The sequence below is a fragment of the Pseudoalteromonas nanhaiensis genome (genome assembly GCF_051235485.1).
GTDB lineage: Bacteria > Pseudomonadota > Gammaproteobacteria > Enterobacterales > Alteromonadaceae > Pseudoalteromonas > Pseudoalteromonas lipolytica_C.
Genome location: NZ_JBPNYQ010000001.1, coordinates 409,687 through 467,357 on the forward strand (window position 1 = coordinate 409,687; position 57,671 = coordinate 467,357).

General features: G+C 41.3%; 54 protein-coding genes (1 of these 54 running past the window's edge). 29 read left to right on the forward strand and 25 right to left on the reverse strand.

Translation table 11 applies throughout. The features are described from left to right. Nucleotides 1–826: the 3' portion of a hypothetical protein gene (locus tag ACSFVZ_RS01840; protein ID WP_138558388.1), read on the forward strand. It extends 536 nt beyond the left edge of the window; only the last 826 of its 1,362 coding nucleotides appear in the window; its start codon lies beyond the left edge, outside the window; its stop codon occupies nt 824–826. A gap of 105 nt (nt 827–931) precedes the next feature. Beyond that, entirely contained in the window at nt 932–3,535 is a 2,604-nt protein-coding gene (locus tag ACSFVZ_RS01845; RefSeq protein ID WP_281546400.1) for a DUF2339 domain-containing protein, read from the forward strand. Nucleotides 3,536–3,554: 19 nt separating this feature from the next. Here the strand turns inward: ACSFVZ_RS01845 and ACSFVZ_RS01850 are convergent, their stop codons facing one another. Further along, complete coding sequence (locus ACSFVZ_RS01850; protein ID WP_235383254.1) at nt 3,555–6,995, reverse strand: PAS domain-containing hybrid sensor histidine kinase/response regulator; 3,441 nt, start codon at nt 6,993–6,995, stop codon at nt 3,555–3,557. Nucleotides 6,996–7,381: 386 nt separating this feature from the next. On the opposite strand from ACSFVZ_RS01850, the gene ACSFVZ_RS01855 reads away from it, so the two are divergent. From ACSFVZ_RS01855 to ACSFVZ_RS01910, 12 genes are all read left to right on the forward strand, one after another. Further along, nucleotides 7,382–7,645 (forward strand): DUF4212 domain-containing protein, encoded by a 264-nt coding sequence (locus ACSFVZ_RS01855; RefSeq protein WP_054551160.1) that lies wholly within the window; start codon nt 7,382–7,384, stop codon nt 7,643–7,645. Nucleotides 7,646–7,655: 10 nt separating this feature from the next. Then, nucleotides 7,656–9,380: a sodium:solute symporter family protein gene (locus tag ACSFVZ_RS01860; RefSeq protein WP_435557970.1), complete on the forward strand. Its 1,725-nt coding sequence runs from the start codon at nt 7,656–7,658 to the stop codon at nt 9,378–9,380. Between the two features lie 119 nt (nt 9,381–9,499). Then, nucleotides 9,500–11,338 carry a DUF294 nucleotidyltransferase-like domain-containing protein gene (locus tag ACSFVZ_RS01865; protein ID WP_281546399.1) on the forward strand — a complete coding sequence of 613 codons (1,839 nt, stop codon included), beginning with the start codon at nt 9,500–9,502 and terminating at the stop codon, nt 11,336–11,338. Nucleotides 11,339–11,346: 8 nt separating this feature from the next. Continuing rightward, on the forward strand, nt 11,347–11,970 hold the full coding sequence (locus ACSFVZ_RS01870; RefSeq protein WP_235383257.1) for a 3'-5' exonuclease: 624 nt from the start codon (nt 11,347–11,349) through the stop codon (nt 11,968–11,970). Next, complete coding sequence (locus ACSFVZ_RS01875) at nt 11,967–12,428, forward strand: methyltransferase family protein (RefSeq protein ID WP_199526297.1); 462 nt, start codon at nt 11,967–11,969, stop codon at nt 12,426–12,428. Before ACSFVZ_RS01870 ends, ACSFVZ_RS01875 begins: the two co-directional genes overlap by 4 nt. 375 nt (nt 12,429–12,803) lie before the next feature. After that, entirely contained in the window at nt 12,804–13,820 is a 1,017-nt protein-coding gene (epd, locus tag ACSFVZ_RS01880) for an erythrose-4-phosphate dehydrogenase (RefSeq protein ID WP_235383258.1), read from the forward strand. Nucleotides 13,821–13,862: 42 nt separating this feature from the next. Further along, nucleotides 13,863–15,038, forward strand: coding sequence for a phosphoglycerate kinase (locus ACSFVZ_RS01885; protein ID WP_199526296.1), 1,176 nt, complete (start codon nt 13,863–13,865; stop codon nt 15,036–15,038). Nucleotides 15,039–15,236: 198 nt separating this feature from the next. Next, nucleotides 15,237–16,301: a class II fructose-bisphosphate aldolase gene (gene fba / locus ACSFVZ_RS01890; protein ID WP_063703260.1), complete on the forward strand. Its 1,065-nt coding sequence runs from the start codon at nt 15,237–15,239 to the stop codon at nt 16,299–16,301. Between the two features lie 399 nt (nt 16,302–16,700). Next, nucleotides 16,701–17,651, forward strand: coding sequence for a porin (locus ACSFVZ_RS01895; RefSeq protein ID WP_135925993.1), 951 nt, complete (start codon nt 16,701–16,703; stop codon nt 17,649–17,651). Nucleotides 17,652–17,796: 145 nt separating this feature from the next. After that, entirely contained in the window at nt 17,797–18,486 is a 690-nt protein-coding gene (gene phoB, locus ACSFVZ_RS01900; RefSeq protein WP_054551169.1) for a phosphate regulon transcriptional regulator PhoB, read from the forward strand. Nucleotides 18,487–18,542: 56 nt separating this feature from the next. Continuing rightward, the gene (gene phoR, locus ACSFVZ_RS01905; RefSeq protein WP_135925992.1) at nt 18,543–19,874 is read left to right on the forward strand and encodes a phosphate regulon sensor histidine kinase PhoR; all 1,332 of its coding nucleotides are present in this window, start codon (nt 18,543–18,545) and stop codon (nt 19,872–19,874) included. A 91-nt stretch (nt 19,875–19,965) separates the two neighbouring features. After that, complete coding sequence (locus ACSFVZ_RS01910; protein ID WP_135925991.1) at nt 19,966–20,934, forward strand: PstS family phosphate ABC transporter substrate-binding protein; 969 nt, start codon at nt 19,966–19,968, stop codon at nt 20,932–20,934. A 52-nt stretch (nt 20,935–20,986) separates the two neighbouring features. On the opposite strand, the gene mdoH is transcribed toward ACSFVZ_RS01910, so the two are convergent. The 10 genes from mdoH to sfsA form a co-directional block, all read right to left on the reverse strand. Further along, on the reverse strand, nt 20,987–22,969 hold the full coding sequence (mdoH, locus tag ACSFVZ_RS01915) for a glucans biosynthesis glucosyltransferase MdoH (protein ID WP_135925990.1): 1,983 nt from the start codon (nt 22,967–22,969) through the stop codon (nt 20,987–20,989). Then, nucleotides 22,941–24,659 (reverse strand): OpgD/OpgG family glucan biosynthesis protein, encoded by a 1,719-nt coding sequence (locus ACSFVZ_RS01920; RefSeq protein WP_235383260.1) that lies wholly within the window; start codon nt 24,657–24,659, stop codon nt 22,941–22,943. Before ACSFVZ_RS01920 ends, mdoH begins: the two co-directional genes overlap by 29 nt. A 341-nt stretch (nt 24,660–25,000) precedes the next feature. After that, on the reverse strand, nt 25,001–25,201 hold the full coding sequence (locus ACSFVZ_RS01925) for a hypothetical protein (RefSeq protein ID WP_372799652.1): 201 nt from the start codon (nt 25,199–25,201) through the stop codon (nt 25,001–25,003). Between the two features lie 96 nt (nt 25,202–25,297). Continuing rightward, nucleotides 25,298–26,149 (reverse strand): pantoate--beta-alanine ligase, encoded by an 852-nt coding sequence (gene panC / locus ACSFVZ_RS01930; RefSeq protein ID WP_135925988.1) that lies wholly within the window; start codon nt 26,147–26,149, stop codon nt 25,298–25,300. Next, entirely contained in the window at nt 26,150–26,944 is a 795-nt protein-coding gene (gene panB, locus ACSFVZ_RS01935; RefSeq protein ID WP_138558378.1) for a 3-methyl-2-oxobutanoate hydroxymethyltransferase, read from the reverse strand. A gap of 29 nt (nt 26,945–26,973) precedes the next feature. After that, nucleotides 26,974–27,462 carry a 2-amino-4-hydroxy-6-hydroxymethyldihydropteridine diphosphokinase gene (gene folK / locus ACSFVZ_RS01940; protein WP_135925986.1) on the reverse strand — a complete coding sequence of 163 codons (489 nt, stop codon included), beginning with the start codon at nt 27,460–27,462 and terminating at the stop codon, nt 26,974–26,976. Between the two features lie 2 nt (nt 27,463–27,464). Beyond that, nucleotides 27,465–28,751, reverse strand: coding sequence for a polynucleotide adenylyltransferase PcnB (gene pcnB, locus ACSFVZ_RS01945; protein WP_235383261.1), 1,287 nt, complete (start codon nt 28,749–28,751; stop codon nt 27,465–27,467). 292 nt (nt 28,752–29,043) lie between these two features. Further along, entirely contained in the window at nt 29,044–29,988 is a 945-nt protein-coding gene (gene gluQRS, locus ACSFVZ_RS01950) for a tRNA glutamyl-Q(34) synthetase GluQRS (RefSeq protein WP_235403586.1), read from the reverse strand. A gap of 25 nt (nt 29,989–30,013) precedes the next feature. Then, the gene (gene dksA, locus ACSFVZ_RS01955) at nt 30,014–30,457 is read right to left on the reverse strand and encodes an RNA polymerase-binding protein DksA (protein WP_135925983.1); all 444 of its coding nucleotides are present in this window, start codon (nt 30,455–30,457) and stop codon (nt 30,014–30,016) included. Between the two features lie 240 nt (nt 30,458–30,697). Continuing rightward, on the reverse strand, nt 30,698–31,417 hold the full coding sequence (sfsA, locus tag ACSFVZ_RS01960; RefSeq protein WP_235383263.1) for a DNA/RNA nuclease SfsA: 720 nt from the start codon (nt 31,415–31,417) through the stop codon (nt 30,698–30,700). Between the two features lie 149 nt (nt 31,418–31,566). Here sfsA and pepB point away from each other — a divergent pair, with 149 nt between their 5' ends. Both pepB and ACSFVZ_RS01970 read left to right on the forward strand, forming a co-directional pair. Beyond that, nucleotides 31,567–32,862, forward strand: coding sequence for an aminopeptidase PepB (pepB, locus tag ACSFVZ_RS01965; RefSeq protein WP_135925981.1), 1,296 nt, complete (start codon nt 31,567–31,569; stop codon nt 32,860–32,862). Nucleotides 32,863–33,064: 202 nt separating this feature from the next. Then, nucleotides 33,065–33,631, forward strand: coding sequence for a phosphoribosyltransferase (locus ACSFVZ_RS01970; protein ID WP_138558375.1), 567 nt, complete (start codon nt 33,065–33,067; stop codon nt 33,629–33,631). A 27-nt stretch (nt 33,632–33,658) separates the two neighbouring features. Here ACSFVZ_RS01970 and ACSFVZ_RS01975 read toward each other — a convergent pair whose 3' ends face one another. Beyond that, entirely contained in the window at nt 33,659–34,315 is a 657-nt protein-coding gene (locus ACSFVZ_RS01975; RefSeq protein ID WP_135925979.1) for a Crp/Fnr family transcriptional regulator, read from the reverse strand. A 268-nt stretch (nt 34,316–34,583) separates the two neighbouring features. On the opposite strand from ACSFVZ_RS01975, the gene ACSFVZ_RS01980 reads away from it, so the two are divergent. Continuing rightward, nucleotides 34,584–34,820, forward strand: coding sequence for a uroporphyrinogen decarboxylase (locus ACSFVZ_RS01980; RefSeq protein WP_235383264.1), 237 nt, complete (start codon nt 34,584–34,586; stop codon nt 34,818–34,820). On the opposite strand, the gene ACSFVZ_RS01985 is transcribed toward ACSFVZ_RS01980, so the two are convergent. The 5 genes from ACSFVZ_RS01985 to ACSFVZ_RS02005 all read right to left on the reverse strand — a co-directional run bounded on the left by ACSFVZ_RS01985 (nt 34,817) and on the right by ACSFVZ_RS02005 (nt 37,737). Beyond that, nucleotides 34,817–36,457, reverse strand: a complete 1,641-nt coding sequence (locus ACSFVZ_RS01985; protein WP_199526291.1) for an amidohydrolase — start codon at nt 36,455–36,457, stop codon at nt 34,817–34,819. The genes ACSFVZ_RS01980 and ACSFVZ_RS01985 overlap by 4 nt on opposite strands. Before the next feature lie 92 nt (nt 36,458–36,549). After that, nucleotides 36,550–36,783: an EF-hand domain-containing protein gene (locus tag ACSFVZ_RS01990; protein ID WP_135925976.1), complete on the reverse strand. Its 234-nt coding sequence runs from the start codon at nt 36,781–36,783 to the stop codon at nt 36,550–36,552. Between the two features lie 4 nt (nt 36,784–36,787). Then, nucleotides 36,788–37,021: an EF-hand domain-containing protein gene (locus ACSFVZ_RS01995; RefSeq protein ID WP_138558372.1), complete on the reverse strand. Its 234-nt coding sequence runs from the start codon at nt 37,019–37,021 to the stop codon at nt 36,788–36,790. 251 nt (nt 37,022–37,272) lie between these two features. Continuing rightward, the gene (locus ACSFVZ_RS02000) at nt 37,273–37,500 is read right to left on the reverse strand and encodes a PLC family EF-hand domain-containing protein (RefSeq protein ID WP_135925974.1); all 228 of its coding nucleotides are present in this window, start codon (nt 37,498–37,500) and stop codon (nt 37,273–37,275) included. A gap of 9 nt (nt 37,501–37,509) precedes the next feature. Next, nucleotides 37,510–37,737, reverse strand: a complete 228-nt coding sequence (locus tag ACSFVZ_RS02005) for an EF-hand domain-containing protein (protein WP_135925973.1) — start codon at nt 37,735–37,737, stop codon at nt 37,510–37,512. Between the two features lie 311 nt (nt 37,738–38,048). Between ACSFVZ_RS02005 and ACSFVZ_RS02010 the strand changes: the two genes are divergently transcribed. From ACSFVZ_RS02010 to ACSFVZ_RS02025, 4 genes are read left to right on the forward strand one after another with little or no spacing between them, the layout of a single operon-like run. Next, nucleotides 38,049–39,506, forward strand: a complete 1,458-nt coding sequence (locus tag ACSFVZ_RS02010) for a HAMP domain-containing sensor histidine kinase (protein WP_235383265.1) — start codon at nt 38,049–38,051, stop codon at nt 39,504–39,506. A 1-nt stretch (nt 39,507) separates the two neighbouring features. Further along, a complete protein-coding gene (locus ACSFVZ_RS02015; protein ID WP_235383266.1) occupies nt 39,508–40,035 on the forward strand; it encodes a hypothetical protein in 528 nt (175 codons plus the stop codon). 2 nt (nt 40,036–40,037) lie between these two features. Beyond that, the gene (locus ACSFVZ_RS02020; protein WP_235383267.1) at nt 40,038–41,381 is read left to right on the forward strand and encodes a sigma 54-interacting transcriptional regulator; all 1,344 of its coding nucleotides are present in this window, start codon (nt 40,038–40,040) and stop codon (nt 41,379–41,381) included. Nucleotides 41,382–41,389: 8 nt separating this feature from the next. Further along, nucleotides 41,390–41,890 carry a DUF1543 domain-containing protein gene (locus ACSFVZ_RS02025; protein WP_199526287.1) on the forward strand — a complete coding sequence of 167 codons (501 nt, stop codon included), beginning with the start codon at nt 41,390–41,392 and terminating at the stop codon, nt 41,888–41,890. Nucleotide 41,891: 1 nt separating this feature from the next. Here ACSFVZ_RS02025 and ACSFVZ_RS02030 read toward each other — a convergent pair whose 3' ends face one another. The 4 genes from ACSFVZ_RS02030 to pdsR form a co-directional block, all read right to left on the reverse strand. Beyond that, nucleotides 41,892–42,101 carry a hypothetical protein gene (locus ACSFVZ_RS02030; RefSeq protein WP_054551195.1) on the reverse strand — a complete coding sequence of 70 codons (210 nt, stop codon included), beginning with the start codon at nt 42,099–42,101 and terminating at the stop codon, nt 41,892–41,894. A 50-nt stretch (nt 42,102–42,151) separates the two neighbouring features. Further along, nucleotides 42,152–42,322: a hypothetical protein gene (locus tag ACSFVZ_RS02035; RefSeq protein ID WP_158685596.1), complete on the reverse strand. Its 171-nt coding sequence runs from the start codon at nt 42,320–42,322 to the stop codon at nt 42,152–42,154. Between the two features lie 112 nt (nt 42,323–42,434). Continuing rightward, entirely contained in the window at nt 42,435–44,561 is a 2,127-nt protein-coding gene (gene pdsS / locus ACSFVZ_RS02040) for a proteobacterial dedicated sortase system histidine kinase (RefSeq protein ID WP_281546398.1), read from the reverse strand. After that, nucleotides 44,561–45,250, reverse strand: a complete 690-nt coding sequence (gene pdsR, locus ACSFVZ_RS02045) for a proteobacterial dedicated sortase system response regulator (protein ID WP_063527939.1) — start codon at nt 45,248–45,250, stop codon at nt 44,561–44,563. Before pdsR ends, pdsS begins: the two co-directional genes overlap by 1 nt. Before the next feature lie 219 nt (nt 45,251–45,469). On the opposite strand from pdsR, the gene pdsO reads away from it, so the two are divergent. The 3 genes from pdsO to ACSFVZ_RS02060 are packed head-to-tail and all read left to right on the forward strand — an operon-like array spanning nt 45,470 to nt 48,809. Further along, nucleotides 45,470–46,207 carry a sortase-associated OmpA-like protein PdsO gene (gene pdsO, locus ACSFVZ_RS02050; RefSeq protein WP_063703305.1) on the forward strand — a complete coding sequence of 246 codons (738 nt, stop codon included), beginning with the start codon at nt 45,470–45,472 and terminating at the stop codon, nt 46,205–46,207. A gap of 26 nt (nt 46,208–46,233) precedes the next feature. Further along, a complete protein-coding gene (locus ACSFVZ_RS02055) occupies nt 46,234–48,234 on the forward strand; it encodes a marine proteobacterial sortase target protein (RefSeq protein ID WP_435557971.1) in 2,001 nt (666 codons plus the stop codon). Next, complete coding sequence (locus tag ACSFVZ_RS02060; protein WP_235383271.1) at nt 48,222–48,809, forward strand: class GN sortase; 588 nt, start codon at nt 48,222–48,224, stop codon at nt 48,807–48,809. Before ACSFVZ_RS02055 ends, ACSFVZ_RS02060 begins: the two co-directional genes overlap by 13 nt. Here ACSFVZ_RS02060 and ACSFVZ_RS02065 read toward each other — a convergent pair. Next, nucleotides 48,716–49,663, reverse strand: a complete 948-nt coding sequence (locus ACSFVZ_RS02065) for a DMT family transporter (protein ID WP_235383272.1) — start codon at nt 49,661–49,663, stop codon at nt 48,716–48,718. The two genes, ACSFVZ_RS02060 and ACSFVZ_RS02065, sit on opposite strands and share 94 nt — an antisense overlap. Before the next feature lie 122 nt (nt 49,664–49,785). On the opposite strand from ACSFVZ_RS02065, the gene proB reads away from it, so the two are divergent. The 5 genes from proB (at nt 49,786) to ACSFVZ_RS02090 (ending at nt 55,162) form a co-directional block, all read left to right on the forward strand. Further along, complete coding sequence (proB, locus tag ACSFVZ_RS02070) at nt 49,786–50,889, forward strand: glutamate 5-kinase (RefSeq protein WP_235383273.1); 1,104 nt, start codon at nt 49,786–49,788, stop codon at nt 50,887–50,889. A 154-nt stretch (nt 50,890–51,043) separates the two neighbouring features. Then, a complete protein-coding gene (locus ACSFVZ_RS02075; protein WP_435557972.1) occupies nt 51,044–51,925 on the forward strand; it encodes a GGDEF domain-containing protein in 882 nt (293 codons plus the stop codon). A 66-nt stretch (nt 51,926–51,991) separates the two neighbouring features. After that, a complete protein-coding gene (locus ACSFVZ_RS02080; RefSeq protein ID WP_135925962.1) occupies nt 51,992–52,351 on the forward strand; it encodes a glutathione S-transferase N-terminal domain-containing protein in 360 nt (119 codons plus the stop codon). 81 nt (nt 52,352–52,432) lie between these two features. Beyond that, the gene (gltX, locus tag ACSFVZ_RS02085; protein ID WP_135925961.1) at nt 52,433–53,917 is read left to right on the forward strand and encodes a glutamate--tRNA ligase; all 1,485 of its coding nucleotides are present in this window, start codon (nt 52,433–52,435) and stop codon (nt 53,915–53,917) included. 402 nt (nt 53,918–54,319) lie between these two features. Further along, entirely contained in the window at nt 54,320–55,162 is an 843-nt protein-coding gene (locus ACSFVZ_RS02090) for a MipA/OmpV family protein (protein ID WP_435557973.1), read from the forward strand. Here the strand turns inward: ACSFVZ_RS02090 and ACSFVZ_RS02095 are convergent. From ACSFVZ_RS02095 to ACSFVZ_RS02105, 3 genes are read right to left on the reverse strand one after another with little or no spacing between them, the layout of a single operon-like run. Continuing rightward, nucleotides 55,146–56,336: an ATP-binding protein gene (locus ACSFVZ_RS02095; RefSeq protein WP_435557974.1), complete on the reverse strand. Its 1,191-nt coding sequence runs from the start codon at nt 56,334–56,336 to the stop codon at nt 55,146–55,148. The genes ACSFVZ_RS02090 and ACSFVZ_RS02095 overlap by 17 nt on opposite strands. Continuing rightward, entirely contained in the window at nt 56,336–57,022 is a 687-nt protein-coding gene (locus tag ACSFVZ_RS02100; protein WP_135925958.1) for a response regulator transcription factor, read from the reverse strand. The genes ACSFVZ_RS02095 and ACSFVZ_RS02100 overlap by 1 nt, the downstream gene beginning before the upstream one ends. Continuing rightward, nucleotides 57,022–57,423, reverse strand: a complete 402-nt coding sequence (locus tag ACSFVZ_RS02105) for a DUF3019 domain-containing protein (RefSeq protein WP_135925957.1) — start codon at nt 57,421–57,423, stop codon at nt 57,022–57,024. The genes ACSFVZ_RS02100 and ACSFVZ_RS02105 overlap by 1 nt, the downstream gene beginning before the upstream one ends. Between the last annotated feature and the right edge of the window lie 248 nt (nt 57,424–57,671).

Sequence of the window (57,671 nt, forward strand, 5' to 3'; positions counted from 1 at the left end):
TTACACTATTTATGTCACTGCCAGTGGTAGCACTGATGTGATTTTTGAATCACCAAAATTGTATTTTAATGATGAAGCAACTTACATGGCGATGATCCGCCCAAGTTATGCAACAGAAGAAGACGGCATTACCCTTGATGTAGTGACGGCAAGTAGCTCGGTGACTCAACTAAACCACCAAGACGCACAAGGCCAGTTGCGATTTATTAATACTATTGATGATTACACACAAACCCAATTTAAAGTAACCAGAGGAACAACGTCTACCAATACCGAAGTTGTAAGCAACGATAGTTACTCTGAATACATGAGTATGTCACCAAATAGTTACAGCGTAGCCATGTTAGATGAGGCTGGCGACAAGATTGTTGATAACTTCTTAATGACATTAGAGCGTGAGCAAAGTGCGGTTGGTCTATTCTACAATGACAAAGACTACGGCCCTCGTATGATGACCATTGAAGAAAACCTAACACCTAGCAGCTATAGCCACACAGTTACTGTGGTTAATTTAATTGATAACTATGCAGGGCAACAGATTGACGAAGTCGATGTGTATTTCACTCTCAATGGTGAAACCGTTGATGATACTAGTAATGTCGTTGAAGGTTTAGATCAATACGACCAAAAAGAGCAGGTGGTTGATAACGAAGTTTATACAACCTATGTGGTGTTTGAAGACAACGGCCAGCAGATTGTGCTATTGCAACAAAGCGACATGGATTTTACCGAAGAAGGTAACTATATCTTGGTGATTGAACATGATGAAACCACTGATTCAGGTTACAAAATGACCTTAGAGCGAACGGTGACTGAGCAGTCTTAATTGGCTTGAACGCAATATCGTTGTTTCTTTACTCTTGCTAAGTGTTTATTATATAAACAATTAAGGTTTTTGCTTTTTTGTTTAAAGCGTACACATGGAGTGAGTATGGACGACGGTATTGCGTTACTAGTATTACTAGCACTAGTTGTTGTAGGTGGCTCAATTGCTGGCATTATTGCCTTTTTTCAACTCTCTAGTTTGAAGCGTGAAGTAGCTGCTCTTCGAGTAGAACTTAACGCGACCTATATCCATAATCCACAAGCAACTATTGTAAATTCGTTTGATAATTTAAACGAAGCTCTGACCGACACTTCAAAACGAGAACCAAAGCCTGAAGCCATCAATAAGCCAACTGAGGCAATGGCTAAAAAGCCACAGCAAACGAAACCCAAGCCTGCAACTTTTAATCCGCTAGTTAGCCAACTAGTTACACAAATCAAAGCCAATTGGCTAACTTGGGTAGGAGCGGTTGCACTTGCCTTTGGTGGTATCTTTTTGGCCCGCTATTCACTTGAAGCCGGTTTATTATCCGAAACCATGCGACTCATACTTGGCGCTATTTTTGGCCTGAGTTTAATTGTTACAGCTGAGGTTTTACATCGTAAAGGTATTACCTTTGAAGGATTTAGCAACTATATTCCCGCGGCGCTGGCAAGTGGCGGCTTTATTAGTTTGTTTGCATTGACCTTGCTGGCCTACAGTCATTACGGCTTACTACAAGCCTTACCAGCATTTAGCATTTTAACCTTGGTTTCTTTGGCTGCAAGCTGGATGGCATTACGTTTTGGCCCCGTGCTGGCTGTAATTGGTATTATTGGCGCTTACAGTGTGCCTTTATGGGTAGATACTGGGAGTAATGACTTTATTGCACTCCTTACTTATGTTGCTTTTGTCAGTGTATCAGCTTCGCTAGTCGCACATTACGTAAAACGGCATTGGCTGTGGTATTTGTTATGGGCGGGGCATTTAGGCTGGTATTGCTTAGTTGCAATGAGTGCAACTAAAAACCTACACTGGTTTATTAACCTTTATGCGCTGTTTAGCATTGTATTGTTAATTGCGATTCCACGTTTAGGGCTAAGTATTAAACAAGTTGAATACCGCCCACACCGCTTTAAAACACTTCTGAAACAACTGCCCGACAACCCTCTGTTATTAGCAGTTGTCATGCCACTTTATCTTTTACTCATTAGCCATAATGATCTGCTTACTTGGCAGCTTAGTATGTTGTCGTTAGTGGCTTTACTGTTGTTTTTGGTATTAAAAAACAGTGCATGGGATCACTGGCTGATAATTGCTGTAGTGAGTGTGGTGTGTTTGCTAACAGGGCAATACAATACTGTTGATTACTCTGAGCAGCTTTTTGTTTTTAGACAAAATTACGGAGCAGGGCTGTTTTTTATTGCTTTGTTTGCTGGTTATGGTTTTTTGTTTGGTCGTAAATACCCTAAACGCTTTGGCTTTACCTTACTCGCTTCACTTTCAGGCTTTGTGATTATTAGTTGCTTATATGTCATCACTCCTGATCATGCCTTAATGACGGCATACCCGGTTTGGTGCTTTGTATTACTGGCACTGTCTTCTTGGTTATTTAAGTTATCAATTAATAGCACGAATCCAATGCAGGTATTTAGTTACTGGCTTGGCGGTAATGCCAATATTAGTTTGGCGTTAACCATGCTTCTTGAAGGGAGTAGCTTAACCTTGGCACTCGCTGCGCAAGTGTTGTTGATCAGTTTTTATGTCAATAAACATGCACTCAGTATTCCGACTTGGCCGCTAAAAGGTTTAGTTGGTGCTTTACTTGTTAGGTTAAGTTTTGCACCTTGGTCAGCTGATTACAGTGATGCGCTATTACTTGGTGTGCACTGGAGTTTAGTTGTTTACCCTGTGTCTGCTTGCTTATTTTACTTGGCAGCAAGACACTGGCAGCAGCAATCTGTTCGGGTGTGGCTAGAAGGTGCTACGCTTCATTGTATCGCTTTATTCATTACCACAGAGACGAGCTATCAGTTAGTGGGGCACTATCCTGATTTTGAGAACTTGTCTGTGTATGAGCATATTTTATTAACCTGTAACTGGGGCATATTGGGCTGTGTTTACCTGATGCGTTCACGTTTTACTGCGCAATTAGCTAAGCTCTATCAAGTGGCAGGTTTTGCGTTATTAGCATTAAGCGGATTGTTAGTTCTGAAAAGCTTTACCGCTGTAAATCCGTTTTTTGAGCCGATAAATATTGGCAGTTGGCCGATTATTAATTGGCTACTATTACTTTGGTTAGTTCCAGCCATAATTGCAATTTGGGCAAGCCAGCTGACAAAATCTCAGCGCTTTTTGCATAAGTTTTTTAGTGCATTTGCAGGTGTGATGAGTGTTTTATATATCAATGCGGAAATTCGCCACAACTGGCAAGGGGAGTATATAAATCTTGCTTTACCGACCTCAGATGCAGAGCTGTATAGCTACTCTTTAGTTTGGCTTATTATTGGTGCTTTGGTGGTCGTGGCGGGGCAGTTAAAAACTATTACGGTTTTACAAAAGCTAGGCCTTGGTTTATTAGCGCTGGTGGTGTTAAAAGTGTTTCTGATAGATATGGCAAACTTAACCGGATTATTACGTGCTATTTCGTTTATCGGCTTAGGCTTGTCGTTAGTTGCACTTAGTTGGTTGTTCCAAAAATTTAAGGCAAAGCCTACTGCTTTGCCTTAAATAAAGGGAATGCATGGTGTTAAGTGCTATGGTTAAGCAGGGCTTTGAGTTTAGCTGGCTTAACGGGTTTGCTAAGGTAATGAATTTGCTCAGCTTTGGTTTGTTGTTTTAGCGCTTCATCACGTACTGCTGTGATTAAAATTGCCGGTACTGGGCTTTGCCAAATTTCCCTTAACGTTTTAATTAGCGTAATACCATCGCAATCATGGCCAAGCTGATAATCCATTAAGATCACATCGGGTGCGCCGTGGTCTTTAGCATAGGCCATGACAGTTTCTACTTGATCAAAGAGCTGATAATTGGCTTGCCATTTTTGCAACAGACTTGCCATAGCATTTAAATTCTCCGGATCATCATCAACCGCAATAATGTTCATTGCACTGCGATTTTCAACGCCTTTTTTAGGCGTGTCTTTTTGCTGAATAAATTGGCTTTCACCATATGGTACTTCAATACTAAAGCGGCTACCTTTGCCGGGCGTTGAAGTGACATCCATACGTAGCGAAAGCAAGTCGACCATCCGTTTTACTACCCCTAAACCAAGTCCGACTCCTTTGTTATCGCCCGCTTCAATACGGTAGAAGTCATTAAATATTTTTGCTTGCTCCACTTCACTTATACCCGGGCCTGTGTCCCAAACTTCAATACGTAAATGGTGTTTGCGTTTGCGACACGCAATTAAAACTCGGCCGCTTTCGGTGTACTTAACCGCATTTGACACCAAGTTTTGAATAATTCGTCGCAAATAGGTGATATCGCTGTGTACGATTGTCCCTTTTGAACGCACTGTAAGCTTTAAGCCTTTTTCACTCGACATAATGGCGTATTCATTTTTTAGCGGTGCAAGTATGTCATCAATACTAAAATGACGTGGCGTTGGGGTCATTGCCCCTTGCTCGAGCTTGGCAATTTCTAACAGCGCCGACATCAAATGCACCGTTGAATCTAAGCTTGCACCCAGCTTTTCAAAGTTATTTAAGTTGTTGCTCGAAAGGGTTTTATCATCAATAGCTGCAAGGTATAGGCGCGCCGCATTCAGCGGTTGTAAAATATCGTGGCTAGCCAAGGCTAAAAATCGCGTTTTACTGTCATTAGCTTGTTCTGCCTCTTTTTTGGCTAAAGTAAGTGCTTGCTCAGTTTGTACTCGGCTATCGATTTGCGCTTGTAAATCTCTATTTATGGTGCGTATTTCTTGGGTACGCGCTTCGATGCGGTTTTCAAGATCCATGTTAACTTCTTCGAGGGCGTTTTGCGTTTCGATATGCACAGTAATATCAGAGAAGCTTGTCACAAAGCCGCCATCAGGTAATGGGTTACCTATCATTTCAAATACTTGGCCATTTCGGCGGTGGCGAATAAAGTGATGAGGTGTGCCGTTTTTAAGATGCTGTACACGCTTTTCTACATGACGTTCAACCTCACCCGGACCACATTCACCGCGCTCTGCGTTATAGCGGATCACTTCTTCAATAGGTTGGCCAACCTCCAGAAACTCATCAGGGTAGTTAAACATTTCGGCATAGCGTTTATTCCAAGCAACCAAATTTAGTTCTTTATCAACAACCGAAATACCATGACTGAGGTTCTCAAGGGATGTGAAAAGTAAATTTTGATTAAATTGCAGTGCTTGTGTGGTTTCATCAAAAAAGTTAACCACTTCTTCAAATGCCATGCGTTTACCAGAGGCAACCGTGTGGATCAGCGCTTGTGCTGAAGATGCGCCTAGCACACCGGTTAAGGCTCGCTCACAATAAGCGATAAACTCAGGGTCTGGATGTGCGTTGTTGTCATCTAAGTTATGTGACAACGCAAAGTGAGCCAGCACTTGTTGCGAGCGTTGAACGCCTAAAAAGGTTTGTAGCAGCACTTTAAAGTCGTAAACGGTGGCTTTAACGTTTTTATTTAAGCGTCTGGCGAATACAGCTTGCTCTTTAGGGTTAACAAAGGCTGCTGCCTGAATCTTATCAATTAAACGCTCATCTGCACCGAGCGAAAAACTAATATAACAGCCAATATTGGCAAACAAGGCGATTAGGGTGCCACGCGTAATAAGTGTTTGTTGCAGCTCCGTATTTAGGCTATTACCCGCATCTAAAATAGGTAACATTAAGAATAATACCCAACAAATGAAGCCTGCTAATAATCCGGCATAAACGCCATAAGCGTGGCCTTTTCGCCAGTATAAGCCGCCAACAATGGCTGGGAGTAATTGCGACACCAAAGAAAAGGCCACTAACCCCATACTTGCCAGTGCTTTACCATGACCAAACCATTGCTGGTAGAAATACGACAAAATCAAAATACCGGCAATGGTGAAGCGCCTCACTAATAAAATTTGTGATTTATAGCTGCTGGTAATGAGGTTACGTTTAAACTTACGGCGTAGCATTAACGGTAGTACCACATCATTTGAGATCATGGTGCTGAGGGTGAGTGTAGCCACTACAATCATTGCCGTGGCTGCTGATAGACCACCAATAAATACAAAAGTTGTTAAGAAGGCATTTTCATGGATCAGTGGTAGGGCTAATACAAAGCTGTCGGGCGAAAATCCACTGCCAATACCAGGGTGAATAGCGGCAGTTGCAATAGGGAAAATCATTGCCGCAGTTAGCAGTAAATACAACGGAAACGCCCAACGAGCAGTAAAAAGATGGCGTTTATCTTGGTTATCAACCACGGTGACATGGAACTGCCTTGGTAAACAGATAATCGCTGCTGCCGCCATCATTGATTGGCCGATAAAGTTGAAGCTAAAAAAGTCAAAATTATGCCAATGCTGCCAAACTGAACCTGTTAATTGCTCTGCTTGTACCTCACTGAGGTTAAACAAAGTGTATAGTGCAAGTCCTGCCACAGCGACTAAAGCTAATAACTTCACCATAGATTCAAAAGCGACAGCGAGCATCAGTCCAGAGCGATATTCGGTAACATCCACTTTGCGGGTACCAAAGAATATCGCAAACATTGCCATGATTAAGGTTGCAGATAACGCCAACATAGAGCCTGAAATACGGCTATCGTTTTGTAGTAATAAGAAACTACTACTGAGAGCTTTTAATTGCAGAGCAATGTAAGGAATCGTCGCTAATAAAGCGATAATTGTCACCATAATGGCGGTAGTTTGTCGTTTACCGTAGCGCGCTGAAATAAAGTCGGCAATCGTGGTGATATTTTGCTTTTTACTTACCAAAACTAATTTGCGCAAAAAACCTTGGCCAAAGAAAAATAGCAACGCAGGACCAATTAAAATCGGTAAGTAATTCCAACTGTTAGTAGCGGCTGTTCCGACTGAACCGTAGTAAGTCCAAGACGTACAGTAAATGCCTAATGAAAAAGAATAAACAAATGGATGGTGACTAATTCTTTTTGCAAGAGGAGTGGTTTTGTCCCCCCAATTTGCCAACCAAAACAACACGCCAATATAGGCGAGTGCAACAAATAAAAGCGCAGCTGTCATGTTTAAATTCAGTAATTATTGTAATAACACTACCTTACCAGAATTATGCGCGATTTCGATGGCTAGATTTTTTGCAATAAAAATTAATAAAAAGTAAGTTGTTGATAATAAATGGAAAGTTATGTTTTACGCACGGTTATTAGACTAATGTCGCAGATCATTCGTTTTTACTATTTTCGCTATTTCGCAAATTTATCTTTATAGGTTAAGTTGTTGTTAATTATTGTTTTTTACCATTCATTAACAAATGATGTTTTACAGTTTACGTAAACGTAAACTGACTGTTACGACTATGGTCTCAATTCCATAAATCAGAACCCTTGCTAACTTAGTTAATGACAACTAATACCACTCATTACTTTTTTGTAATGCATAAGGGGATAAAAATGGCTTTTAAAGATGAAGAACAAGCAAAAGCTTATTGGGCGGAAAACCTCGCACTGCTATTTAAATTATTAGCAATTTGGTTTGTCGTTTCATTTGGTTTTGGCATTTTACTAGTAGACGTACTCAATGAGATACGTTTCTTTGGGTTTAAACTCGGCTTCTGGTTCTCCCAGCAAGGCGCTATTTACACCTTTGTAGCTTTGATTTTTGTTTACGTTTTCAAAATGAATACGTTAGATAAAAAATACGGCGTAGACGAATAGGAGCTAAGCAATGGATGTTCAAACACTCACGTTTATTATCGTCGGTTTAAGCTTTGCGCTTTATATCGGCATCGCAATCTGGGCCCGCGCGGGGTCAACAAATGAATTCTATGTTGCAGGTGGTGGTGTACCGCCGCTGGCAAATGGTATGGCAACCGCTGCTGACTGGATGAGTGCGGCATCGTTTATCTCAATGGCGGGTATTATCTCGTTTGCGGGTTATGACGGTGGTGTATATCTAATGGGTTGGACAGGTGGTTATGTACTACTTGCGTTATGTTTAGCACCTTACTTGCGTAAATTTGGTAAGTTCACAGTACCAGATTTTATCGGCGACCGTTATTACTCACAAACTGCACGCGTTGTTGCGATTTTATGTGCGATCTTTATCTGTTTCACATACATCGCAGGTCAAATGCGTGGTGTAGGTGTGGTTTTCTCTCGCTTCTTAGAAGTGGATATTGAGACCGGTGTTTACATTGGTATGGTGATTGTATTCTTCTACGCTGTACTTGGCGGTATGAAGGGGATTACTTACACGCAAGTAGCTCAGTACTGTGTACTTGTATTTGCTTACCTTGTTCCAGCAATCTTCATTTCAATGATGATGACAGGTCACTTCTTCCCACAAACCGGTTTTGGTGCAACGCTTAGCGATGGCTCAGGACAGTTTGTGCTTGATAAACTAGATGGGCTCAGTACTGAACTTGGCTTTGCGCAATACACCGAAGGCTCGAAGAGCATGATTGATGTATTCGCAATCACAGGTGCGTTAATGGTTGGTACTGCAGGTTTACCGCACGTAATCGTTCGTTTCTTCACTGTTCCTCGTGTTAAAGACACGCGTATCTCAGCTGCATGGACACTTGTTTTCATTGCAATCGTTTATACAACAGCACCTGCTGTAGCGTCATTCGCTCGTGTAAACATGATTGATACAATTAACGGTAAAGACGGTAGCGGTACAGAGTATGCAGAAGCACCAGCATGGGTTAAAAACTGGGAAAGAACAGGCCTAATCACCTTTAACGATAAAAGTGGTGACGGCAAAATGTTCTACTCAGCAGGTAAGATTGATGATCCAAACAGCGCTAACGAAGTTAAAGTTGACCGCGACATCATGGTACTTGCTAACCCTGAGATTGCAGACTTACCAGCATGGGTTGTAGCATTGGTTGCAGCAGGGGGTATCGCAGCAGCGCTATCAACTACAGCAGGCTTACTATTGGTAATCTCGACCTCGGTTTCGCACGATTTATTAAAACGTACCTTAAAACCAGATATTAGTGATAAACAAGAGCTACTTGCTGCGCGCTTAGCAGCGATGATAGCGATTGTGATTTCAGCTTACTTTGGTATTAACCCGCCTGGATTCGTGGCCTCGGTTGTTGCCTTTGCCTTCGGCTTAGCAGCGGCGAGCTTCTTCCCAGCCATCATTATGGGTATCTTCTCTAAGAAGATGAATAAAGAAGGTGCGATTGCGGGTATGGTGACAGGTATTACATTCACAGCGGCTTATATTATTTACTTCAAGTTCGTAAGCCCTGAATTGAATACACCGGCACACTGGTTATTTGGTATCTCACCTGAAGGTATCGGTCTAGTTGGTATGATTGTTAACTTTGTAGTTGCAGCTATCGTACTTAAACTAACAGCTGAAACACCAGTTGAAATCCAAGAAATGGTTGAAGGTATCCGTAACCCTAAAGGTTCTAGCGCAGCACACGCGCACTAATAAAACCATTTTATGAGAACACACTCTTGAAGATCAAAAGCCCGACTTAAGTCGGGCTTTTTATTTATTTAAAACAGGGGTAGTGTAGATATTGTCTCTATTTTATTGCGAGAATGACCATGAATACCGAGCAACAGGAAGTCGCCCAATTTGTGATGCAACAAACGCCGTTTAATCAGCTAGATAGCGCTGCATGCGAGTATTTTGTTAATCATCTCGATATTATTTATCTGACCCGAGAGAATCAAAATCAGTGGTTAAGCTCTGATAATTTACGGTTATTTTTAATTCGCTCTGGCGACTACGACTTAGTCGACCCAAAAGGCGATGTGATCACTAAATTATCAGGTGGCGATTACTTTGGTTTTCCGTCACTGTTAACTGGCGAAGCGATTCAAAATAGCATTTCAGTGCAAAAGGAAGGCATTGTTTACATGCTAAACCAAGCGGCATTTGATTACTTACGCCGAGAGTACAAGGTGTTTGAGCAATACTTTGTTCGCGCCCATAAAAACCGTTTATTGTCGTCTCATTATAAAAGTCAAAACGACAGTTGGTCGGAGAAAAAAATTTGCGAATTGATGAATCGCAAAGCGGTCACTTTGGCGCCAGAGGCAAGTATTCGTCAAACCGCTAAAAAAATGAAACAGCATGGTGTTTCGTCGATTATGCTAACTGAGCATGATCGCCTCGTTGGGGTCGTGACCGACAGAGACTTACGCAATCGCGTATTGGCCGATGAGGTTGACCCTCAAGAGTCAGTAAGTAGCATCATGACCTGTAAGCCCAAGTTTATTTTTGAAAACAATCGCGTGTTTTCGGCATTGCACTTAATGCTTAAGCACAACATCCACCATTTACCTGTGCTTGATGAACATCACAAACCGCTTGGTATGCTCACCAGCACAGATTTGCTGCGTCAGCAAAAAAGCGATCCAGTGCAATTGATTGGACGAATTTATAAAGCGCATAGCGTGGTAGATTTAAAGCGTTATTCGCAAGAGATACCCGGCTTGTTAAAAGGCTTTTCAAACAATATTGATGACATCTCCTTGATTGGTAAATTATTAAGTGGCTTAACCGATGCACTGACTTCGCGGTTAATCCGTTTGTTCCAAGAAGATAATGGCGCGGCACCAACCAGCTTTAGTTTTATTTGTTTTGGTTCACAAGCAAGGGAAGAGCAAACATTGCATTCAGACCAAGATAATGGCTTGTTACTACCTGATGATTTAACGGACGAACAACAAGATTACTTTAAGCGTATGGGCGAATATGTCTGTGAGCATTTAATTGAGTGCGGCATAAAACGTTGTCCTGGCAATATCATGGCGAGCAATGCAGAATGTCGAATGGGCATTAACGCTTGGACTGAAAAGTTTCATAAGTGGATCACCTCACCGACACCAGAGGCGATGCTCAATTGTAAGATATTTTTTGACTTACGTTTTATAGAAGGTTCCACTACCTTATATGCACGCTTTTGTGAGCAGCTAAAACGCATTTCTAAGAATGACTTATTCTATGCGGCTATGGCGAGCGACATTAAAAATACCCCAGTGCCCATTGGTTTGTTCAATCAGTTCAAATTAGAAAAAGACGATAAACAGCATAAATACCTCGACTTAAAAAAACGCGGTGTGGTGATCATTAACGACATAGTGCGTTTATATTCCCTCAAAGCGGGTATTCAGCGCGCTAATACCCAAGAGCGCATAGACGCGTTAATGAAATTTTCGCTACTCAATAAAGATGACCTATATAACTTAAAAGACTGTTGGCGCTTTTTAACTCAACTGCGTTTAGGCACGCAAATTAACGAAGAGGGGCTGCCTAGCAACTGCATTAACCCAAATGCGTTGAATTCATTGGAGCGACATCAATTAAAAGAAGCATTTTATTTGGTTAAGCAGGCGCAGCAAGCCGCCGCATTTAAGTTTGCTCGCGGTAGTTTATAGGAGAGGGTATGGTTAAACGCTGGTTAAGTCGGTATTTAGCGCGAAAGCAACTTTTGGCAGCTGATGCCTATAAAGAGCGCTATGTAGTGATAGACATGGAGTTAACGGGCCTTGACCCTCGCCAGCACGAAATTGTTTCGGTGGCGTGGGTAATGATAGAAGATCAGTGCATCAAATTCAGTGGTGCGCAGCACTTAATAAATAAAGACGTGCAAAGCTTAGAGCAAAGCCCGATTTATCACGGTATCGCTAAACATGATATCGCTGCAGGTGAGAGCCTCGAAACCATTCTTGGCAAGCTGCATCAGCATTTTGGTGAGTGCATTCTAGTGTTTCATAACGCGGCACTAGATTGGGGGTTCTTAAAACAGGCGTGCAGAACGCTTGGTTTAGATGCAAAGGCGCGTTTAATTCTTGATACCTTCGTTATTGAAAAAAAACGCCTGCACCAGCAAGGCCACGAAATTGGCCACGATGATTTAACACTAAGCGAATGTCGCAAGCGCTACAACTTACCGCATTACAGCTCGCACCATGCCCTTACTGATGCGATGGCAACGGCCGAGTTATTCTTAGCACAGTGTCATCAAATTAGTCGTGGTAAGGCATTGAAAGTAGGAGAGCTTGTGTGAATCAGTTAGAATTAAAAGTGCCCCCAGTTGCGCTGGTTTTGATCATTGCGTTGATGATGTGGGGCACAGCAGAGTTGTTTACGAGTTTTAGCTTCTCGTTTTTTGCAGCATCTTTTGTAGCACTACTCATTGCATTTTCAGGTGTGGTGTTTGCTTTATTAGGTGTTTATCAATTTCGCAAGCAAGGCACGACCGTTGACCCTCGAATTCCAGAACAGTCAGCAAGTCTTGTTACCAGTGGTGTTTATCAATTTAGCCGTAACCCAATGTATGTAGGTATGTTATTAATGCTAGTTGGTTGGGGAATCTATCTTGGTAATATTGCGAGTTTTATTATGCTGCCGATATTTATTCTTTATATGAATCGATTTCAAATTATGCCAGAAGAAACGTTTATGGCAGAGAAGTTTGGATTAGCATACCAGCAATACAAAAAATCTGTTCGTCGCTGGCTATAAAGGATTAAAGAAAGAGACAGAGGTTGCTAACGCAGATTTATTTACCTTGCCCTCTTATAAAAACTTTTCAGGTCGATTACCAAAATTGTGCCATCTAGGGTTGTTAAAGTAGTTTTATTTACCTTGCCCTCTTATAAAAACTTCAAAGGTCGATTACCAAAACTGCGCCATCTAAAACATACTAAGCAATTTTTATTTTTGCAGACCTCTTATAAAAACTCTTCAGGTCGATTACCAAAATTGAGCCATCTAGGGTTGTTAAAGTAGTTTTATTTACCTTGCCCTCTTATAAAAATGTGTAAGGTCGATTACAATACCGCCATCTAAAAGGCAGCTGCCTTTATCTGCAAGCAAATAGAGTGGATTTTCTTCTTCATGGCAATCAAACTTGCAATTAATGGTTTTGGTCGAATCGGGCGCAATATCGTCCGTGCCCTGTATGAATCTGGGCTTGAAGATCAACTCAAAATTGTCGCTATTAACGAATTAGCCGACCCAAAGGGCATTGCCCATCTCCTTAAATACGATACATCTCATGGCCGCTTTTCATTCCCTGTTAATCTTGGCGAAGATACTTTAACGGTTGCTAACGACTCTATAGCCTTATTTGCAGAAGAAAACCCTGCAGAACTGCCTTGGCAAACACTAGATATTGATGTGGTTCTTGAATGTACTGGGGTGTATCACTCACGTGAACATGCAGAGCTACACTTAGCTGCGGGCGCAAAAAAAGTATTGTTTTCACAGCCAGCAGATGCTGATGTTGATGCCACAATTGTGTATGGTATTAACGATGATGAGCTAAAAGCAGAACATACGATTGTTTCAAATGGTTCATGTACCACAAACTGTATTGTGCCAGTGATTAAAGTGTTAGATGACGCATTTTCAATTGAATCTGGGGCCATTACGACGATTCATGCCTCGATGCATGATCAACAAGTGATTGATGCGTATCATCATGATTTGCGTCGTACTCGCGCCGCAAGCCAGTCTATTATTCCGGTAGATACAAAGCTTGCGCGTGGTATTGAGCGCATTTTGCCTAAGTTTCATAGTCGCTTTGAGGCCATTGCTGTTAGGGTACCAACTATCAATGTGACGGCGATGGATTTAAGTGTAACAGTGAATACCGATGTGAATTTAGCGACTGTCAATCAAGCACTTAAGTTAGCAGCAAAAGACCGTCTTGAAGGTATTTTAAGCTACACAGAAGAGCCATTGGTATCGGTAGATTTTAATCATGACCCACATTCTTGTATCATAGATGGCACTCAGACACGTGTTAGTCATAAACGACTGATAAAGTTGTTAGTGTGGTGCGATAATGAGTGGGGCTTTGCTAATCGTATGCTCGACACTGCGCGTGCGATGATGGCTGTAAGCCAATAATGTATAAATATAATATTAGTATCGTTAACTAAGGAGAAGTCCATGTCGGTCATTAAAATGGCAGATTTAGATTTAAACGGCAAACGCGTGTTAATTCGTGAAGATTTAAATGTGCCTGTAAAAGAAGGTAAAGTGACCTCTGATGCACGTATTCGTGCAGCATTACCAACTATTAAATTAGCGTTAGAAAAAGGCGCTAAAGTAATGGTGATGTCACACCTTGGCCGCCCTACGGAAGGGGAATATGATGAAGCGTTTTCACTCGCCCCTGTTGTTGATTATTTAAATAATGCTCTTGAGCAAACTGTTCGTCTTGAAAAAGATTACCTTGATGGTGTTGACGTAGCAGACAACGAAGTGGTTGTTTTTGAAAACGTGCGTTTTAACGTTGGCGAAAAGAAAAATGACGAAACACTGTCTAAAAAATTAGCTGCATTATGTGATGTTTACGTAATGGATGCATTTGGTACGGCTCACCGTGCACAAGCATCGACTCACGGTGTGGGCTTATTTGCTGATGTTGCATGTGCAGGTCCACTTCTTGCGGCCGAGCTAGACGCACTAGGTAAAGCGCTTGATAACCCCGCTCGTCCTTTAGTGGCTATCGTTGGTGGCTCTAAAGTATCGACTAAGTTAACTGTACTTGATTCGCTATCTAAAGTGGTTGATCAACTTGTAACGGGTGGTGGTATTGCTAATACCTTCATCGCGGCAGCAGGGCACCCAGTAGGTAAATCTTTATTTGAAGCTGATTTAATCGATGAAGCAAACAAATTAAGTGCAGCTGCAAAAGCGAATAATGGCGAAATTCCTGTACCAACAGATGTTGTTGTAGGTAATGAATTCTCTGAATCTGCAGTAGCGACACTAAAAGATGTGACTGAAGTAACAGATGAAGACATGATTTTTGATATTGGCCCTGATACAGCAAACCAATTAGCAAAAATTATTGCTAATGCGGGTACCGTTGTATGGAATGGTCCAGTAGGTGTATTTGAATTTGATCAATTCGGTAACGGCACACGTGCTATTGCAGATGCGATTGCTAACTCAAATGCATTCTCGATTGCTGGTGGCGGTGATACGCTTGCAGCGATTGATAAATACGGCATTGCCGATAAAGTTTCTTACATTTCAACCGGTGGCGGTGCTTTCCTTGAATTTTTAGAAGGGAAAAAACTACCAGCAGTTGCTATGCTTGAAGAACGTGCTAAGTAATTAGTGCGAAAGCTAGCGTAGTTGTTAAGTAATTACGCTGGTTTAGCTGTTTATAAAATACCTCTCACCCTCATTTTATTTACAGCTATTACGGTAGGCGACAGCTTCTCGCGATGCAGTGATGCATCAAAAAATAACTTATATCCGTTCAAACTAGATGGTAGGTAACTACTGTCGATACAATTTGGAGAATACCAAATGGCTTTAATCAGTATGCGACAACTTCTTGATCATGCAGCTGAAAATGGTTATGGCGTACCTGCGTTTAACGTTAATAACCAAGAGCAAATGCGTGCAATTATGGAAGCGGCTGACAAAACAAACAGCCCAGTAATTGTACAAGGTTCTGCAGGCGCTCGCGCCTATGCCGGTGCCCCTTTTATTCGTCATATGATTTTAGCTGCCGTTGAAGAATGGCCACATATCCCAGTTGTAATGCATCAAGACCACGGTACATCACCGGGTGTATGTCAGCGTTCAATCCAATTAGGCTTTTCATCAGTAATGATGGATGGCTCATTAATGTCTGATGGTAAAACCCCTTCAAGCTACGAATATAATGTTGATGTAACACGTCAAACAGTTGAAATGGCGCATGCTTGTGGTGTGTCTGTTGAAGGCGAGTTAGGTGTTTTAGGTTCACTTGAAACAGGTGAAGCAGGTGAAGAAGATGGCGTTGGTGCAGAAGGTAAACTGTCTACGGATCAAATGCTAACAGATCCAGAAGAAGCGGCTGACTTCGTCCGTAAAACGAAAGTGGATGCACTGGCTATCGCTTGTGGTACATCACATGGTGCGTACAAATTCACTCGTCCACCAACAGACGATATCTTAGCGATTGATCGCATCAAAGAGATCCATGCCCGTATTCCTAACACTCACTTAGTAATGCATGGTTCGTCTTCAGTGCCACAAGAGTGGTTAGAAGTGATCAATCAATACGGTGGTGAAATCCCTGAGACTTATGGTGTGCCAGTAGAGCAGATCATCGAAGGTATTAAGTATGGTGTTCGTAAAGTAAATATCGATACCGATCTTCGTTTAGCATCAACAGGTGCTATTCGTCGTCACTTAGCTTTAAACCCAGCTAACTTCGATCCACGTAAATACTTAGCAGAAGCAACGAAAGCAATGACTGAGATCTGTGTTGCTCGTTACGAAGCCTTTGGTACTGCGGGTCAAGCGGCTAAGATCAAGCCAATCTCTTTAGATGATATGCACCTTAAATACTTATCGGGTGAACTTGATCCACAAATCAAGTAATTGATAATAAGTTGAAAAAGCCGGCTTTTTGCCGGTTTTTTATTGCCTTGATCAAGACGGATCATCGGTTTACTTACTCATGCACCTCAGGATCAGTGTTTTACTAACCTTGGCTTTCACGGATCATTATTTTACTAGTTGTAGACTGATCAGGGGCTTTTCTTTGTTCACCTTTTAAACAATGGGCTGATCGCCCTAACATTAAATCAACAAGTTAACGTACTCTCTAAGTAAAAAACTGATCTGTGATTGATCAACTTAGTAAAAGCCTGATCCTGATCTGATTTAGTTGGTAGATCAGTGATCCGTGATTTTTATTTGAAATATCCTCTCCTTGCCTTGACCAAAAGCCCTTTATGTTCGATTTTTAAGTTACTGCTTAAATTAAGGATCGCTACCATGAAAAAACCTGCCATGATGTTGTCGAGCTTTGCTATGTGCTTTATTTCCTTTCATAGTGCTGCCGAAGCAGTAGATGTATATGGACGGGCTCATTTAGGGATTGCTAACAGCGACACTGGAAATGGCAGTGAAACTTCCATAGAGAGCTACAACTCACGAATGGGGATCAAAGGTAGTGGTGATATAAGTGATGGTTTAAAAGCCGTATATAAATTTGAATTTGCGGTTAATGCCGCTGATCAAGACAGCGATGGTAAAACTGAAGAGAATATTACCGCACGTAATCAATATGTAGGTTTACAAGGCAGTTATGGGCAAATTGTGATAGGCCGTCATGATACTGCGTTGAAGGTCGCACAAGGCAAAGTTGATTTAATGAATGACTTTAATGGTGATATTAAGGCTTTGTTTAATGGTGAAAACCGTCTTGGTGATGTGCTGCATTATAACTCACCAATAGTTGGTAATATGCAGTTTGTAGTGACCTATATTGCTGAAGATAACTCCAAACAAAATGATGAAACAGGTATTTCTGCAGCGATAACATATGGTGATAGCAAGCTTAAAAAAGCGCCTTATTTTGTAAGTGTTGCCCACGACAGTAAAGTAGCAGGTTACGATACAACACGGTTTACTGCGCAAGGTAAATTAGGTGAGCTAACCTTAGGCGGTATGTATCAACAAAGTGAAAAAGTATCGGGTTCAAACAAAGAAGATGGCTTTTTAGTCAGTGCCTCTTATAAAATTGATAAATATAAATTACTCGCACAATATCAAGACTCTGATGGTGACTTTGGCAAGCTCAAAGATTCAGGCAGTGGTACCTCAGTCGGTGTGGAGCGAAGCCTGTCAAAACAAGCACGTATGTATATGTGGTATACGCAATTTTCACTAGATAATAATTCTGATGAAGATCATTTAGCAGTCACTTTAAGGTATGATTTTTAGCCTGAAAAGGCTGTTTTTTCCTTAAAATTGCTTATTTTTACGCTGATTTTTTTGAAGTTTTTGAATTACTCGTTAGACTTTCATAAAAATGTCATACTTAGTCATAATAATGAAACCAGTTCGCTAACGTAAGAGATAAATTGGAATGTCACGTAAAGTACTAGTCGTCGATGACGAAGCGCCTATCAGAGAGATGCTGGTTTTTGTTTTAGAACAAAATGGTTTTCAAGCAATTGAAGCAGAAGATTATGACTCTGCTATTGAAGCGATGGTTGAGCCATACCCAGATATGGTTTTATTAGATTGGATGTTACCTGGTGGTAGCGGAATCCAAATCGCTAAAAAGTTCAAGCAAAATGAATATACTCGTCAAATCCCTATCATAATGCTGACAGCGCGCGGTGAAGAAGAAGATAAAGTGCGCGGATTAGAAGTAGGTGCTGATGACTACGTAACAAAACCTTTCTCACCAAAAGAATTAATGGCGCGTATTAAAGCGGTTATTCGCCGTGTTTCACCTACTTCATTAGAAGAAGCTATTGAAGTTCATGGTTTACGCCTTGACCCAATTTCACACCGTGTAACATCAGAAGGTAGTGAATTAGATATGGGACCAACAGAATTTAGACTACTGCATTTTTTCATGACTCATCCTGAACGTGTTTACAGCCGTGAACAATTACTTGATCATGTATGGGGAACAAATGTATACGTAGAAGACCGTACTGTTGATGTGCATATTCGTCGTCTACGTAAAGCGATTGCACCATTGGGGCATGACCGTTTAGTGCAAACCGTTCGTGGTGCAGGCTATCGTTTTTCAAGTAAATTATAAGTGTCATAGGAATGACCTTAACAAGCTAATTTACATACTTAAGGTAAAGTGAGTGTATGTATCGAGTAGTGAATAAACAGGCGTTAGCAAAACGCCTGTTTATGTATTTCTTACCCTTGTTATTAGTTGGCGTACTTGTAGGTGCGCCTTTTTTGCTTTTATTTTTAGGCTCTTTTGCACTTCTAATTTGGCATTATCATCAATTATATCGCCTCAGCGATTGGCTCCTTAATCAACGTAGTTTTAACCCACCTGAAGGGGAGGGAGCGTGGGAGCAAGTCTTTGAAGGGATTTATCATTTACAACATCGTAACCGTAAAAAACGCAATGAACTGGCAGATTTAATACGCCGTTTTCGAGATGGTGCTGAAGCGGTACCTGATGCCGTTGTGGTACTACAAAAAGATCTCAGTATTATATGGTGTAACCAGCTAGCACTTAAAGTGTTAGGGCTACAATGGCCGACCGATCATGGGCAACGCTTAGATAATCTTATTCGCGATCCCAAATTTGCTAAGTATATGCACAAAGCCTGTTTCGATGAACCGCTCGAGCTTGATGGTGGCCACAGCTACGATCAAACTCTAGAGTTTCGTGTTATGCCTTATGCAAGTTCGCAGTTGATGATGGTAGTGCGTGATGTCACGCGCTTAAAGCAACTAGAACAAATGCGAAAAGATTTTGTGGCTAATGTGTCTCATGAGCTAAGAACACCGCTTACGGTGGTAACCGGTTACTTAGAAATGCTTGATTCAGAAAGCCTGCCACCTCCTGCAATGTGGCACAAAGCGCAAACGACTATGCTCGAGCAATGTAAGCGAATGGACAGCTTGGTTAATCAATTGCTGTCGCTGTCGCGGATTGAAGGGGCGCGTCGTCAAGATAACGACAAGCCTGTCAATGTACCGCAGCTGCTTACCTATATTCAAACTGAGGCACAGTCACTAAATCAAGATAAAGGTCATGAACTGATTTTTAACATTGATGCCAGCCTCGATATAAAAGGTGCTGAAGATGAATTGCGTAGTGCCTTTTCTAACCTTGTTTTTAATGCCATTCATTACACCAAGCCTGGCGGCAAAATCGTGGTTGATTGGCAGCGTAAAAATGACCAAGCTTTATTTAGTGTGACCGATAATGGCGATGGCATTGCCGCAGAGCACATAAACCGCTTAACGGAACGTTTTTATCGTGTAGACAAGGCTCGTAGCCGCACTACTGGTGGTTCTGGCTTAGGTTTAGCTATTACAAAACATGTACTTACACGTCATGACAGCCGTTTAGATATTCGCAGTCAATTAGGAAAGGGTTCAACTTTTTCGTTCGCATTTGGTAATGAAAAAATCGTATCGATAGTAGAAAAAATTGAAAAAACTGCAAAGTCATAAAAATGTCATTTTAGAGTAATCTAACTGTCATCTAGTGTCATTAGAGTAGACCGCAGTTAGGAAATGGGACGAACAAATCGGAGTAACCCCTATGAAATTCAAAAATCTCGTTGCCGCAATGGGTGTGGCTGTAACAACATTTGTATCAGCACAAGCAGCTGCAGTAGATAAAGATATGCCTGAGTACACAAAAACAAGTGGTATCTCTGGTAACTTCTCATCTGTAGGTTCTGACACGCTTGCAAACATGATGACGTTCTGGGCAGAAGAGTACAAACGCTTCTATCCAAACGTGAACATCCAAATTCAAGCAGCGGGTTCTTCAACGGCTCCACCTGCATTAACTGAAGGTACAGCAAACTTCGGCCCTATGAGCCGTCGTATGAAGTCAAAAGAAATTGAAGCATTCGAAAAACGTTACGGCTATAAGCCAACTGAAGTACGCGTTGCAATCGATGCACTTGCTGTATTCGTACACAAAGACAATCCAATCAAAGGTTTACGTATTGACCAAGTTGACGCGATTTTCTCTTCTACACGTAAATGTGGTGCTGAAGCAGAAGTTAACCGTTGGAGCGATGTTGGTCTAGAAGGCGATTGGGCTGCAAAAGATATTCAGCTTTACGGTCGTAACTCAGTATCGGGTACTTACGGTTACTTTAAGAAAAAAGCACTTTGTAAAGGTGACTTCCGTAATAACGTAAACGAACAGCCTGGTTCTGCATCTGTAGTACAGTCAATCTCTTCGTCAGTGAACGCGATTGGTTACTCAGGTATCGGTTATAAAACATCAGGTGTACGTACAGTACCACTTGCTAAGAAAGGCGATAACTTTGTTGATGCAACATTAGAAAACGTAGCAACAGGTAAATACCCACTATCTCGTTTCTTATATGTTTACGTGAACAAGCACCCTAACAAGCCTCTTGCACCAATTGATGCAGAGTTCTTAAAAATGGTGTTATCTGTAGATGGTCAAAAAATTGTTGAGAAAGATGGTTATGTGCCACTTTCAGGCAAAATGGCAATGGCTGAACTTAAAAAGCTAGGCCTTCTGTAACAACCATACAGACATAGCTAAGAAAACCGCTCATTGAGCGGTTTTTTTTCGTTTAGCTTTTGGCAAAGAGCTTGGCTTTAATACGTTGCTGAGCAATACGTACTTGCTTACGCTTTTTACCCGAAGGTGCCTTAAAGCTTTGAATTGGCATTACCGTAGGGTATTCATTCGGTAATGCAGGAACACTAAAGTCAGCATGTTCATCTTTTGGTAAACCAATTTCTTGTTGGTGTACACGAAGTGCCGCTAAAGTATCATCGTTTTCAACTTCACTTGGGCATAAAAATAAACCCATTTTACGCATTTTAACACCTAAGCCGATGCTACTTGAGTAGCGTACAATCGGTGCAGCCAAAATAAGACCCACTAAAATAGGTGATAACCACCAAAAGAAGGTTGGTGTGAAGTAGTAAGCGACGCCTCCCCAAATAATTGCGGTAATAGTCGAAAATAACGTATAACCAATCGCTTCTTTCCAAGGCACCATGCGGCCTTCACGAGGCTGTGCATCCCAACTGACTTTTTTACCCAAAAATACGCATACTACAAAATAGCTATGAAATACCATCATTAGCGGTGCAATCACAATCGCAAAAATGGTTTCGATGACTGAACCTGCAATAAGCTTCATGGTGCCGCCAAAGGCTTTGTTACGGTGTACCAAAGTTACAATAACACCCATTAATTTTGGCAGTAACAACAGCACGGCAGTAATAAATAATAACGAATCAATTAAATCTGTTTTGGCAATTTGCCAAGTAGGGAAAAGCTGATAAGCATGGTTAAAATACACGTCACTATTCAGCGCACGAGTCACCGCATCTAAGGTACTTAATGCCAGCATAGATAACCAAATTAACGATGAGATATAGGCTGTGGCACCAAATAAAAAGTGCATTTTACTCATTAGCTTAAGGCCAGATTTAGGCAATAAACCTAAATGCTGGATATTACCTTGCACCCAACGTCTATCACGAATCGCATAATCAAGAATATTACTTGGTACTTCTTCGTAACTACCTTCAACATCGCTCAGCAGTAACACATCCCAGCCACTACGATGAAGAAGTGAAGCTTCGACGAAGTCATGACTTAAAATCTCACCACCAAATGGGGCATTGCCTTTTAAAACTGGCAGACCGCAGCATTTAGTGAATGCCTCAACGCGAATAATGGCGTTGTGACCCCAGTAGTTTGCTTGGTTTGTTTGCCAAAAAGCAGAACCGGTTGCTAGCATCGGGCTATATAAAATTGAGGCAAACTGTAAAAAGCGACCAAAAAACGTGTCTTGGCGAACTGGAATTGGAATAGTTTGGATTAAGCCTGATTTTGGATTACTGATCATGCTAGCAGTAAGCTCGAGCATACACTGACCCGTCATAATGCTATCGGCATCAAGTACAATCATGTGATCGTATTGGCTACCCCAACGTTCACAAAAGTCGGTTAAGTTACCTACTTTACGGTGTTTATTGTCTTCACGGCGACGATAAAAGGTATGCTTTGCTAAATCACCTAAGCGTTTAGTGAGTGCATTCCATGCTTTAAGTTCATTACGAGCAATTTCAGGGTCTTGCGTATCACTAAGCAAGTAAAAGTCGTAATGTGGCATCTGCCCTGTTTTTGCCAGCGAGCGAAGGCTAACTTCAAAACCAGCTATCACACGTTCTGTATCTTCATTGTAGATAGGCATAACAATGGCTGTTTTAGTTTGGCTTAAGGCATGCTGATCAATCTCGATTGGTTTTTGACGTTTTAAGGTCAACGGGTCAATACGAAATAATTGCAGGATGAAGCCCATACAGCCACTACAAAAGGCTGTAACAATCCACGCGAAGGTGACTGTAAATAATGCCAGTAAAGCGTACTCAAGCGGTGTCATGCCGTTAGAATTTAAAATATCGAACATGATCCACACGCCATAGGCGGTAATGGTGAGCGCTAGGCTCGAAAAAAGCCAAGCGCGTGTTTTTTTGAACGGCATTGCTGTTGCTTCTAATGCTTTACTATTGGACGTCGTTTGGATACCAGACATAGCTCCATACCTCGCTGATTTCTTTGTCACGTAGTTTTAACGATAAGCGCATATCTACAGGCTTATCTCCCTCTGGCGCCACTTTAAAGGCTACGCGCCATCCTTGATTATTTGGTAACTGCTGCACAGTTTTATCGCTCACTTGACCTGATGACAGGGTTAAATCGGCCATCATGGCAAAATTAGCTGAAAGTTGATTGATGTTTTCACCACTAAAATCTACGGTAAATTGACGATGACTTTTCGGTGGCGGATTCTTCTCACCCGGAAGTGCAGCACTACCAATTCGGGTTCTTAACACACTCGCTTTATCTTGAGTTGCAAGCGTGGCATTGAAAGTTGAAAGCTTGTAACTAAAGCTTAAGTTGTCACCGGCTTTCATTGGCTGCTCTGGCACCCAATAGCTAACAATATTGTCGTTGGTTTCTGTATCTGTTGGGATCTCAACTAACTCAACGCGTCCTTTACCCCACGCACCAAGTGGCTCAATCCACATGCTCGGACGATTATGGTAATGTGCCTCGGTATCAAGGTAGTTATTAAAGTCACGGTCTCGTTGCGCTAAACCAAAGCCTTTTGGATTATCGTAGCTAAACGAAGTAACGCTTAATTTTTTTGGGTTATTCAGTGCACGCCAAACCCATTGACCTTGTTCTGATTGCATCAAGAGACCATCAGAGTCATGCACTTCTGGGCGGTAATCATCAAAAAACTTGGTACTGTTTTCACCGTGATAGAACATGCTTGTTAAAGGGGCAATCCCAAGTTTTTTAATGTCTTTACGAGCAAAGATCTGCATCTCGGTTTTTACTTCAGTATTGGTAGAAGGTGTTAATTCAAAGCGATAAGCACCTGATACTGATGGGCTGTCTAATAGGGCATAAAGCACGATAGTGGTATCTTCGGGTGCTGGTTTTACTAACCAAAACTCTTTAAACACTGGGAACTCTTCACCTGAATTCAAGGCAGTATCAATAGCAAGACCGCGGGCTGAAAGACCATATACTTGATGCGGGCCTACTAAACGAAAATAAGAAGCACCTTGGAATACTGCAACTTCGTCTTTGTACTCATTATTATTGAGTGGAAAATGCAAGCGGAAACCTGCATGACCAAGTTGTGTATTGGCAATTGCTTTACTGATCTCTTGTTCTAATGGTGCAGCGGTTGCATCGTAACGATAGTAATCTGTTTTAAATGGTAAACTCTTTACTTCAGCATTTTGCTCAACAGTATTAATAGCAACCGGTGAACGGTATAAAAAGCCTGGGTGGAATAACTGCACCTCATACAGGCTTTGATCTTTCCAAATTGCTTTATCAGTACGAAAACGGATTGCACGATAATCTTGATAGCCGATGCTTGTTAATGCTTCAAGCTCTAAATCTTTTGGTGCAACATACGGTTCAGATGCTAATTTCTTTGCGCGAGCCTTGATGACTTCAAATAGCTTTTCTTGAGGAATCGTGATCATTGCAGGCTTAAGCTCAACAGCAGTATTATCCTTTACTTGCTGTTTTTCATTTTCGGTAGCTTGAACCTTGACGGCTGTTTGTTCTGTTTCAGTCGCTTTTGGCTGGTCTGGGTCTTCAATAGCGTAACTAGTACCTGCACTCATGGCTAATAATACGCCCAAGAAGGTCTTCTTTTTGACAGCGCTGAAGAGCTTAGTTCGGGTTTCTGGTCTCATTCAATTTTCCTTTAGCCGTAAATCACGTTAATTCATTCATATCTCTTAGCAATTACTGAACCCATAATAAAAACTAATATTCTCAATGGCTTTGAGTTCGTACAGTAAATGCGAGTTGGTAAAAATTTGAAATTAGTGAGAAACAATTACACGGTTGCAGTTGTTTATTCGTCACCAATATGGAGAAGTTTAATGAACGAAAGCTTGCCCTAATATGAATAGCTTAAAGGACGAACAAAAATATGAACAAAATTACCATAGGCTTAATTGTGAAAGCGAAATTGTAATCGAGGAGGGGAGTGCAGGCACTGAAGGTGTTTTCAGTGCCTCGAAAAATCAGCTTATTTAACTTCACCTAATTTTTCTGCATTGGCTTTACATTGGTTGTAAGCTTCAATGCACTTGTTGCTACAGACTTTATGAACTAAGCCATCAGCCGTGCTTTGTTGTTCACAGCTTGCTTCGCATTGATAGTTTTGCTGAGCACATTGCTGCATTTCTGGATTGTCAATTTTGTTTGAGCAGGCAGACAGTAATGTCATAGCAAACAATGTTGCTGCAATTGCTGGTAGTTTTTTCATGCTTATCCCTAGTTTATGTCTATTCTTTGCAATCCATCTTACCCAGATTGTTGCTATTTAATCCAGCTCAACTTGTAAATTGTCAATTAAACGCACTGTACCTAAATAGGCGGCAGCTAAAATAACAAGTTGTTTATCAGCCGCGGTGGCTGGTTTTAGTGTTGAGCGCTCTGCAATCGAATAATAGTCAGGTTTTAGTCCTGCCATTTCGAGCTGAGTTTTTGCATCAGCCTCAAGTGTTGCGATGTCTGCGTTACCTTGTTTGAGTGCTGTTGCTGTATTATTTAGCGTGGCAAACAGCACTTTTGCGGTGTCTTTTTGCTCATCAGATAAATAGCCATTACGAGAGCTCATGGCAAGCCCAGATATTTCGCGACAAGTAGGTACGCCAATAATTTCAACTGGAATAGATAAATCGCGCGTCATGGTTTTAATGACTTGTAGCTGCTGAAAATCTTTTTCACCAAAACAAGCAAAGTCAGGTTGAACCAAATTGAATAACTTAGTAACAACCGTCGCAACACCTTTAAAGTGACCAGGACGTGAGCCACCACAGTAACCCATAGACACACCCGGTACATCGACAAAACTTTGTTCGCCTAAACCATTCGGATAAATAGTCTCAACAGAAGGGGTAAACACAATGTCAGTACCAAGATCTGCTAAACCTTGCTTGTCTTCGTTCAACGTACGTGGGTAGCTATCAAGGTCTTCATTGGCACCGAACTGCATCGGGTTTACAAAAATACTTACAACGACTTTATCAGCCAGTGTTTTGGCTTTTTCAACAAGTGAAAAGTGGCCTTGATGTAAATTGCCCATGGTTGGCACAAGCGCAATGCTCAGGCCTGCTTGACGCCATGCTTTTACTTGGCTGCGTAACGATTTGATTTCAGTGATTGATTGCATTTATTTAAACTCGTGTTCGGCACTTGGGAAAGCACCACTTTTTACATCTTCACAATACTTTTGCACTGCTGCTGGCATATTGCCTGTCTCTAATAAAAAGTTTTTTGAGAACTTAGGAATATAGCCTGCTGAAATGCCAACTAAGTCGTGCATTACTAAAATTTGTCCATCAGTTTGATTGCCAGCACCAATACCAATAGTTGGAATGCTTAGTTCATCAGTAATACGCTTAGCAAGCTCACTTGGTATGCATTCTAATACGATAAGTTGCGCGCCGGCTGCTTCAAGGGCTTTTGCATCACTGACCATTTTATCAGCTTGAGACTGCTCGCGGCCTTGAATTTTAAAGCCACCAAAAACATGGACAGATTGCGGCGTTAACCCCAAATGACCGCAAACTGGAATACCTTGTTGCGTCATAGCCTTGATGCTGTCGTGCAGCCACTCACCGCCTTCAAGCTTGATCATATTAGCGCCTGCACGCATTAGCTCTGCAGCATTTTTACACGCATCAGTTGGGTTGGCATAGGTCATAAATGGTAAGTCAGCAATCACAAACAATTCACGGCTACCGGCACGTACGCAGCGTGTATGATAAGCAATCTCACTGTTGGTTACTGCTAATGTGTCATCACCACCTTGCAATACCATTCCTAAAGAGTCACCGACTAAAATCACCTCGACGCCATTATCATGAAACAATTTAGCAAAACTGGCATCGTAGGCTGTTAATGCGGTGATTTTTTGTTGTTCTTGTTTCATTTTATTGAGAGTTGAAACGGTGATTTTAGACATAATTTCCTCTAAGGCTTTGCCTTGGTTGATTACTGCTGAGGGAGTTGTTGTAAACCGTTTAAAGGCAACGTTTTTGTTATATCAGCAAGTGATTGATTGTTCGGTAAAATGAGTGATGGCGCGATTTCAAGTAGCGGATACACCACAAATTCTCGCTCTGTTAGGCCGTAATGAGGCACGGTTAGGCGAGGGGTGTCGATCACATCATTGGCGAACAATAAAATATCTATATCAAGGGTACGTGGACCCCAGCGTTCTTCTTTACGTACTCGACCATGTTCAAGTTCAATAGCTTGAGTTAAATCAAGTAGCTGTTCAGGTTGTAATGCTGTTTTAACACAGGCTACGGCATTTACATAGTCAGGTTGATCCTGTGGTCCCATAGGTTTACTTGCGTAATCGTGCGAGACACAGACAAACTCAACTTCCTTTAAGGCTTTTAACGCTTCAACGGCTGCATGAATTTGTTTACGTGGCGCATTTAAATTAGCGCCTAATCCTAAATAAACCGTGTTCATACTTAATCAGCTTTTTTCTTGCGAGGGCGGCGGCGACGCTTCGGCCCACCTTGATGGCCGAGGTTTTTAACCATTTCTTTTTGCCCGTTGATGTCTTGGCTTAGGTAGGTTGTCCACCAAGTTGCCAGCTCTTCGTGCTGCTCTTCACCAGCTTGAACTCGAAGTAGTAAGAAGTCATAAGCTGCTTTAAAACGTGGTTGTTGCGTTAGCCTGTAGGCGCGCTGACCACCTCGTTTATCAAGACGTTGCTGAATATGCCAAATATCACGAGCACCTAATGTAAAGCGTTTTGGTACTGCAACATGTTGCGCGTTCTCACTGAGTACTTTATTCATTGCTTGCGCAAATGCATCGTATTCTGACAGTTGGTCGCGCTGTTGTAGTTTCTTCGCAATATTAAGTAGTGGAAACCACAATATAGCGGCAAAAATAAAGGCCGGAGTGACTTTTTTATCGGCATTAATACGCTTATCTGTGTTTTTAAACATTTGCAGAATAAACGCATGCTCAATGCCATCTGGGTTAGCATCTAAGATTTTATCAAGCGCAGGAAAGAGCGCTTTGAATAACCCATATTGGCGGAGCATTAAATAGTTTTCTTCTGCTTTGCCGTTTAAGAACAGTTTAAGTGACTCTTCAAATAAACGCGCTGGCGGAATATGATCTAGTAAATTAGCAAGGCCTTTAATGGGTTTTTCTGTGGCAGGCGCTATGCTCATGCCCAACTTTGTTGCAAACCTAACCGCGCGTAACATACGCACAGGGTCTTCACGGTAACGGGTTTCTGGGTCGCCAATCAGCTCGATTTGCTTCGCTTTTATTGCGCTGATACCGTTAGCGTAATCATAAATGCAAAAGTCGTTAATCGAGTAGTACAGTGCATTTATTGAAAAGTCACGGCGTTCAGCATCTTCTTCAATACTGCCGTAGACATTATCGCGCAGGAGTTGCCCGTGTTCGCTTGATTGGCTTATTTGATTTTTACTTTCATCCGCTTCATGGTGACCACGCATGGTAGCAACTTCGATGATTTCGCGACCAAACACAATATGCGCTAGGCGAAAGCGACGGCCGATTAGTCGACAATTACGAAAGAGTTTTTTAATTTGCTCAGGCGTTGCATTAGTTACAACATCAAAATCTTTTGGTTGCTGGCCTAACAATATATCTCGAATACAACCACCTACTAGATAGGCATCAAACCCACCTTCTTTAAGGCGGTATAATACTTTGATTGCATTTGGGCTAAATTGTTTGCGTGAAATACCATGTTCACTGCGCTCGATCACCAAAGGTAACTCGCTCGTTTGTACAGCATTACTGGATGTCGTGGCATTTGGGCCAATAATCTGCCGACAAAATTGAAAAAGCTTGGAAATAATAATCTGTCTCCTACGACGCGGACTCTGCGACTCATCAAGTATAGCGCTTGTTTGTTACTTCGCCGATGAGAGATTGACTCGATAACGGAGTGTTTAATATGACGCTAAAGCAAGGTGTTGATGAATCGTACACTTTGGGTCGCTATCATATACCAGCGTGGCTGAAAAATTAAGTTACTCTACCTTTAAAATTGGCAATTTATTTTGTAATAGTAAGAAAGTCACAAAAAGCTGAGTTAGGATCCTCACTAACTTGGATTTCTAGGCTCTTAGGAACCAGTTCCATACGATAGGTTTTAATTGCCCACTCAAGCATTTGCTCAATGCTTAACGAGAGGATGGATGCCTCAGGCTGTAATCCTAAAAAGCGCAAGGCATCAAACAGTGCAGGTTTAGGATCTTTTTTAGAAATGGCCGGCGCATAATTTTGTTTTGACAATTTAAAACCCGGTTTTGCAACCGCAAGGGGTAAATGTGCATACTGCGGAGCCGGTTGATTAAGTTGCTTAAATAAGCTTAGCTGCCTAGCTGTGGGCTCAAGTAGATCCGCGCCGCGAACAACATGAGAAATACCTTGTGCAATATCATCAACAACCACAACCAGTTGATAGGCGAATAATCCATCACTGCGTTTAATTAGATAATCTTCTTGTGCAAGCTGGTTGTCTACATGGATCTCACCTTGAATTAAATCATCATAGTTGCTGGTAGCAAATTGCTGGGTTAAACGCAGCGCTGAATCAGCTAAAGAATGATTTTTATGTCGGCAATGACCTTGGTAAATGCCCCCGATAGCTTTAATTTCTTTACGGGTGCAATGGCATGCATAAACAAGGTTTTGAGAAATGAGTTCATCAACAATAGCTTGGTACTGTTCATGACGTTGGGTTTGGTAGATTACGCTTTCATCCCAGTGCAGGCCGTAAGCCTCTAGGGTGTGTAATATGTCGTCGCTAGCACCATTTACAACACGCGTTGTGTCGATATCTTCAATGCGTACTAACCATTTTCCTTGATTGGCTTTTGCATCAAGGAAGCTCCCCACAGCCGCTATAAGTGAACCAAAGTGCAATGGCCCCGAAGGGGATGGCGCAAAGCGGCCACGATATTCACGCTTTTGCGTATTAACGGCTGTGGTAGGCATGGGCTAATTAAGCAAATGGGTGTAATTAACCGCGTCCAGATTGTTTTTCTTTAATTTCCGCAAGCGTTTTACAGTCAACACATAAGTCTGCTGTAGGACGCGCTTCTAAGCGGCGGATACCAATTTCGATACCACATGATTCACAAAAACCAAAGTCATCTTCTTTGATTAGTTGAATCGTTTTTTCAATCTTTTTGATCAGTTTACGTTCACGGTCACGAGTACGAAGTTCTAATGAGAATTCTTCTTCTTGTGCTGCACGGTCTACTGGATCTGGAAAGTTAGCTGCCTCGTCTTGCATATGCGATTTAGTGCGGTCAACTTCGTTACGTAAATCATTACGCCAAGCTTCTAAAATTTTTTTGAAATGAGCACGTTGTGCTTCATTCATATACTCTTCACCTGGCTGTTCTTGGTATGGTTCCAACCCGGCCTGAGCCAATAACCCTAGTCTTTTTTGGTCTGGCATAACTTTCTCCTAAATCCTTAATATTTTGCCCAGCGTTAGCCGGCGGCTATAAATAGCAGAATCATTAGATTGAGGCAAATTTATTTTAGCTTAATTTATATGCCTCGACCCCTGATTGCATAAATTGCCATGAGTAGAGCCACTACTCATAATTTTAATAAATTTGCTAAGTTATATAGGCAAAAAAAAATAATACAACTTAAATCGTGTTTTTTATTGTCATTTTAGTAAAAGAGTTGGTTAGCTCAGAAAATCACATTTTTCTTGCAGTTTAATTTCTTCAGCAGAAATTTTTGCTTTGTAAGCAATGACTTCAACACCATTTTCTATTGCATCTGTTAAAAGCTGAGCGTATTTAGGATCGATATGTGCAGCCGCACTTACTTGGTTGATACCTTCATGTAAAACGGCAAAAAATAGCACTGCACGATACCCTTGCTGCGCCATCTCTATTAACTCTCGAAGATGTTTTTGGCCTCGCTCCGTTTTTGCATCCGGAAAATAACCTTGTCCAGATTCTGGTTCTGCTTGCGAAAGCAATGTCACTGATTTTACTTCTACGTAGCAGTGGGGTTTGTGTTCATCTGTTAATAAAAAATCGATACGACTATTTTCTTGGCCGTACTTTACTTCTGAGTTTAGGGTTTGATAGTCAGCAAGCTCTTTAATCACCCCATTTTGCACTGCCTCGTGGACAACTTGATTGGCAATAGCGGTATTGACACAGATAAGCTGATTAAACGTGTTTTCAGTTAATTGTAAAGAGTGGGGATACTTACGTTTAGTGTTGTCACTCGTTGAGTAATAAGCGTTAAAGCCGGGTTCTGCACAACCAGTCATTTTACCAGTGTTAGCGCAGTGAGCGGTAAACTCGTGACCACAAGGCGTTTTTAAATCAGCTAAGAAGCGCTTATAGCGCTTGAGTAAAGTGGCAGATTGTAATGGTGGCGTAAATTTCATGGCGTTATTGGATCGCTTTTAATTTTTGTATGTAATTCAATACATGGACTGAACCACGTCGATATTGGCTATTTATCGCAAGCAGTTGGGAACTGACGCGTGCTGTAGTAAACTCGAGCGACAATTTCTAGCGCAAAGAGTATTCTAACATGTCAGAAAAATTTTTAGTTCAACTTAGCGAGCACAGTGCTGCCGCACATTGGGGCGAAAAAGCCACTCTTTCTTTTACTGAACAAGGCGCAACTGTTCATTTAACTGAGCATGATACACTTAAAAGTGTTCAAAAAGCAGCACGCACGTTAGCTAATCAAGGTTTAAAAAACATCGCGTTAGTGGGTGACGTTTGGTGCACAGAAACACAGTGGGCCTTTTACCAAGGTTTCGTTTCACCAAAGAATTTAGATGCGATTGAATTTGTTGAGAACGCAAAAACAGACAGCAAAGAGCTAGCTTCATTAAAGCAAGCGGCTACATGGGCTCGCCAAATGATCAACGGCACAGCCGATGATATCTTCCCTGAAAGCCTAGCTGGTAAAGCGGCTGAGTTTATTCAGTCGTTAGCGCCTGAGCATGTAAGCTATCAAATCATCAAAGGCGATGCGTTGTTGGAGCAGCAATGGATTGGTATCCATGCAGTTGGTCGTGGTAGTGAGCGTCCGCCAGTTTTATTAGCACTAGATTATAATCCAACGGGTGATGAAAATGCGCCAGTTGCAGCAGCTTTAGTGGGCAAAGGTATTACGTTTGACTCAGGTGGTTATTCAATCAAACCAAGTGAAGGCATGCTAGGCATGAAGTGCGATATGGGTGGTGCTGCAACAGTAACAGCAGGCTTAGCGCTTGCTATCAGCCGTGGTATCAACAAGCGTATTAAATTGTTCTTATGTTGTGCAGAAAACCTTATTTCAGGTCATGCCTACAAACTTGGTGATATCTTAACTTACAAAAATGGCACCACAGTTGAAATCGTTAATACTGACGCTGAAGGCCGTTTAGTACTAGCTGATGGCTTAATGGCTGCGGGTGAGTCTGGCGCGCCATTAATTATTGATGCAGCAACGCTAACAGGCGCTGCACTTGTTGCTGTTGGTCAAGAGTACAACGCACTGTTTGGTCTTGATAAAGAGCTAGTACGTGACGTACAGGAATTTGCAGAGCAAGAAATGGAAGCGGCTTGGCCTCTACCTCTTGAAAAGTGGCATCAACAAAACTGCCCATCACCATATGCAGATACAGCAAATAGCCGTCCTCAAAAAGGGGGGGGCTTCGGTGGTGCTTCTAACGCGGCTGGTTTCTTATCACGCTTTGTGCCAAATGAAGGCAAAGGTTGGGTGCACATTGACCTTGCTGCAGCATTTAACATGGGTAGCACAAGCGAGTGGGCTGCAGGCGCTACAACACAAGGTATGCGTACCGTTGCAAGAACGTTACTAGAAAAAGCATAAGTAATTTCCTTGTAGCTAATTAAGCGCCTTAACTTTACCTAAAGTTAAGGCGCTTTTTTGATCTAAAGAGTAATTTTACAAACTGATACAAGCTTTTTTGAGTAAATTAGTATAAAATCCCGCCCCACATTTTCTCATCCTGTGGTTAGTTTTTATTAAATTAGCTACACTTGAATGATCATTCACACTGGGGTCTCTATTTATGTCAGATAAGTGCTATATCACAGCGCAGCAGCTTCTTGAAGATTCATTTCGTGTTGCGGCACAAGTTTATAAAGATGGTTTCCGTCCTGATTTCATCATTGGTATTTGGCGTGGTGGCGCACCAATCGGTATCGCAGTTCAAGAATATTACGATTACAAAGGCATTGAGACTGATCACATCGCGGTTCGTACTTCTTCGTATTACGGTATTAACCAACAATCAAAAGAAATCAAAGTTCACGGTTTGCATTACATCATTGAAAATGCCAATGCAGACAACTCATTATTAATCGTTGATGACGTGTTTGATTCTGGCCGCAGTATTTTTGCATTGAAAGAAAAGCTTTCTGAGCTAATGCGTTTGAACTTACCACGTGATATTCGCGTTGCATGTCCTTACTACAAGCCTAAGAACTCAAAGGTAGATATGGTACCTGATTATTACATTCATGAGTCTGATGAATGGCTAGTATTCCCGCATGAGCTGTCAGGATTAACACCGGATGAGATTATTGAAGGTAAGTCTGATTTAAAAAATATCCACGATATTTTGTTAGAAAAGTAATCCAAGTATTTCTTCGCAGTTATGCTGTCATAACTGCGAAAAACTCTCTACATAATCACTCAGTTTTTCAATATCAACAACTTGCAGGCCTTGATTACTGCGTTGTACTAAGCCTTTTTCAACAAGTTCTGTTACTACACGTCTATAAGCTCTTTCAGTTGTGGCAAAGCGCTCAGCTTCTGCATTAACCGTTGGATATGCACGCAGCAGAGTGGGATTGTTATTTTCTGCTCTCAGTAAACAATCTTTAGCTATGTTATAGCTAAGTGGTAAAAGTAATTTATCTAAATTTATTTTTTGATTTTCTTGGAATTTTGCAGCAATAGTTTGCGCTGTATATAAGCTCAGTTCAGGCTTTTCTAACAGTAGTGAACGCCAGTGCTTTAGTTCTATTAAGTTATAACTGACATCACTAAAGCAAGTTACTGTGTAAATACAGGGTAAGTTATTGAGCGCTTCAATTTCACCAATCAGGGTGTTGTTGCAATCAAGTTGACCTAATAAAAGGCGACGGCCATTACCCACATCATAGCTAAACGATACAGTGCCACTTCTCACTAAAACAAGTTTACTGAGTGGTTGATCTTGGTGAATAAGCACTTCTTTTTTAGCTTGCTGAAAACTACTGCCTGCAAATGTCAGTAGCTGGTCAACAAGGTAGCTTGAAAAATGATATTGAAACATTAACGCCGCTCTTCGGACAATTGTCCTATTTATTACATCTTAATGACGCTAGCATTAAGATTCAAAGAATTTATGCTAACTTACTAGTAAGGTGATACACGTTACTGATACCTTCATTTCCCGTGTAATGATTTTAAAGCTAAGATGATTTCTTAAGCTTTACAAGGTTTTTAGTAGGTTAGCTTTTTTATTTATTGTCAAAGTAGCACTGAGTGCGTCAAAAAAAATGACAAGCCCCAATGCTAACCTAAAGCCTAGGAGAGAACAATTGAGTTGGGAATATTTAGGCTATTTAGCATCTGCACTGTTAGTTGCTTCTTTGACGATGAGTGATGTGGTAAAGCTCCGCTGGTTCAACCTAGCAGGCTGTATTGCTTTTACCTTTTATGGTCTTGCAATTGGTGCCGTTCCGGTGGCCTTCACCAATGGCTTACTGGCATTTGTAAATATTTACCACATCATAAAGTTAAAGCGTCAGCAAAAAACTGACGCTAAAAACCCTTAATCCTCTTTTTTATATTTAAGCTCGCCTGCAATCCAAGTTTGAGTAACGCTAATATCGTGAATTTCTGATACAGGCACCTTGTAATAGTCTTTATCAATCATAATAAAGTCAGCCCATTTGCCTTGCTCTAAGCTACCAACTTTAAACTCTTGATGTGCGGCATAAGCACCACCTAAAGTAAAAGCACGCAGCGCTTCATCGCGAGATAATAATTCTTGAGGACGCCAGCCGCCTTCAGGCTGTTGATTGTGATCCATTCGTGTAATGGCTGAATATAAACCATCAAATGGGTCGGCAAGCTCTACAGGAAAATCAGAACCCGCTGCAATTACTGAACCTTGCGCTAAAAAGGTTTTCCAAGCGTAAGCCCCTTCAAGTTGTTTCTCAGTTAAACGCTGCTCAGCCATATGCATATCAGAGGTTGCATGAACGGGTTGCATTGATGGAATAATTTTTAGTGTCTTAAAGCGAGGAATGTCATCAGGGGCAACAATTTGTGCATGTTCAATGCGGTTACGCAGTAAAATGCCTCCTGATTTTTTAAACACATTTTCGTAAGCATCTAACACTACATGGTTGGCTTTATCACCAATGGCGTGGGTGTTCGCACTAAAGCCATGAGCAAAACTCAGGTTAAATAATTGTTCAAGTTTCTCTTGGGTTTCAAGCATTAAGCCATGATGATTTTTACGATCTGCATACTCTTCGATTAGAGCGGCACCCCGACTACCCAAGGCACCGTCAGCGTATACTTTGACACTGCGAATAGACAGCATGTCGTTCATATCTTTATAACGACCAGCTTTAAGCATGGCTTCTAGCTTAGGATCGGCGGCACTAAGCATGGCGACGATTCTAACTGGCAGGGTATTTTGCTCAGAACGCTGCTTATATACTTGCCATGTATCATAATCGATACCAGCATCATGGGTTGAGGTGATCCCCAAACTTAGTAAATGCTCACCAGCATTGTCTAATGCTGTATTAATGCTGGCATGGCTTACTTTTGGTACATGCTTTGTAATAAGCGTTTCGGCTTTATCAATAAATACGCCTGATGGCTCACCTGAAGTCAGTTTGATGATTTCTCCCCCAGCAGGTGAATCGGTGGCTGCAGATATCCCAGCTAATTCTATTGCTTTTGAGTTAACCCAGACCGCATGGCCGTCAACCCGAGAAAGTACCACGGGTTTATCTTTTACATATTTGTCTAAATCAGCAGCGGTTGGAAACTGTCCGCCGGGCCATTGTTCTTGGTTCCAGCCGCGGCCAATGATCCAGCCTTGTTTATCTTTAGCAAATTCAGCCAGCATTTTGCCAACCTCATCTGCTGAACGGGTATTTCTGACATCAAGTTGAGACAGATTATTACCTAAACCAATCACATGACCATGAGCATCGACTAAACCAGGTAAAAGAGTGGCTTGTTTGCCATCAATAGTGGTAGCGTCAGGGAAGCTTTTTTTAATTGAGTCATCGCCAGTTTTTACGACTTTACCGTCTTTAAAAACCAGTGCTGAAAAGTGTTGGGTTTCACCTTGGTAGGTTGGTGTATAACCATTTACATTGTAGATAACTGTGGTGTTGGCAAAACAACTCAGTGAAGCTGTTGCCAGTAGGCTGATGATAAGTTTCATAATCTTTTAATTATTTTTTTAATGTATGAAAACAGTATCAGAGTTGCAGTAAACTGCAACTCACAGAAGAAAATTTCGACTAAAAATAACGGCTATTTACTGGCATAAGCCTTGTATTCTGAGAGAGATAGCTTGTTATCTTTATTATTATCGTAATTACTAAACCGAGACCATAAAGCTGGATCTCGAGCAGATTCTGAGCGGCTCAAGAAGCCATCTTCATTACGGTCTAGTTGTTTAAATTTTTCACCAATACTATCTGCAGCGACACTGATTGTACTAAATACGCAACACATTGCGAGGCTGGCAAAGGTTAATTTTGACATTGCTTTAACTCTTATTTGTTAAGTAGTGTTTAAATTCAAGAAGCGATATTTGTTGATCTTTATTTTCATCCCACTGCGCCATATGCTTTTTTAAATGCGGTTGAGATGAAAGTTCTTCCAAAGATAAAAAGCCGTTTTTATCTTTATCTAGGTGATCAAAGCGCTGTTTTACATCCAATGCTAAGCTGTTGAAGCTTATAGTAATTAAGGTACATGAAGCAAGCCAGAAAATTCTCATAATTACTCTCCTTTATTAGGGCGCGCTGCCCTTCGGGTTCTTCCTAGGGGCGATTAACTCTTTGTTGCTCGATTTTTACTTAGCCCACTAGGTTACAAATCTCGCGCCACGATTGAATCGTCCCCAGAGTGAACAAATTTTAATCCACAAAGGTCAACACGCTTTGGTAAAAGTGCTTGCCATAATTTAAGTCCCAAAATTTAAATCCGTTTACACATTCCCTCTGGGATTATGGCAAGCACTTTAAGCCGTTAAGGTTTGAATTTCTCAAACTCTTGTTCAGACAGAACTTGATCGCCGTTTTCATCCAGATCGGCAAATTGCTTAAGTAAGTTATCGTGTTTGGTTGCTTCTGTTAATGAAATTTCGCCATCGGCATTGGTATCAAATTTCGCAAAACGCACATCCATTTGCGATGCTAAAACGGTGGCACTGATAACTAAAAACATCAACGAGAATGCTGCAAAAAGTTGTTTCATCACACACTCCTAATTAATAAATGATTTAAACTCTGCAAATGAAATTTGACCATCTTGATTGCTATCAATTTGAGTGAAGTTTCCATGTAATAAAGCGTCTTCAGATGCTTCAGCATCACTCAAAAAACCATTGCTATCTTTATCTAATTCATTGAATGTATCTTTTAAATCAAATGCATTACTGCTCATTGAAATTACACTCAACAGCACGGCTAGTGTGTAGGTCCTCGTTTTCATTTGCTGTCCTAATAAACTTATTTGTAAGTGCTAATACAATAACAGTGCCAACTTTTATTCTTCTTTTTTATCAATGATTTATGTTATTTTGCTGTTATTGGGTACGAAATAGTTACAGAGTAATGTGTCTTTTTTGCAACGTAATTATTGGTTTTTATTTTTTTATCTTAATTTTCAATTGGTTGTGTTGTTGCAAAATAGCAACGTTGCGCCTGATTTAGGCAGTAAGTTGTCTTTTTTCAGTTCGGATTCAGCGAGTGTCTAAGTTCATTCACGAATAATGAATGCCAGCGTTTCTTATGAGGGTAAGTATGCAAAGTAGCATAGTAATTAAGTGCAAACAGTGTTTAAGCTGGCGACCAAGCCTAATTGGTCAGTTTGTATGTAGTATTTTACTTTCCTTATTACCATTGTGTTTAGTGGTGATTTTGTTTTTAAACGCACTGAATAAACAGCTGGCTGTTACGCAAGAAATTGTGGGTGATAATGATGAAATCACTAAGGTATTTAACAATTTAAAGCAAGACTTAAATAGCCTTGAAAGAGCAACGCGGCAAAATTGGGTACTCAAGAGTGAATCTTTAGATACATTAATTGAAAATAAGTGGAGTTCATCAATTCAGCGTATTGATGAACTGATCTTTTTAAGTCCTACGGCTGATTATATTTTGCAGTGGCGTCAATTAGCTGAGGTACTGCAATTTGCACAGCAGCATCTTTTATTTGAACAAAAGCAAGATGGTGAGTTATTTGCCCCCGCAAGTAAGTTAATTAGTGAGCAAACCAATTGGCTTAGAGAGCAAAACGAATTACGTATAACTAAAAACCAGCAGCAATTAAAAGCATTGCAAACATCTTTTATTAACTGGTTAGTAGCACTTATTCCTTTGACTCTACTCGTAGGCGGAGGGTTTTTATGGCGGATCAGTGGTCGTCTACGAGAGCTAACGAGCGTGATTGATAAGCTAGGTCAAGGCCATTGGCAGCAAAAAATAAATGTCCGAGGCTCGTCTGAGTTAGTTGAACTTGGCAACAAACTTGAATGGGTTCAAGCGCAGCTACATATGCTTGAGCAGCAAAAAGATACATTTTTACGTCATGTAACTCATGAGTTAAAGACCCCACTTGCTTCAATGGTTGAAGGAACTGATCTATTAACAGATGAAATTGTTGGCCCTATTAATGATGAACAAAAAGCAGTCCTTGAGCTAATCACCCAAAGCATGGTGCGACTTAGAGCAATGATAGAAAGTTTACTTAGTTATAATGCGATTCGTACTAGTAAAGAGACAGTGACTGAGCTTAGTTTTGCCGCCATAAAAGATAAGATTGAGCGTCACTTTGAACATCGTCTAGTTGCACGTGAACAATCACTGTTATGGGTTGATGAGCTGCCTAAAAAAGCACTTTATATTTCAATTGAGTTACTAGAAATGATCTTGATCCAACTCACTTCTAATGCAATCAAGTTTTCGCCTGAACAAGGCTGTGTCACGATTAAAGCGAATTTCAAACATGGCAAACTTATTATCAGTGTTATTGATCAAGGACATGGAATTGATGATTCCGAAAAGGCCGCGGTATTTGGTGCGTTTTATCAAGGCAAAAATGCAAAACAGCAGAGCGAGATGGGCAGTGGCTTAGGTCTCACAATTGTTAAAGAAACCGTAGAGCAATTAAATGGCAAACTCTCTATTACAGATAACGAACCTCAAGGGTGTGTTTTTACCGCCGAATTACCAATTCAATTAACCCAAGGAGTTAACTGACATGGGCTTAGCACATAAAGCCAGTTTTATCCTCATTGCATGCTCGATGCTTATCACGGGCTGTACATTAACGCAAAAGAAGCCCGTAGCAGAGGTGAAGACAGAAAATAATCAGGTCGCATCGCAAGGAAAACCTAATCCTAAACCGCGCCCGAAAAGCGAGCCAAACTACCCGCCAGCAAGTACTGTGATTGCTTGGCATGCAGCACAGTGTGGTGGTTATAAAGCTAGTACGTCAAAGCTAAATTTTGTCGGTGAGAATGAATTGAAAAGCCTTTTTAAATCAATGTGTTTGTTAAGTGCTACAGAACCTGAAAAAGCACTTGCTCAACTTGAAAAAAGCGATCACGCCTATTACTGGCCTGACGATATAAAGCAGTATCTTTGGTTGCAAAAGCAACATTTACAGCAAAGCTTAGCAGCAAAACAAGCAAAGCAAGCGCTAAGTGATGAAATGGAAAAAACCTTGTCGTCGCTTGCGACTATCGAACAACAACTTCTGCTACGTGAAGAAACCAAGGAGCAGTAATCATGAGTGAAGAAACAAAACCACGGGTTTTATTAGTTGATGATGATGCCAGCTTATTAAAATTACTGGCTATTCGGATTGAATCTAAAGGCTATCAGGTAAGCACAGTCGAAAGTGGTATTGAGGCGTTACAAGCGTTAAAAAATCAAACCTATGATGCGGTGATCACCGACTTAAGAATGGATGAAATGGACGGCATGGCTTTGCACCGTCAGCTACAAAGTCGTTATCCTTCAATGCCGGTGATTATGATGACAGCACATGGTTCGATACCTGATGCAGTTGAGGCAACTAAACAAGGTATATTTGCGTTTATTACCAAGCCTGTAGATAAAGATGAGCTGTTCGACAGCCTTGCTAAAGCTATCGAAATTCATGGTGTACACGGTGATGAAACACCGACACAAACTAATATTGTCACCCGTAGCGGGGCGATGTTGCATTTACTTGAACAAGTTAGATTGCTTGGTCCAACGCAAGTGAATGTGTTGATCTCTGGTGCCAGCGGCACAGGTAAAGAGTTGCTTGCACAAGCAATACATCAACACAGCCATGTTAGTGACGGGCCATTTGTGGCAATTAACTGCGGCGCTGTGCCGGGGGAGCTTTTAGAGTCGGAATTATTTGGGCATAAAAAAGGCGCGTTTACAGGTGCAGTAAAAGACCATCAAGGTTTGTTTCAACAAGCACAAGGTGGTACCCTTTTTCTAGACGAAATTGGTGATATGCCGCTAAATTTACAAGTAAAACTGCTGAGGGTTTTACAAGAGAAAACCATTCGTCCTGTGGGCTTTCAAGAAGAGATCCCAATTGATGTGCGAGTGGTGTCGGCGACCCATAAGAACCTCCCTGAGGCAATCAATAATCAGCAGTTCCGTGAAGATTTATATTACCGATTAAACGTGGTGAACTTAAAACTGCCTCCGCTTTGTGAACGCCGAGAAGATATTAGTTTGCTAGCACAGCATTTTGCAGGTCTTATTGCTAAACGTATGGGGCAAGAGCAAAAGCAGTTTGCCAACGATGCGATGCATGCACTGGTTCGCTATGACTGGCCGGGTAATATTCGTCAATTACAGAATGTGATTGAGCAGGTAGTAGCTCTTACACCGGGTAAAGTGATTGCAGCTCAGTTGGTAGAGAGTGCATTAAACAGTAATATTAGTATTGCTGAACCGCTTTCGTTAAATGATGCAAAAAAAGAATTTGAGCGAGATTATTTAATTAATACGCTAAAGATGTCAGCAGGTAATGTTGCCGAAGCCGCAAAACTTGCGAAACGTAATCGCTCAGATTTTTATAAATTAATTAAAAAGCACAACATTAATGTTGAAAGCTTAATATAAGGAAAAACATGGCGCTTTTTTTAGTCTATCTGGGCGGTCGTATTCAAGGTTGCCACATTGAAATGCACGACGTTCGATTTGTCGTAGGCGATAACATTGAACAAACCTATTCAAAACTTAAAGCACAATGGGTGGGTGATAAAAGCAATGTGCACATGGATAGCTATATGCAAATTCAGCATATTGATGGCTATCAGGTCGAAGTGGTTGATACCCAGCATCACCAAGCTGAAAAACTATACTTTGTAAATTTAGGTGCTTACCGAGCAGATAGCCTTGCTGAACAACATGATTTTGCATTGTACGTTGCGCGTAGCAGTGAAGAAGCAAAGCAACGCGCTAAAGAGTCTTTATTGGCTGGAATGACTCATCTTCATAAAGATGATTTACACGATGTAGACGATTGTTTTGCGATTGATTTGTTAGATAGCAACTTATCAATCAAATTAACGCCAAGCGGGCAAGCACAAGCAATGAAGCCCGATTGGTTTGGCTATCACGTGCTTTAAGCTATTCTTGGTTATCGTTTTTACTGGCAACTTTAAAGGCGATAATCACCAACCCAAATAAGGCAAATGGCAGTGCAGCGAGTAAATACTCAACGGTATGGCTGTCTTGGTAGTTAGGCTGGAGTAGGAAGTGACCTGCAACACAAAGTAAAATAGCCACGAACAAAACGGGCAGTAAAATCAGTTCTTTTTTAGGTGAGTGTTTTTTCATTACAAGGCGTTATATTCCAAAGGTGCGCCATTGTAATGAGCTACCCTTAGCTAGGTCAAATAAGTTGCTTTGTAGTTTGCTTTATATTGCGCTGTATCAACTTTTTTGGTGTCAGCTTTTACAGGCTGCTTTTTTGGAGCCGCTGGTTTATCGGTTGTTTCATTATAGCTAAATAGCCCCATAATGAACTCAATCTCTTCACGTTGTAATCCAGATCGCATGATGCCCTCCAAAAATAATTTGCCTTTTGTATTACAAATGTTACGTCCTGTAATCTGAATTATCGGTGAATATCGCGCCACTAAACTGTAATCATATGTAACGCAAATGTGCTTATTTAATAGGCAGTTCCACAGTAAACACAACACCTGTGCCATCATCTAAATTTTCTGCTAATACTTTACCGTGATGGTAATCGCAAATAAGCCTTACAATATAAAGACCTAAACCCAAGTGGGGCTGCTGCTGATGTTGCTGACTTCTCACTGAGACCATTGAGTCGAAAATATGTTCAACTAATCCATCAGGTAATAGAGGACCTTGGTTGCTAATTGTTAGTACTGCGTGTTGATCTTGCTTGGTTAAACTCACGGAAATTGTGCTTTGCGGGGTTTTAAACTCAAGTGCATTGTTGATGAGCTTATCGAGTAATTGCGCAATAAATTCTGGTGCGCCGCTGACATTTAACGGCTCTTTATCAAGCGACAAGGTAAATAGACTTTCACCATAGGTTATTTGATAGCCCTGCATGCAGCCGGTGATCACCTTGGTCAGGTCAAACTCTTCTGCCTCGGCATTTTGAATACTTTGTTCAAGGCGCGTTGCTTCACTCATGGTGGTAATAATTTTACCTAACCGCTCAACCCCTTCACTGGCACGGTCGAGGTATTTTTGACTCAGTTCAGATTGCGGCTGCATTTGTAGGTTTTCAAGCGATGACCGCACAACAGCAACTGGTGTACGAAGTTCATGGGAGAGTCGCGATGACATATTTTCTAAGTAATCAGTATAACCACTTAAGCGACTAACAATGTTAGCAAAACTGCGAGAAAGGTCGCCAATTTCGTCATTCGAATCGGCATAAGTAATTTTGCCGGTGATCCGCCCTTGAGCATCAATAGCTTGCTCGGCATTGTCACGTAAGCGGCGAATACGGCTAGAAATTCTAGAAGCAAAAAAGAACAGTGTCACAGTGCCAACAAGCATCACCGCTAAAATGACATTAAAGAGCTTCTCTAACGATTTATTACGTAGGGTGCGCACACCGTTGGTGGTTTCTTCTGCGATTACTGCACCAATGACTTTATCTTGGATCCAAATAGGGTAGGCCGCCGATAAAATAACGGCTTTGTTATCTGGAGTTAAGCGCCATGATGATGCAGGTTTCCCATTTAAAGCACTGGCTATGTGAGTACCTTGCATCGCTGCGACATCATGTAAGGTATCAATAAACTCATTTTCTGGGCGAGTTAAAATTTTATAGTAAAGTGGGTGTAAGTAATCTTGCTCAAAGCGTTGCCACCAGGTTGTTGCGGGCTCCTCTTTTAGGCCGTCTGCCCACACGCCATCGGCATGATGAATTGAGCCTGATTGCGCAAGTACACGATGATGGTTATCGACGACCCAAATTCGACTACCACTGTGGCCCATGCCTTTCAAAATACGGTTAATTTCTGGCGAAGGCACCAAAACAGAGCCGATATCATTGGGATTTTGCAGGTTTGAAGTCGACATAAGCTGAGGCTCAACCTTGTCTTCATCCCAGTCTTCAATAGCAAAACCGAGCTTATTACCTAACATAGAAAGCGGAAAACGCAGCTCTATGTTGTAACCCGTGTCGGTGCTTTTAAAGTAGCCTTGGATTTTCGTGACCGGCTCTTGTGTTTTGGCATCAAAAGCATTGACCCAGCCATCTTGACGGGCGGCCACCACATAACTTTTAAACTCACCTTCAGGTGTTTTTAACATGATCTGTAAGTGATCATTACGGGTAAAGCTGAGCACATTTTTAGCACGATACACCAGTGAGCTATCAGTGACTTTAAATGCCGCATAAAGGTAGTTTTCGTATTTGCCTACCATGTGATCAAAACTTAGATCACTTGGTTGATGATCATTACTTAACCCCTGTAAGTAGCGCTTGTCGTAATGCCAAAATAAGCTTTGATAAGGCTGCCACTCCGACAATTTACCATCAAGTTGAATCGGGTTATTTAGGTTATAGGCGTATAAATCTCGACCTTTTACAACTTGATCTAAAAAGTTGGTTTGCGAGTCAAACAAAGCAGGGCGTTCATGTAATGCGGTAGCGAGTGCACGAGTGGTGCCCACTAAGGTTTTTTCTTGCCCTTGTCTTAAGAACTTTTCCATTTCCCAAACATACTCATAGCCAAGCCAAGGCAATAAAAATAAAAAGCAGGATAAGAAAATAAACTTTGTTCTAAGCCCCAAACGCAGCATTAAGCTTGCTCCCAGCGATAACCCATACCGTAAACGGTATCAATGCAGTCAAATGCATCATCTAAAGCAATAAACTTTTTACGAATGCGTTTTACATGCGAGGTAATGGTGCTGTCATCAACATAAATTTTCGCATCACTCATTAATTCGTTGCGGCTTTTAACATGGCCTGGACGCTGCGCAAGTGAATGCACCATCCAAAACTCTGTCACGGTTAAATCAACCAGTTGCTCTTGCCAAAACACCTGCATGCGCTGGGTATCTAACTTTAATGGGCCGCGATGCAAAAGAGCGGTTTGATCGGCGGGTTGATCGAAGGCATCAAGGCGTCTAAACAAGGCACCAATGCGAGCAGCAAGATGCGCCATACTGATGTCTTTGGTTAAGTAATCGTCGGCTCCCATGCGCAGACCGCATACGGTATCAATTTCGCTATCGCGGGCGGTTAAAAATATAATCGGTAAGGTTTTAGAAAGACTGCGTAATGTTTGGCAAAGTAAAAAACCACCATCCACTTCATGGCCAAGGCCAATATCAACAATGGCTAAATCTGGTAAAGATTGACTAAATGCCAGTTCAGCACTGGCTCTGTCAGCAAAGCCTACAACCTGATAGCCCTGAGCACTGAGCATTTCTGTGTAGTTTTCGCGGATTGCTGTTTCATCTTCAACGATTGCTATTTTCTTCATTGTTAATACTTACTTAAATTCTTTCTATAGCGAACTATACCTAATTTTTTGCCTTGCGTACTGGCAAAAACGCGATTGCCATTTTTCTGCCACAATTGCTCAGCAGTTTGCCTTTTTTGATCCCCTTTATTGCCATTTCGACTTGTTTTAATAGCTCCATACCAAGTTCGCAACACCAACCAATGTTGCCAAGCAATTAAGTAGAAAAAGGATTAAACCATGAAAAAATTAATTATTGCCGCTGTTATCACATCTGCTGTATCTGTAGCCCCTTTTGCAGACGCTGCGAGTCAAACTAAACAAGAAACACCAAAAGAAACAGCTATTGGCTTAGGTGCAGGTGCCCTTGTTGGCGGCATAGTCGGCGGCCCAGTGGGTGCATTTATTGGCGCGTTTGCTGGTGGCTTAATTGGCGAAAAAGAAGCGGCAGACAACACTATTGATGAACAAGCCCACGCATTAGTTGTAATGAAAGAGCAAACCGCTGATTACCAACAAGTGATTGCTGATAACGCAGCCCTAAGTGAGCAGCTTGAACTATTAGCTGACGAAAAAGAGCAGTTACTACAAGCCCAATTGAACACCTTATTGGCGATGACGGTACAGTTTAAAACCGGCTCTAGCGAAATAGCCCCACACTTTGCTAATCAACTCGACAAGGTCGCGCAGTTACTGATTGCCCAGCCAAATCTGGCTATCGACTTAAATGGCTTTGCAGATCAGCGTGGTGATGAGTTGGCTAATTTAATGCTTTCAAAACAACGTGTAAATGCAGTGCAAAGCTACTTAATTAAACAAGGCGTACCTCATACCCGCTTAACCGCAACTGCCTTTGGTGAGCAGCAAAGTGTTGCCGATTCAAATAACTACGAAGACAACGTGTTTGATCGCCGCGTAACCTTAACGACACGCCCTGTGTCACAAAGCAGCTTACGCACAGCGCAAAGTAACCACTAATTCATCTGTCGATGGAGTGACATATTATGTTGAGTAACCGTACCAAAAGGCTCCTTTTTGGGAGCCTTTTTATCCTCTTATTAGGTTATGCAGTTAACCCTGCATTTGCAGCCAATGCCAGTGCCGAACTGCGATTTTATGATGATTCAAATAGCCAAGTGTCTTCGGGTTTATTAGTGAAAAACGATGTCACTATGACGCTCACTGGGCTTATTAATCATGTTGTTGTTAAACAACGTTATCAAAACCCGCACCCGTTTGCAGTAAATGCCCGTTATGTGTTTCCGTTACCTGATGAAAGTGCTGTTCATGCCATGCAAATGCAAATAGGTGAGCGCATTATCACCGGTAACATTGCCCTTAAACAGCAGGCTGAACAGCAATTTGAGCAAGCTCAAAAACAGGGTAAACGCGCCGCTTTAGTTCGTCAGCAACGTGCGAATATTTTCTCTACTGATGTGGCAAACCTTGGAGCAGGGGAAGAGATTGAAATTACCTTGCAATACCAAGAGATAATCGGTTTTCGAGATGGTGTGTTTTCACTGCGTTTTCCAACCACTATTACGCCGCGCTACGAACCTTTAACGGCAGAACTACAGCAAAAAGCGAATCTAGAAACAAAAGGCACTGAACAACAGAACGACGCAACAGCTAACACAGCTCAAGTGGCATCAGCGTGGCTAAAGCCTGTTTTTCATCGTACACAAAGCCAAGAGTCTGATGCGAGCCTAAACCTTGCAATTGCGATGGATATTGGCCTTGAACTCAGTGATATCAGCGCTAATTTAGCGGGCATGCAAATCGATAATCCAAGTTTTGGTCGCTATCAATTATCACTTAATCGTGATGTTCCTATGGATAGAGACTTTGAGCTGACATTTAAACCCCTTGATAAAGCTCACTCTCAGGCTGCATTTTTTACCGAAACAGTAGCAGGGCAAGAATATGGTTTACTGATGTTAGTACCGCCAAGCGATCACTTTACCTCGCAAGCTCGTCTTCCTCGTGAAATGGTGTTTGTTGTAGATACCTCCGGCTCAATGCATGGTCAATCTATGGAGCAGGCCAAACAAGCCTTGTTTTATGCCCTTTCGTTATTGGATGAAAATGACAGTTTTAACATCATCGGCTTTGATAACGAAGTGTCGGTATTAAGTGATATACCAATGATTGCCAGTGACTTTAACATTCGTCGTGCAGAGCGCTTTATTTATGGTTTACAAGCAGATGGCGGCACCGAAATCGCAAAAGCACTGACTCAGGTACTTGATGGTAAACAGCATGATGGTTTTGTACGCCAAGTGGTGTTTTTAACCGATGGCAGTGTGGGTAACGAAACGCAGCTATTTAAACAAATTCAAACAGATTTAGGTGACAGCAGGCTCTTTACCGTCGGTATTGGTAGCGCGCCTAATAGCTTTTTTATGACCAGAGCTGCCGATATTGGCCGTGGTACATTCACTTTTATTAGTAGTACCAACCAAGTCCAGCCCAAAATGCAGCTACTTTTTGATAAGCTGGCGCATCCAGCAGTTACTGAGCTTGCTCTTGAAGGCGACAAAGCAGCCCTTGAGTATTGGCCATCGCCATTACCTGACTTGTATTTTTCAGAGCCGGTTTTGGTTGCCGTAAAGCTTGATGGCAGTCAGCACTTAACGTTAAAAGGGCAAACAAACACAGGGCCACTCACCATTAATTTAGCAACCGCCAATGCTGCACAAGGCGAAGGTATCGCTAGACTCTGGGCCAGACAAAAAATTAAATCGCTGCTGCTTTATAACGAAAAACAGGCGGTACGCGCAGAAGTCGAGACATTAGCACTTCAGCATCATTTACTTAGCCCTTTTACGGCCTTTATTGCAGTTGATAACTATGCGGATAATGAAATTGCAGAGCGTTCAATGCAAGTACGAAATAAACTTCCTAACGGCATGACGCTACCGCAAACCGACGGACAAAGCCGGGTGTTTATGCTACTTGGGTTGTTGTTGCTTTCTTTCTCGTGGTTATGGCAATGGCGACGCTAAAAAAAGCGCTGCCATTATGCAGCGCCTTACTTGGTATCGCACTATTTGTTAATGGCGGTTATATGCAGGCGAAAGCTTGGCTTGCACAGGCATTGATTGAGTCTGCTTGGCAGCAAGCTTTGCAAAGTCCTAATGAGCAAGTGAGGCCTTGGTTTTACGCCGATGGTTATGTCACTGCACACATAAATTGGCCAAGCCAGCAGCAAGAATTGACTGTACTTGCCGGTGCGTCGGGGCGAAACCTCGCGTTTGCCCCGGGGCATTTTTTGCCAAGCGGTGAACTTGGCAGCTCAAAAGGGGTGTTAATAGCTGGTCATAACGACACCCACTTTGCATTTCTAAAACATGTTGCAGTGGGTGAGCAGTTCTCTATGCAGTTGCAAAATGGCCAGATTGAACATTATCAAGTTCGCAGCATTGATGTTATTCATCAAAGCGAACAGGGCTTTTTAGCACAATCAGGCCTGTATTTATTAACCTGTTACCCTTTTGACTCGTTAGCTTCCGGGACTGAGTTTAGGCTATTGGTGTCGGCTGATAAATTATCGTCGTCTACGTCAACTTTCAGCTCTTGATGACGTTGACTAACAATAACACCGGCGAATACCACTGCGATACTCACCCATTGCCAAAGTGTGAGTACTTCGCCAAGTAGAATGGCTGACAAAATTAACGCAAAAATTGGAATGAGGTTTGAGTAAGCAGCAGCGGTTAATACCGACACCTTACTGATGGCGTAGTTGTACATGCCATAGCCGCCTAAAGTGACACATGAGCCTAAATATAAAATGCTCAATAGGGCACTTAAATCGTGTTGATTTTCGCTGGGTAGTTCGATGAAAAATAAAAAAGGCGCAAAGAACAAACTACCACTAAACCCTTGAATTGCAATTAAAGTAAGTGGTGAATAGCGGGTCACTAAGTGCTTTACACTGACGGTATAAAAGGCGGCGCACACCATCGCCATCAACTCTAAAAAGTTACCAAGCAGTGGGTTAGGGGCTTGCTCTGTGCTTGGTGATAATAGCGTTAATAAAATACTGCCACCAATACACAAGGTAAAACCAACGACGATGGCTTTACTGATGTACTCTTTTAATATTAAGAACGCCAAAATAGCGACGATAATTGGTAAACAAGAGACAATTACCCCAGCTTGCGATGCCGAAGTATATTCAAGAGCATGCCCTTCAAATAAATAATAAAAACAAGGCTCAGCCAGTGACATACCAATTAAATACTTCCAGTCACCTTGTTTGAACTCAAAGCGGATCACATAGCGCCATAAACATAAGCTAATCAATAATGTGGTTAGCATTCTTAAAAAAATGACTAATACGGGATCATAAACATTGATTGCATGCTTTAAAGCAATGTATGAGCTACCCCATAAAAAGGTCGCAATAATTAAGCATAAACTGGCTGGCATAGGTGTCGCTATTGAGTAAAAAAACGAGAGCGCGATCCTAGCATGAATTTTTTTAACTTGTTCAAAAACTGTTAGCTGGTATATATAAATTCTCTATTTTAATTACAGAATATAAGAATCAAATGCAAAGGCCACACGTCGTTGTTGTAAAGCTGGGCACAAGCGTGCTGACAGGCGGTACCGACAAATTAGATAAAGCACACATGGTTGAACTTGTTCGCCAATGTTGTGAATTAAAAAAACAGGGTTATCAGGTTGTTTTAGTATCAAGCGGCGCGGTTGCTGCAGGTCGCGAGCAACTCATTACCCCCTGTGGTCGTTCTTTGATTGAAAAACAAATGCTTGCCGCTATCGGCCAAGGGCAGCTTATTCATATTTGGCAGAGCTTGTTTGCTTTGTATGGAGTGAATGTTGGGCAAATGCTCTTGACCCGCGCCGATGTGGAAGACCGTGAACGTTACTTAAATGCCCGCGATACCTTAAATGCGCTACTCGCTCATAATGTGGTACCAATTATTAACGAGAACGACGCCGTGGCCACCGCCGAAATTAAAGTCGGCGATAACGATAACTTATCTGCTTTAGTCGCAATTTTAGCAAATGCAGAAAAGCTGTTACTGCTAACTGACCAAGAAGGTTTATTTACCGGTGATCCGCGCTCTGATGTGAATGCCAAACTCATCAATGAAGTGACGCATATTAATGATGAACTCAGAGAACTCGCTGGTGGCAGTGGCACAACCCTAGGTACCGGAGGTATGGCGACCAAACTGCAAGCGGCCGATATTGCACGTCGCGCCGGTGTTGAAGTCATTATTGCCAAAGGCGCTGGCAAAAATGTGATTTTAAATTGCATGGCCGATAAGCTCCCAGGTACACGATTTTTAAAACTCACCGCACCAAAAGATGGCCGTAAAAAGTGGCTTCTTGCTGGGCCTAAAAGTAGCGGACAATTAGTGATTGATGATGGCGCAAGCGCCGCGCTTAAAGAACGTGGTGCAAGCCTTTTGGCTAAAGGCGTAAAAACAGTGCGAGGGCAATTTGAACGTGGTGATGTGATTGAAGTAGTGACGAGTCAAGGCCAGTGTATTGCTAAAGGTCTCGTTAATTTTAATCATCAAGAAATTGATCAAATTAAAGGTTGCCATTCATCGCAAATCACCCAGTTGCTTGCGTTTGCGCCGAGCAGTGAAGTTATTCACAGAGATGATATGATTTTGTTATAGTTTTTTAGTATTTCTGATAAAGTTAACTAAACTAAAGTTATATATAGTTTTGGGGACTTTATAGATTGCGTCTAACGCTTGCGGACATGACTGGGTTGTAGAAATTACGCAACAAGAAGAAGAGGCTGGACTTGACGAGGCGCTTATAAAATCTGTGAGCGAATTGGAAGAGTTTTCGCGCTATGCAATCTATATTAACAAAGTCTTCAAACCCGGTTTCCCAGCCCGTCTACTAAATAAAGACTCGTTGATAGAAGAGCTTACTGAGTCTGAAGTTAATGAACTTATTGATAAGGTTAGCCGTAACAAAATTCGTATAAGTCGAAACTATGGCTTTATTTCGACTTACATACCTGTTTATTACATGGGTAATGTGGTTGGCGTGCTTGTTGTTGAGTCAGAAAAAGAGTTGTCAGAGAGATGTAGTATGTTGGCAATTTATATGCTCAACATTTATGCCAACCAACTAGCGCTGCTTTATAAATCACAATTGGATCCCCTCACTGAGTTACTCAACAGGCAAACTTTTGATAAAAAAGTCATCGATATCGCATCAACTACTGTAAAAGGACAAAGCGAATTAGATCCCCATCATCGCCAATGGTATCTTGCTATTGTTGACATTGACCACTTTAAAAAAGTGAATGACAACTATGGTCATGTTATCGGTGACGAAGTGATTTTGTTAGTCGCTCAACTGTTAAAAAATAACTTTCGTATTGAAGATTACGTGTTTCGTTACGGTGGTGAAGAGTTTGCAGTGCTATTTCAAGCAAGCGACGAGTTAGATGCACGTAATGCACTCAATCGTTTTCGCGGATGTGTTGCCGAATACCCGTTCCCGCAAGTGGGTAACTTAACCGTGAGTAGCGGTTTTATGCCGATTTATGAGTTTGAAATGGTTGCCAGTCTTGTGCAAAAAGCCGATCAAGCCTTGTATCACTCAAAAAACAAAGGCAGAAATTGTGTTACAGCCTATTCTGAATTAGATATCCCAGATTCTCAATGCAGTGATGACTCAATAGAGCTGTTTTAGCCTGTTGCAGCGTCTCTTGCTGTGTTAAAATTGGCCACTATTTTTAGAACCCTATGAGAAGGTGAGATGAAGTTTGTTCGTTGGTTGTTAGGCCGCATCATTTTGTTTTTTGATTTTGTATTCACGCCACGTAGTAAAAAGCGTCCGGCTGCTGAGCAAGCGGCGCTTGATTCAGTGACATCACAATTTAAGTTATATCAATTTAAGGCCTGCCCATTTTGTGTGAAAGTTCGTCGTGCAATTAAGCGTCAAGGTCTTTCAGTTGAAACTCGTGATGCCAAAAGTAACGAGCAATTTCGCCAAGAGCTTTTAGAGCAGGGCGGAAAAATCAAAGTGCCTTGTTTACGTATTGAAGAAAACGGCCAAGTAACTTGGCTGTATGAATCAAACGATATCATTGCTTATTTAGATAAAGTCGCTGCATAAAGCGGCTTTACACTTCGATTATAGCCCGTGCTGTGCTAGCATTTGGGCAAATTTTTTAATTGTCTTTTGAGAGATATAACCATGACAATTCGCACCCGTGTTGCTCCGTCACCGACAGGTGATCCGCACCTAGGTACAGCATACATCGCATTATTTAACTACTGTTTTGCTAAGCAGCAAGGCGGTGAGTTTGTGTTACGTATTGAAGATACAGACCAAGTTCGTAGTACGCCAGAATCAGAGCAAGCTATTATGGATAGCTTGAAATGGTTAGGCTTAAACTGGGATCACGGTCCCGATGTTGGCGGTGAGTTTGGTCCATACCGTCAGTCTGAGCGTAGCGATTTATATAAGAAATTCGCGCATCAACTCGTTGAACAAGGTAAAGCGTTTTATTGTTTTGCTACGAGCGAAGAACTAGATCAAATGCGTGAAGAGCAAATGGCCGAAGGTCTGCGCCCTAAATACGATGGTCGTGGTTTAAACCTTTCTGAAGATGAAATTAAAGCAAACCTTGAAGCGGGTAAGCCTTACGTAATTCGTATGAAGATCCCAAGCGAAGGCACGTTTAAGTTTAACGACTACCTACGTGGCGACATTGAGATCCCATGGGAAAATGTAGACATGCAAGTGCTACTTAAAGCTGACGGTTTCCCAACTTACTTCCTTGCCAACGTTGTTGATGATCATCACATGCAAATTAGCCACATTTTCCGTGGTGAAGAGTGGATCAATTCAGCGCCTAAGCTATTAAAGTTATATGAAGATTTCGGTTGGGAAGCGCCAGTACTTGGTCACTTACCGCTTCTTCGTAACCCAGATAAGTCAAAATTATCGAAGCGTAAAAACCCAACTTCAATCAACTACTATAAAGAAATGGGTTACCTACCAGAGGCACTATTAAACTATTTAGGCCGTATGGGTTGGTCAATGCCAGATGAGCGTGAAAAGTTCACTTTAGATGAGATGATTGAGCACTTCGATATGAAGCGTGTGTCGCTTGGCGGCCCTATTTTCGACATCGATAAGCTTAGCTGGTTAAACGGTATGTGGATCCGTGAAAACTTATCTGATGCAGAATTAATGCAACGTTTTGTTGATTGGAAATTTAATACTGAGCTATTCGCCAAAGTATTGCCAGAAGCAAAAACGCGAATTAATACGCTTTCTGACATGGTTGACCTTGCCGGTCACTTCGTGGGTGGCATTCCAAGCTATGATCCTGCGCTATTAACAGCGGGTAAAGCTGATGAAGATGTAATCCGTCAAGCATTACAGTTCTTCATCTGGCAATTAGAAGGTTTACGCAGTTGGGAAAAACCAGCGATTTTTGCTATCGCAAAAGAAGTTGCGACTTTCCATGAGTTGAAGATTAAAGACTTCCTTGAGCCAATTTTCGTGGCTATTACAGGTAAGACATCTTCAACATCAGTACTTGATGCAATGGAAATTTTAGGTTCAGACCTTTCACGTGCTCGTTTACGTGTAGCATTAGCACATATTGGTGTGTCTAAAAAGCAAGCGAAAAACATCGAACGTGCCTATCGCGATTATCCGCAAGCTTAATCGTAATATAACTTTCAAAAACCGAGCTTTATGCTCGGTTTTTTTATGTTTGATTGACAGGTTAGATGGTTTTTAAGCAAGCTGAGTTAAATGTAATACCTTTTACAAAACAGGTTTGGAAGTTAGCTCTCATATTTGGCTACTGAAATAACCAAAATCAATAACTAAAAACTGAAAACCAATGTAGCAAAATGTACATACTATTTTATATTTCATTCAATATGTTAGATTTAATTGATAGGGGATCATAAGCTATTTTTAACAGTGTAGACTGGAAAATAATTATACAAAAATGTAGGCAAACGATATGATCGCACCTGTAAGCGTTAAGAGTAGGCTATTGTTAGTATTATATAGTTGCCATAACTGTTTTTAATTATGGTATCGAGGTGAATCAAGTTAATGAATAAATTGTTTGGCTTAGTATGTTGTTTAACTGCATCAACTGCGTTTGCGCAGGTTGATGATAAACAGCCGCAATTAATTAAAAAGTCGACAATTCATGCCAGCATTACTCTGGGCTATGGGGGAATCGAAAACCCTGTTCTTGATGCTGATGATATTACTTCACCTATTTTACCTAGCTTTGCTTACTATGGTGATAATTGGTATTTCGACGATTTTTCTATAGGTTACAGCTTAATCGAAACAGAGAGTTTTTACGTTGATTTACTTGGCCGATTTAACGATGATGGCTTTTTCTTTGAATTAGATGGCATAGATAAGCTCTATGCTGTGGGTGTGATAAGATCAAACAGTGGCCGACCTACCATTCCTACCGCTTCACCTATAAATTTAACGCCAATTAAACGTGATCTATCATACATGGCGGGCTTATCATCTGCATTGAATGTATACGATAACATCTGGCTTAGCGCAGCATATGTGCATGATGTAACCGCTGTGCATAATGGCTACGAAATTTTGTTTAATGGTTATCAGGCATTTGAGCTGCTTTCAGGAGTCGCGGGTGTTGAAATGGGCCTTACTTATAAAAATGAAGAGCTCATTGATTACTACTACACAGTTGCACCTACAGAAAGTAAAACCCGTGTATTTGATTATGACTTACAAAGTGCCATCAATTATTACGTAAAAATTAGCTACGAATACCCAATTAACGATAGTCTAAGTTTAGATTTCAAATTAAAGCACACTTGGCTTGATAGTAACTTAGCTAATTCAACGATGATCCATAAAAATGGCTATTTTTCAGGTTTTACTGGGATTACTTACCACTTTTAGGCCAGCGAATAGTGATCCTCGCCCCGCCAGTTTCTGAGCTATTAGCTAAGCTAATTTTACCGCCATGCCAGCTAGCGATACGATGGACTATATAAAGTCCTAATCCATAACCACTGGCCAGCTTATCACCTTCACCTTGTTTAAAAGGCTCTATTAAGGCATCGGCATTTATTGGTAAGCCGGGGCCATCATCTGTAATGCTTATAGAGTAATGGGCTGCTTGTTCTTCACTACTTATTTGGATAGTGTGTTTTGCGTATTTTGTGGCGTTGATCAGTAAATTTTGCACTGCAATAGCCATAAAGCTCGCTTCACAATATGCAGTATCTATTTTTAACTTTGCAATAAATTGGAGCTCTTTATACAAATCGAACTTAGCAATTTCACAATTGATTAGCTTAGTTAAATCAACTTTATCTTGATTAAATACACTTTGTTGATGCTCTAAGCGAGCAAACGATAAATACTGCTCCAAACGCAGTTCAATCTCATCGATATCGCGTTCTATTTGGCTACTTTGCTCTGGTTCTACGTCAGCAATGGATAAAGCAAACCGCATACGTGTAAGGGGAGTGCGAATTTCATGAGAAATAATACGTGATAAATCATTATGAAGCTGAACGAATTTGTTAATGCGTTCAGACATGTGAGTAAAGGTACTAGCAAGCGGTGCAATCGACGAGTTAGGCTTAATATCAAGCTCGATCCGCTGCGGTTTTTTACTGAATTGGTACGCTGCGCGCTGTAACGAGCTTAAATCACGAAACACGGGGCGAATAAACACTAGGATCATAGCGCCGAGCAATAGGTAAAAAGCAAAGAACGCAAACCAGTCTGTTTTGGTCTGCGAAATCAAAGTGATCGGGCCTACTTTTTGGATAGTTCCATTGCTGCCTTTGAGATACACAAACTGTTGATTATTTTCGACCACACTAATAATGCCATCGTTTTCGAAAGTAGTTTGTAAAGAACTTGGTAACACTAACTCATTTTGGTTTAAGGTGCTGATCCGTGAATCTTTATGTTCGGCGATTTGTGTAAGCTCATGGACGCTGAGTTGTATACTCGGCTCATGCTCAGAAAAAAATTCATTATACAGCTGCCCAAACGCAAGAACTAAAGCGATTAGACTCATTGTGATGATTAAATATAATTTAAAAAACTGCTGCTTCATTAATGCGAGATATCCAAGCTGTAACCTTTACCTCTAACTGATTTTATATCAAGCGACTCTTTATGCTCGCTAATCGTTTCTTTTAGTTTCTTTCTTAAGCGGCTGATTTTAAGGTCAATAGCACGGTCTAACCCGTCGTATTCACGACCAATGACATGTTTAAATAAAACTTCACGGGAAACAGGTTGCGGACTGTTTTTAGCCAAATAAGCAATGATCTCGAATTCACTATCGTTTAGGTTGAGTGCTTTACCTTTAAAAAAGATATCTCTTTTCTTTGAGTCAATCCGAAGTAGGTCATACTCATTTGAAAAGCTATCTTGGCCGATGGTATGAGCTATGATTGTTTTTATTTTTGCCAGCAATAGCTCAGGTTTAATAGGCTTGACAAGATAGTCGTAGGCTCCGAGATCTAGGCCTTTAATTTGTGATTGCACAGAATCCAGTGCTGTTAGAAAAATGACAGGACAACTGTACTTTTCTTTCAACTGAGAAATTAACTCAAAGCCATTGCCATCCGGTAGCATAACATCACATATGATGAGTGAAGGCATGAAGGTGATGTCGCTGTTGCGATAAGCCTCAGCAGTATTAAACACATCTATGGTGTAGCCATGTTTTAGTAAAAACTTTTGAATTAAACTTGCTAGTTTCACATCATCTTCAATTAAAAAAATATGCTGCATTATAAACTCCAGCCAAAACGCCGTTTTATGCGGTAATCTTTAGCTTCGTAATTTGCTATTGAAAGTAGTTGTTTTTTTACAATCTGATTGCTCAGTGGGTTTACTAATTTAATAGTCAGTGGGTGCTTTGTTTTAATATTGAGCTGTTCAACAATTAGGCCATTTTGTGTGTAGCACTGGGTGTACTGAGGGCGTTGAGTTACTTCTAAACATAACTCATCAAAAGGGGCGATGCGAAAATGAACTTGTATTTTGAATTCACATGCTTTTTGTTTTGCTTCAGTGACACAAACGGTGGGAGATACTTTAAAAAAAGGCTGATTAGAAAACTCTTCACTCAAACACAGCGACGAAAAAAAGAAACACAAAAGCAGCAATGCCAAATATAATCGTTTGATCATTTACGCACATCTCTGATTTTTAAAAGTCTTTTTTTCAAAGTAACATTAACCGTCGAACGTTGATGTAACCAACTAGCACTCATTTGAGTAATTATCTTTGCCGCTTATTATAATTATTATTTATACAACCTAAATGGTGATTACACGATAAAAAACACAATTATCATACCTTATTTATTCTTTGAGCTACAAATAGCGGGATCAACGGCTTTAGATGTATTCAGCTTGTCAGATTGAGTCATTTATTT

Bases quoted from the DNA above. Each gene is read 5' to 3' on its own strand.
- ACSFVZ_RS01845 (WP_281546400.1), top strand. From the start codon at position 932: ATGGACGACGGTATTGCGTTACTAGTATTACTAGCACTAGTTGTTGTA.
- ACSFVZ_RS01850 (WP_235383254.1), bottom strand. From the start codon at position 6,995: ATGACAGCTGCGCTTTTATTTGTTGCACTCGCCTATATTGGCGTGTTG.
- ACSFVZ_RS01855 (WP_054551160.1), top strand. From the start codon at position 7,382: ATGGCTTTTAAAGATGAAGAACAAGCAAAAGCTTATTGGGCGGAAAAC.
- ACSFVZ_RS01860 (WP_435557970.1), top strand. From the start codon at position 7,656: ATGGATGTTCAAACACTCACGTTTATTATCGTCGGTTTAAGCTTTGCG.
- ACSFVZ_RS01865 (WP_281546399.1), top strand. From the start codon at position 9,500: ATGAATACCGAGCAACAGGAAGTCGCCCAATTTGTGATGCAACAAACG.
- ACSFVZ_RS01870 (WP_235383257.1), top strand. From the start codon at position 11,347: ATGGTTAAACGCTGGTTAAGTCGGTATTTAGCGCGAAAGCAACTTTTG.
- epd (WP_235383258.1), top strand. From the start codon at position 12,804: ATGGCAATCAAACTTGCAATTAATGGTTTTGGTCGAATCGGGCGCAAT.
- ACSFVZ_RS01885 (WP_199526296.1), top strand. From the start codon at position 13,863: ATGTCGGTCATTAAAATGGCAGATTTAGATTTAAACGGCAAACGCGTG.
- fba (WP_063703260.1), top strand. From the start codon at position 15,237: ATGGCTTTAATCAGTATGCGACAACTTCTTGATCATGCAGCTGAAAAT.
- ACSFVZ_RS01895 (WP_135925993.1), top strand. From the start codon at position 16,701: ATGAAAAAACCTGCCATGATGTTGTCGAGCTTTGCTATGTGCTTTATT.
- phoB (WP_054551169.1), top strand. From the start codon at position 17,797: ATGTCACGTAAAGTACTAGTCGTCGATGACGAAGCGCCTATCAGAGAG.
- phoR (WP_135925992.1), top strand. From the start codon at position 18,543: ATGTATCGAGTAGTGAATAAACAGGCGTTAGCAAAACGCCTGTTTATG.
- ACSFVZ_RS01910 (WP_135925991.1), top strand. From the start codon at position 19,966: ATGAAATTCAAAAATCTCGTTGCCGCAATGGGTGTGGCTGTAACAACA.
- mdoH (WP_135925990.1), bottom strand. From the start codon at position 22,969: ATGTCTGGTATCCAAACGACGTCCAATAGTAAAGCATTAGAAGCAACA.
- ACSFVZ_RS01920 (WP_235383260.1), bottom strand. From the start codon at position 24,659: ATGAGACCAGAAACCCGAACTAAGCTCTTCAGCGCTGTCAAAAAGAAG.
- ACSFVZ_RS01925 (WP_372799652.1), bottom strand. From the start codon at position 25,201: ATGACATTACTGTCTGCCTGCTCAAACAAAATTGACAATCCAGAAATG.
- panC (WP_135925988.1), bottom strand. From the start codon at position 26,149: ATGCAATCAATCACTGAAATCAAATCGTTACGCAGCCAAGTAAAAGCA.
- panB (WP_138558378.1), bottom strand. From the start codon at position 26,944: ATGTCTAAAATCACCGTTTCAACTCTCAATAAAATGAAACAAGAACAA.
- folK (WP_135925986.1), bottom strand. From the start codon at position 27,462: ATGAACACGGTTTATTTAGGATTAGGCGCTAATTTAAATGCGCCACGT.
- gluQRS (WP_235403586.1), bottom strand. From the start codon at position 29,988: ATGCCTACCACAGCCGTTAATACGCAAAAGCGTGAATATCGTGGCCGC.
- dksA (WP_135925983.1), bottom strand. From the start codon at position 30,457: ATGCCAGACCAAAAAAGACTAGGGTTATTGGCTCAGGCCGGGTTGGAA.
- sfsA (WP_235383263.1), bottom strand. From the start codon at position 31,417: ATGAAATTTACGCCACCATTACAATCTGCCACTTTACTCAAGCGCTAT.
- pepB (WP_135925981.1), top strand. From the start codon at position 31,567: ATGTCAGAAAAATTTTTAGTTCAACTTAGCGAGCACAGTGCTGCCGCA.
- ACSFVZ_RS01970 (WP_138558375.1), top strand. From the start codon at position 33,065: ATGTCAGATAAGTGCTATATCACAGCGCAGCAGCTTCTTGAAGATTCA.
- ACSFVZ_RS01975 (WP_135925979.1), bottom strand. From the start codon at position 34,315: ATGTTTCAATATCATTTTTCAAGCTACCTTGTTGACCAGCTACTGACA.
- ACSFVZ_RS01985 (WP_199526291.1), bottom strand. From the start codon at position 36,457: ATGAAACTTATCATCAGCCTACTGGCAACAGCTTCACTGAGTTGTTTT.
- ACSFVZ_RS01990 (WP_135925976.1), bottom strand. From the start codon at position 36,783: ATGTCAAAATTAACCTTTGCCAGCCTCGCAATGTGTTGCGTATTTAGT.
- ACSFVZ_RS01995 (WP_138558372.1), bottom strand. From the start codon at position 37,021: ATGAGAATTTTCTGGCTTGCTTCATGTACCTTAATTACTATAAGCTTC.
- ACSFVZ_RS02000 (WP_135925974.1), bottom strand. From the start codon at position 37,500: ATGAAACAACTTTTTGCAGCATTCTCGTTGATGTTTTTAGTTATCAGT.
- ACSFVZ_RS02005 (WP_135925973.1), bottom strand. From the start codon at position 37,737: ATGAAAACGAGGACCTACACACTAGCCGTGCTGTTGAGTGTAATTTCA.
- ACSFVZ_RS02010 (WP_235383265.1), top strand. From the start codon at position 38,049: ATGCAAAGTAGCATAGTAATTAAGTGCAAACAGTGTTTAAGCTGGCGA.
- ACSFVZ_RS02015 (WP_235383266.1), top strand. From the start codon at position 39,508: ATGGGCTTAGCACATAAAGCCAGTTTTATCCTCATTGCATGCTCGATG.
- ACSFVZ_RS02020 (WP_235383267.1), top strand. From the start codon at position 40,038: ATGAGTGAAGAAACAAAACCACGGGTTTTATTAGTTGATGATGATGCC.
- ACSFVZ_RS02025 (WP_199526287.1), top strand. From the start codon at position 41,390: ATGGCGCTTTTTTTAGTCTATCTGGGCGGTCGTATTCAAGGTTGCCAC.
- ACSFVZ_RS02030 (WP_054551195.1), bottom strand. From the start codon at position 42,101: ATGAAAAAACACTCACCTAAAAAAGAACTGATTTTACTGCCCGTTTTG.
- ACSFVZ_RS02035 (WP_158685596.1), bottom strand. From the start codon at position 42,322: ATGCGATCTGGATTACAACGTGAAGAGATTGAGTTCATTATGGGGCTA.
- pdsS (WP_281546398.1), bottom strand. From the start codon at position 44,561: ATGCTGCGTTTGGGGCTTAGAACAAAGTTTATTTTCTTATCCTGCTTT.
- pdsR (WP_063527939.1), bottom strand. From the start codon at position 45,250: ATGAAGAAAATAGCAATCGTTGAAGATGAAACAGCAATCCGCGAAAAC.
- pdsO (WP_063703305.1), top strand. From the start codon at position 45,470: ATGAAAAAATTAATTATTGCCGCTGTTATCACATCTGCTGTATCTGTA.
- ACSFVZ_RS02055 (WP_435557971.1), top strand. From the start codon at position 46,234: ATGTTGAGTAACCGTACCAAAAGGCTCCTTTTTGGGAGCCTTTTTATC.
- ACSFVZ_RS02060 (WP_235383271.1), top strand. From the start codon at position 48,222: ATGGCGACGCTAAAAAAAGCGCTGCCATTATGCAGCGCCTTACTTGGT.
- ACSFVZ_RS02065 (WP_235383272.1), bottom strand. From the start codon at position 49,663: ATGCCAGCCAGTTTATGCTTAATTATTGCGACCTTTTTATGGGGTAGC.
- proB (WP_235383273.1), top strand. From the start codon at position 49,786: ATGCAAAGGCCACACGTCGTTGTTGTAAAGCTGGGCACAAGCGTGCTG.
- ACSFVZ_RS02080 (WP_135925962.1), top strand. From the start codon at position 51,992: ATGAAGTTTGTTCGTTGGTTGTTAGGCCGCATCATTTTGTTTTTTGAT.
- gltX (WP_135925961.1), top strand. From the start codon at position 52,433: ATGACAATTCGCACCCGTGTTGCTCCGTCACCGACAGGTGATCCGCAC.
- ACSFVZ_RS02090 (WP_435557973.1), top strand. From the start codon at position 54,320: ATGAATAAATTGTTTGGCTTAGTATGTTGTTTAACTGCATCAACTGCG.
- ACSFVZ_RS02095 (WP_435557974.1), bottom strand. From the start codon at position 56,336: ATGAAGCAGCAGTTTTTTAAATTATATTTAATCATCACAATGAGTCTA.
- ACSFVZ_RS02100 (WP_135925958.1), bottom strand. From the start codon at position 57,022: ATGCAGCATATTTTTTTAATTGAAGATGATGTGAAACTAGCAAGTTTA.
- ACSFVZ_RS02105 (WP_135925957.1), bottom strand. From the start codon at position 57,423: ATGATCAAACGATTATATTTGGCATTGCTGCTTTTGTGTTTCTTTTTT.